Source organism: Paenibacillus faecis (assembly GCF_008084145.1).
GTDB classification, from domain to species: domain Bacteria; phylum Bacillota; class Bacilli; order Paenibacillales; family Paenibacillaceae; genus Fontibacillus; species Fontibacillus faecis.
The window spans coordinates 230,448-288,118 of the sequence record NZ_VSDO01000001.1 but is presented as its reverse complement, the minus strand read 5'-3'; the positions used below and the strand labels follow the sequence as shown (position 1 = coordinate 288,118).

The 57,671-nt window shown below is 53.0% G+C and carries 59 protein-coding genes (2 of these 59 cut by a window edge); all 59 read left to right on the top strand.

The window, feature by feature from the left end:
• Positions 1-177, top strand: partial view of a flagellar basal body rod protein FlgC gene (flgC, locus tag FRY98_RS01325; RefSeq protein WP_148449856.1) — the end only. 273 nt of this gene lie to the left of the window's left edge; 177 of the gene's 450 nt are visible here — the last part of the coding sequence; the start codon falls outside the window, past its left edge; it ends in the stop codon at positions 175-177.
• 30 nt (positions 178-207) lie between these two features.
• On the top strand, positions 208-516 hold the full coding sequence (gene fliE / locus FRY98_RS01320; RefSeq protein WP_412067004.1) for a flagellar hook-basal body complex protein FliE: 309 nt from the start codon (positions 208-210) through the stop codon (positions 514-516).
• 32 nt (positions 517-548) lie between these two features.
• Positions 549-2,135 carry a flagellar basal-body MS-ring/collar protein FliF gene (gene fliF / locus FRY98_RS01315; protein WP_148449854.1) on the top strand — a complete coding sequence of 529 codons (1,587 nt, stop codon included), beginning with the start codon at positions 549-551 and terminating at the stop codon, positions 2,133-2,135.
• Positions 2,136-2,146: 11 nt separating this feature from the next.
• Positions 2,147-3,166, top strand: coding sequence for a flagellar motor switch protein FliG (fliG, locus tag FRY98_RS01310; protein WP_148449852.1), 1,020 nt, complete (start codon positions 2,147-2,149; stop codon positions 3,164-3,166).
• Positions 3,159-4,010, top strand: a complete 852-nt coding sequence (locus FRY98_RS01305; protein WP_148449851.1) for a FliH/SctL family protein — start codon at positions 3,159-3,161, stop codon at positions 4,008-4,010. Before fliG ends, FRY98_RS01305 begins: the two co-directional genes overlap by 8 nt.
• Positions 3,997-5,316 (top strand): flagellar protein export ATPase FliI, encoded by a 1,320-nt coding sequence (gene fliI, locus FRY98_RS01300; protein WP_148449849.1) that lies wholly within the window; start codon positions 3,997-3,999, stop codon positions 5,314-5,316. The genes FRY98_RS01305 and fliI overlap by 14 nt, the downstream gene beginning before the upstream one ends.
• 10 nt (positions 5,317-5,326) lie before the next feature.
• Positions 5,327-5,770 (top strand): flagellar export protein FliJ, encoded by a 444-nt coding sequence (fliJ, locus tag FRY98_RS01295; RefSeq protein WP_148449847.1) that lies wholly within the window; start codon positions 5,327-5,329, stop codon positions 5,768-5,770.
• Between the two features lie 42 nt (positions 5,771-5,812).
• Positions 5,813-6,742 carry a MotE family protein gene (locus tag FRY98_RS01290; protein ID WP_148449845.1) on the top strand — a complete coding sequence of 310 codons (930 nt, stop codon included), beginning with the start codon at positions 5,813-5,815 and terminating at the stop codon, positions 6,740-6,742.
• Between the two features lie 53 nt (positions 6,743-6,795).
• Positions 6,796-8,202 (top strand): flagellar hook-length control protein FliK, encoded by a 1,407-nt coding sequence (locus tag FRY98_RS01285; protein ID WP_148449843.1) that lies wholly within the window; start codon positions 6,796-6,798, stop codon positions 8,200-8,202.
• Between the two features lie 19 nt (positions 8,203-8,221).
• Positions 8,222-8,773 carry a flagellar hook assembly protein FlgD gene (locus FRY98_RS01280; RefSeq protein WP_148449841.1) on the top strand — a complete coding sequence of 184 codons (552 nt, stop codon included), beginning with the start codon at positions 8,222-8,224 and terminating at the stop codon, positions 8,771-8,773.
• Positions 8,770-9,156, top strand: coding sequence for a TIGR02530 family flagellar biosynthesis protein (locus FRY98_RS01275; protein WP_148449839.1), 387 nt, complete (start codon positions 8,770-8,772; stop codon positions 9,154-9,156). Before FRY98_RS01280 ends, FRY98_RS01275 begins: the two co-directional genes overlap by 4 nt.
• Positions 9,157-9,251: 95 nt before the next feature.
• On the top strand, positions 9,252-10,067 hold the full coding sequence (flgG, locus tag FRY98_RS01270) for a flagellar basal body rod protein FlgG (protein ID WP_148449838.1): 816 nt from the start codon (positions 9,252-9,254) through the stop codon (positions 10,065-10,067).
• 59 nt (positions 10,068-10,126) lie between these two features.
• The gene (locus FRY98_RS01265) at positions 10,127-10,351 is read left to right on the top strand and encodes a flagellar FlbD family protein (RefSeq protein WP_148449836.1); all 225 of its coding nucleotides are present in this window, start codon (positions 10,127-10,129) and stop codon (positions 10,349-10,351) included.
• Entirely contained in the window at positions 10,348-10,821 is a 474-nt protein-coding gene (locus tag FRY98_RS01260; RefSeq protein WP_148449834.1) for a flagellar basal body-associated FliL family protein, read from the top strand. Before FRY98_RS01265 ends, FRY98_RS01260 begins: the two co-directional genes overlap by 4 nt.
• 43 nt (positions 10,822-10,864) lie before the next feature.
• A complete protein-coding gene (gene fliM, locus FRY98_RS01255; protein WP_148449833.1) occupies positions 10,865-11,863 on the top strand; it encodes a flagellar motor switch protein FliM in 999 nt (332 codons plus the stop codon).
• Positions 11,853-13,064: a flagellar motor switch phosphatase FliY gene (gene fliY, locus FRY98_RS01250; RefSeq protein WP_148449832.1), complete on the top strand. Its 1,212-nt coding sequence runs from the start codon at positions 11,853-11,855 to the stop codon at positions 13,062-13,064. Before fliM ends, fliY begins: the two co-directional genes overlap by 11 nt.
• Before the next feature lie 27 nt (positions 13,065-13,091).
• Positions 13,092-13,457, top strand: a complete 366-nt coding sequence (locus tag FRY98_RS01245) for a response regulator (RefSeq protein WP_148449831.1) — start codon at positions 13,092-13,094, stop codon at positions 13,455-13,457.
• Positions 13,458-13,466: 9 nt separating this feature from the next.
• Positions 13,467-14,009: a flagellar biosynthetic protein FliO gene (locus FRY98_RS01240; RefSeq protein ID WP_148449830.1), complete on the top strand. Its 543-nt coding sequence runs from the start codon at positions 13,467-13,469 to the stop codon at positions 14,007-14,009.
• Positions 14,006-14,770 carry a flagellar type III secretion system pore protein FliP gene (fliP, locus tag FRY98_RS01235; RefSeq protein ID WP_148449829.1) on the top strand — a complete coding sequence of 255 codons (765 nt, stop codon included), beginning with the start codon at positions 14,006-14,008 and terminating at the stop codon, positions 14,768-14,770. Before FRY98_RS01240 ends, fliP begins: the two co-directional genes overlap by 4 nt.
• Positions 14,771-14,843: 73 nt before the next feature.
• Positions 14,844-15,113, top strand: a complete 270-nt coding sequence (fliQ, locus tag FRY98_RS01230) for a flagellar biosynthesis protein FliQ (protein WP_148449828.1) — start codon at positions 14,844-14,846, stop codon at positions 15,111-15,113.
• Positions 15,114-15,125: 12 nt separating this feature from the next.
• Positions 15,126-15,914 (top strand): flagellar biosynthetic protein FliR, encoded by a 789-nt coding sequence (fliR, locus tag FRY98_RS01225; RefSeq protein ID WP_148449827.1) that lies wholly within the window; start codon positions 15,126-15,128, stop codon positions 15,912-15,914.
• Positions 15,915-15,929: 15 nt separating this feature from the next.
• On the top strand, positions 15,930-17,018 hold the full coding sequence (gene flhB, locus FRY98_RS01220) for a flagellar biosynthesis protein FlhB (protein ID WP_148449826.1): 1,089 nt from the start codon (positions 15,930-15,932) through the stop codon (positions 17,016-17,018).
• A gap of 23 nt (positions 17,019-17,041) precedes the next feature.
• Positions 17,042-19,078: a flagellar biosynthesis protein FlhA gene (gene flhA, locus FRY98_RS01215; RefSeq protein ID WP_148449825.1), complete on the top strand. Its 2,037-nt coding sequence runs from the start codon at positions 17,042-17,044 to the stop codon at positions 19,076-19,078.
• A complete protein-coding gene (flhF, locus tag FRY98_RS01210) occupies positions 19,075-20,508 on the top strand; it encodes a flagellar biosynthesis GTPase FlhF (RefSeq protein ID WP_148449824.1) in 1,434 nt (477 codons plus the stop codon). Before flhA ends, flhF begins: the two co-directional genes overlap by 4 nt.
• A complete protein-coding gene (locus FRY98_RS01205) occupies positions 20,505-21,392 on the top strand; it encodes a MinD/ParA family protein (RefSeq protein WP_148449823.1) in 888 nt (295 codons plus the stop codon). The genes flhF and FRY98_RS01205 overlap by 4 nt, the downstream gene beginning before the upstream one ends.
• A 31-nt stretch (positions 21,393-21,423) precedes the next feature.
• The gene (locus FRY98_RS01200) at positions 21,424-22,791 is read left to right on the top strand and encodes a protein-glutamate methylesterase/protein-glutamine glutaminase (RefSeq protein ID WP_148449822.1); all 1,368 of its coding nucleotides are present in this window, start codon (positions 21,424-21,426) and stop codon (positions 22,789-22,791) included.
• Between the two features lie 29 nt (positions 22,792-22,820).
• On the top strand, positions 22,821-24,902 hold the full coding sequence (locus FRY98_RS01195) for a chemotaxis protein CheA (RefSeq protein ID WP_148449821.1): 2,082 nt from the start codon (positions 22,821-22,823) through the stop codon (positions 24,900-24,902).
• 70 nt (positions 24,903-24,972) lie between these two features.
• Positions 24,973-25,434 carry a chemotaxis protein CheW gene (locus FRY98_RS01190; protein WP_148449820.1) on the top strand — a complete coding sequence of 154 codons (462 nt, stop codon included), beginning with the start codon at positions 24,973-24,975 and terminating at the stop codon, positions 25,432-25,434.
• A 36-nt stretch (positions 25,435-25,470) separates the two neighbouring features.
• Positions 25,471-26,064: a chemotaxis protein CheC gene (locus tag FRY98_RS01185; RefSeq protein ID WP_263639175.1), complete on the top strand. Its 594-nt coding sequence runs from the start codon at positions 25,471-25,473 to the stop codon at positions 26,062-26,064.
• Positions 26,057-26,554, top strand: a complete 498-nt coding sequence (locus tag FRY98_RS01180; protein ID WP_148449818.1) for a chemotaxis protein CheD — start codon at positions 26,057-26,059, stop codon at positions 26,552-26,554. Before FRY98_RS01185 ends, FRY98_RS01180 begins: the two co-directional genes overlap by 8 nt.
• Before the next feature lie 2 nt (positions 26,555-26,556).
• Positions 26,557-26,979, top strand: coding sequence for a hypothetical protein (locus FRY98_RS01175; RefSeq protein ID WP_148449817.1), 423 nt, complete (start codon positions 26,557-26,559; stop codon positions 26,977-26,979).
• Positions 26,980-26,994: 15 nt separating this feature from the next.
• Complete coding sequence (locus FRY98_RS01170) at positions 26,995-27,783, top strand: FliA/WhiG family RNA polymerase sigma factor (RefSeq protein WP_148449816.1); 789 nt, start codon at positions 26,995-26,997, stop codon at positions 27,781-27,783.
• Between the two features lie 45 nt (positions 27,784-27,828).
• Positions 27,829-29,235, top strand: coding sequence for a DUF342 domain-containing protein (locus FRY98_RS01165; RefSeq protein ID WP_148449815.1), 1,407 nt, complete (start codon positions 27,829-27,831; stop codon positions 29,233-29,235).
• A gap of 67 nt (positions 29,236-29,302) precedes the next feature.
• Complete coding sequence (locus FRY98_RS01160) at positions 29,303-29,623, top strand: hypothetical protein (RefSeq protein WP_148449814.1); 321 nt, start codon at positions 29,303-29,305, stop codon at positions 29,621-29,623.
• A 74-nt stretch (positions 29,624-29,697) separates the two neighbouring features.
• Positions 29,698-30,324, top strand: a complete 627-nt coding sequence (locus FRY98_RS01155) for a DUF6115 domain-containing protein (protein ID WP_148449813.1) — start codon at positions 29,698-29,700, stop codon at positions 30,322-30,324.
• Entirely contained in the window at positions 30,321-30,947 is a 627-nt protein-coding gene (locus FRY98_RS01150) for an endolytic transglycosylase MltG (RefSeq protein ID WP_148449812.1), read from the top strand. The genes FRY98_RS01155 and FRY98_RS01150 overlap by 4 nt, the downstream gene beginning before the upstream one ends.
• Positions 30,948-31,184: 237 nt before the next feature.
• On the top strand, positions 31,185-31,883 hold the full coding sequence (gene rpsB / locus FRY98_RS01145) for a 30S ribosomal protein S2 (RefSeq protein WP_148449811.1): 699 nt from the start codon (positions 31,185-31,187) through the stop codon (positions 31,881-31,883).
• A gap of 131 nt (positions 31,884-32,014) precedes the next feature.
• The gene (tsf, locus tag FRY98_RS01140) at positions 32,015-32,665 is read left to right on the top strand and encodes a translation elongation factor Ts (protein WP_148449810.1); all 651 of its coding nucleotides are present in this window, start codon (positions 32,015-32,017) and stop codon (positions 32,663-32,665) included.
• Positions 32,666-32,793: 128 nt separating this feature from the next.
• Positions 32,794-33,522 (top strand): UMP kinase, encoded by a 729-nt coding sequence (pyrH, locus tag FRY98_RS01135; RefSeq protein ID WP_148449809.1) that lies wholly within the window; start codon positions 32,794-32,796, stop codon positions 33,520-33,522.
• Complete coding sequence (gene frr / locus FRY98_RS01130) at positions 33,523-34,077, top strand: ribosome recycling factor (protein ID WP_148449808.1); 555 nt, start codon at positions 33,523-33,525, stop codon at positions 34,075-34,077. It begins immediately after the preceding gene.
• 71 nt (positions 34,078-34,148) lie between these two features.
• The gene (locus FRY98_RS01125; protein WP_148449807.1) at positions 34,149-34,916 is read left to right on the top strand and encodes an isoprenyl transferase; all 768 of its coding nucleotides are present in this window, start codon (positions 34,149-34,151) and stop codon (positions 34,914-34,916) included.
• 20 nt (positions 34,917-34,936) lie between these two features.
• The gene (locus tag FRY98_RS01120; RefSeq protein WP_148449806.1) at positions 34,937-35,740 is read left to right on the top strand and encodes a phosphatidate cytidylyltransferase; all 804 of its coding nucleotides are present in this window, start codon (positions 34,937-34,939) and stop codon (positions 35,738-35,740) included.
• A 25-nt stretch (positions 35,741-35,765) separates the two neighbouring features.
• Positions 35,766-36,905, top strand: coding sequence for a 1-deoxy-D-xylulose-5-phosphate reductoisomerase (locus FRY98_RS01115; RefSeq protein ID WP_148449805.1), 1,140 nt, complete (start codon positions 35,766-35,768; stop codon positions 36,903-36,905).
• A 139-nt stretch (positions 36,906-37,044) separates the two neighbouring features.
• Positions 37,045-38,319, top strand: coding sequence for an RIP metalloprotease RseP (gene rseP, locus FRY98_RS01110; RefSeq protein WP_148449804.1), 1,275 nt, complete (start codon positions 37,045-37,047; stop codon positions 38,317-38,319).
• A gap of 22 nt (positions 38,320-38,341) precedes the next feature.
• On the top strand, positions 38,342-39,793 hold the full coding sequence (proS, locus tag FRY98_RS01105) for a proline--tRNA ligase (protein ID WP_148449803.1): 1,452 nt from the start codon (positions 38,342-38,344) through the stop codon (positions 39,791-39,793).
• 154 nt (positions 39,794-39,947) lie between these two features.
• Entirely contained in the window at positions 39,948-44,270 is a 4,323-nt protein-coding gene (locus FRY98_RS01100) for a PolC-type DNA polymerase III (protein ID WP_148449802.1), read from the top strand.
• 153 nt (positions 44,271-44,423) lie between these two features.
• Positions 44,424-44,885: a ribosome maturation factor RimP gene (rimP, locus tag FRY98_RS01095; protein ID WP_148449801.1), complete on the top strand. Its 462-nt coding sequence runs from the start codon at positions 44,424-44,426 to the stop codon at positions 44,883-44,885.
• 51 nt (positions 44,886-44,936) lie between these two features.
• Complete coding sequence (gene nusA, locus FRY98_RS01090; RefSeq protein WP_148449800.1) at positions 44,937-46,034, top strand: transcription termination factor NusA; 1,098 nt, start codon at positions 44,937-44,939, stop codon at positions 46,032-46,034.
• A gap of 59 nt (positions 46,035-46,093) precedes the next feature.
• Positions 46,094-46,408: an RNase P modulator RnpM gene (gene rnpM, locus FRY98_RS01085; RefSeq protein ID WP_148449799.1), complete on the top strand. Its 315-nt coding sequence runs from the start codon at positions 46,094-46,096 to the stop codon at positions 46,406-46,408.
• The gene (locus FRY98_RS01080; RefSeq protein WP_148449798.1) at positions 46,401-46,724 is read left to right on the top strand and encodes a L7Ae/L30e/S12e/Gadd45 family ribosomal protein; all 324 of its coding nucleotides are present in this window, start codon (positions 46,401-46,403) and stop codon (positions 46,722-46,724) included. Before rnpM ends, FRY98_RS01080 begins: the two co-directional genes overlap by 8 nt.
• A complete protein-coding gene (gene infB, locus FRY98_RS01075) occupies positions 46,717-49,347 on the top strand; it encodes a translation initiation factor IF-2 (RefSeq protein ID WP_148449797.1) in 2,631 nt (876 codons plus the stop codon). The genes FRY98_RS01080 and infB overlap by 8 nt, the downstream gene beginning before the upstream one ends.
• A gap of 15 nt (positions 49,348-49,362) precedes the next feature.
• On the top strand, positions 49,363-49,716 hold the full coding sequence (gene rbfA, locus FRY98_RS01070; RefSeq protein ID WP_148449796.1) for a 30S ribosome-binding factor RbfA: 354 nt from the start codon (positions 49,363-49,365) through the stop codon (positions 49,714-49,716).
• An 18-nt stretch (positions 49,717-49,734) separates the two neighbouring features.
• On the top strand, positions 49,735-50,712 hold the full coding sequence (locus FRY98_RS01065; protein WP_148449795.1) for a DHH family phosphoesterase: 978 nt from the start codon (positions 49,735-49,737) through the stop codon (positions 50,710-50,712).
• Positions 50,709-51,626, top strand: a complete 918-nt coding sequence (gene truB / locus FRY98_RS01060; protein WP_148449794.1) for a tRNA pseudouridine(55) synthase TruB — start codon at positions 50,709-50,711, stop codon at positions 51,624-51,626. Before FRY98_RS01065 ends, truB begins: the two co-directional genes overlap by 4 nt.
• A gap of 59 nt (positions 51,627-51,685) precedes the next feature.
• Entirely contained in the window at positions 51,686-52,639 is a 954-nt protein-coding gene (locus FRY98_RS01055; RefSeq protein ID WP_148449793.1) for a bifunctional riboflavin kinase/FAD synthetase, read from the top strand.
• Between the two features lie 165 nt (positions 52,640-52,804).
• Positions 52,805-53,074, top strand: a complete 270-nt coding sequence (rpsO, locus tag FRY98_RS01050) for a 30S ribosomal protein S15 (RefSeq protein ID WP_076168040.1) — start codon at positions 52,805-52,807, stop codon at positions 53,072-53,074.
• A gap of 263 nt (positions 53,075-53,337) precedes the next feature.
• Complete coding sequence (gene pnp / locus FRY98_RS01045; RefSeq protein ID WP_148449792.1) at positions 53,338-55,443, top strand: polyribonucleotide nucleotidyltransferase; 2,106 nt, start codon at positions 53,338-53,340, stop codon at positions 55,441-55,443.
• A 174-nt stretch (positions 55,444-55,617) separates the two neighbouring features.
• Positions 55,618-56,604 (top strand): polysaccharide deacetylase family protein, encoded by a 987-nt coding sequence (locus FRY98_RS01040; RefSeq protein WP_148449791.1) that lies wholly within the window; start codon positions 55,618-55,620, stop codon positions 56,602-56,604.
• A 114-nt stretch (positions 56,605-56,718) separates the two neighbouring features.
• Positions 56,719-57,671 carry the 5' portion of a M16 family metallopeptidase gene (locus FRY98_RS01035; protein ID WP_148449790.1) on the top strand. 301 nt of this gene lie beyond the right edge of the window, so only the first 953 of its 1,254 coding nucleotides appear in the window; the start codon lies at positions 56,719-56,721; its stop codon lies beyond the right edge, outside the window.

Sequence of the window (57,671 nt, the reverse complement as noted above, 5' to 3'; positions counted from 1 at the left end):
GTCTATAACCCCACACATCCAGATGCCGACAGCGAAGGCTATGTTTATATGCCTAATGTGGACATTTTGAAAGAGATGGTGGACGTCATTTCCGCCTCCAGGTCCTACGAAGCGAACGTCACGGCTTTGAACGCCTCTAAAGCCATGATGACGAAAGCACTTCAAATCGGTAAATAGAATCTTTCAGAAAGATAGGAGTGTTGAGTTTTGATACAGGCTATGAATTTTAACGCCTTGAAGGCTGTAGACAACATTGATCAGCCAAGCAAGCCGGTTTCCCCCACGCCCGCGGAATCGCTGAAAGAGTTCGGCGCTTATCTGACGGATGCCTTGAACGGAGTGGACGCCCAAGAAAAGAACGTACAGTCCATGAACAACAAATTTCTGCTTGGTGAAGTAAGCGCGGACCAGGTGATGATCGCCTCGGAGCAAGCGATGTTAAGTTTGCAGTTGACTACGCAAGTTAGAAATAAAGTGATAGAAGCTTATCAAGAGATTATGCGTACGCAAATTTAATAAAAAAAGCATGCTTCGGATGAGGTGACGTTGTGAACGAGAGAATTGCCCAGTATCGGGATAAATTGACCGGGTACTGGAACCATTTCAGCAAAAAACAGAAAACCTTGCTCATTTCCACTGTAGCTATCGTATTATTGGCCATCGTCCTGTTGACGATCCAGTTCTCAAAAACGGAATACGAAGTGGCCTTCACCGGGCTGGACTCTACGGATGCCGCCGGGATTATCAGCCATCTGGAATCGGGGGAAATCCCCTACAAACTCGGACCGGACGGTACCACGATCTCGGTTCCGAGCAAAGACGCCGCTCGCGTCAAAGTCGATGTGGGTTCCAAAGGAATCGTCCAAAACGGCTCCATCGGCTGGGAATCCTTCAACGAGAGTTCTTCCCTGATCGGGATGACGGACAACGAATTCGGCGTCAAATACAAGAGCGCATTGAACGGCGAGATCGAGCAGCTCTTGAAACGGATGCAGGGCGTAAACGACGCCAAAGTATTGATCAACCTGCCGGCCGAGAATGTGTTTGCCAGTCCCGAGGAGCAGGAGAAAGCTTCCGCATCCGTGGTGCTGACGTTTAAGCCGGGTTACCGACCTACGCAAGAAGCGATTGACGGATATTTTAACCTCGTTAAAACATCCGTGCCTAATCTGCCGGTCGAGAACATCTCCTTGTCTTCGAGCGACGACACCGTGCTGTTACCTGCGGGACAAGGCGGTAAAATCGGTTCGCTGACGACGGCGGTTCAGGAAAATATGGCTCTTCAGAAAAAATTCGAGAGCGACGTAAAGCAAAGCGTCAAACAGTTCTTGTCCAGATTGATGGGTCAAGACAAAGTGGAAGTGCTGGTGACTTCCAAGCTTAATTTTGACCAGGTCAGCCAAAAGGAAAATCTGGTTACACCCGTAGATACCGAAAATATGAAAGGTATCGAAATCAGTGCGCAAAAAATCCAAAAGAGCTACACCGGTCAAGGAAGTCCTGACAGCGGAGTAGCGGGGACCGGTGAAACGGACGTTTCGAATTACCCGGGCACCGAAGCGGGAAGCGGGGGCTCCTCTTCGGAAGAATCTTCGTCTACGATCAACTACGAAGTGAACCGAATTACCAAGGATATTGTAGCCAGTCCCTACGTTATTAAAGATTTAACCATTAATGTTGCGGTTGAACCACCTGCCGGCCAAGAAACTTTGGACGATACGACACAGAAGGCGATTGAGAACGTCTTGACCAATATCGTCGGTTCCTATTTGGCTGATTCCGGTACTACTTATACAGACGCAGATTTAATGAGAAAAGTTTCAGTGTACTCCCAAGCTTTTCATAATTCTGATGAAAAACGTTCCGGTTTGAGTCTCTCAAACCCGATCGTATGGGGAGTCGGGGCCGCGGCACTGCTCGCCATCGCGGGGATCGTATTCCTCCTGATTCGCAGAAGACGCAAGGCTGAAGAGGTGGAAGAAGAAATTCCTATGCCGCTTACACCGGAATTCCCTTCCATCAACTTGGAATCTGTTACAAACGAAAACCAAGTGCGCAAACAGCTTGAGACGCTGGCCAAGAAGAAGCCGGACGAATTCGTCAACTTGCTTCGCACCTGGCTGGCTGACGAATAGAGGTGAACGCATTGTCAAAATCAACAACAAGCCAAGTTTTAAGCGGAAGACAGAAAGCGGCAATTCTGCTCATTACGCTTGGTCCGGAAGTGTCCGCCCAAATCTTCAAGCATTTGCGTGAGGACGAGATTGAACAGCTGACCCTGGAGATCGCCAATGTCCGGAAAGTGGACAGTGCCGAGAAAGAGATGATTATGGCGGAGTTTCACCAAATCTGTCTCGCCCAGGAATATATTTCGCAAGGCGGCATCACTTACGCCAAAGAAATTTTGGAGAAAGCGCTCGGTCAATCGAAAGCGATCGATATCATCAATCGCCTGACGGCCACTTTGCAGGTCAGACCGTTCGATTTTGCCCGCAAAGCGGATCCGAATCAAATTTTGAACTTTATTCAGAACGAGAACGCGCAAACCATCGCCCTCGTCTTGTCATACTTGCAGTTCGAACAGGCCGCCGTCATTCTGTCTTCCCTCCCTCAGGAGAAGCAGGCCGAAGTGGCGCGGAGAATCGCGGTCATGGACAGCACGTCTCCGGAAGTCATTTCCCAAGTGGAGCGCGTCCTGGAACAGAAGCTATCCGCTACCGTGACCCAGGATTACACCAGCGCCGGCGGTATCGAAGCGATCGTTCAAATCTTGAACGGCGTCGACCGCGGGACGGAACGTACGATTCTCGACTCGCTGGAAATCCAGGACCCGGAGCTTGCGGAAGAGATCAAAAAGCGGATGTTCGTATTCGAAGACATCGTCAATATCGACAACCGTTCGATTCAGCGGATTATCCGCGACATCGAAAACGCGGACCTGCAGCTTGCGCTTAAAGTGGCGAGCGAGGAAGTTCGCGAGGCGGTTTTCCGCAATATGTCGAAGCGGATGTCCGACACGTTCAAGGAAGAAATGGAATTTATGGGGCCCGTGCGGCTTCGTGACGTGGAAGAAGCTCAAACCCGCATCGTAGCAACGATCCGCAGGTTGGAAGATGCCGGAGAGATTATAATCGCCCGCGGCGGAGGAGATGACATCATTGTCTAATTTGATCAAAGTATCCCAATACGTTCCGGTGGACATTTTGAAACAGCTGAATTTGGCCAAAACGTATGAGGCATCCGAGGAACAGCGATCAGACGATGATATGGCTACTGTGCAGGAAGAAGTGTTTTCGGCGCAGGACGCCGCGGCGGAAGAAGCCAGAAAACAGATGCTGGCCGACGCCAAGGCATTCGCGGAAAGCCAGGTGAAGGCCGCTTCCGATCAGGCCGAGCAGATGCTGGCCGAAGCCAGGCAGCAGATTGAAGCCTGGTGGACCGAACGGCGGGAGCAGGACGAACATTTGGTCGAAGCCGTGAAGTCGGAAGCTTTTAATGAAGGTTTTGAAGAAGGACGCGTGCAGGCGGAGCAAACCCTTAAGATCAAGATCGACGAAATGATGAGCGAGGCGAGCGCCGTTTTGCAGCAGGCTTATATCGAGAAAGAGCGGATCATCCAAGAAGCGGAACCGTTTTTGGTGGAACTGAGCTGCGCGATCGCCGAGAAGATCATCGACAGGCAGCTTGAGCTGAAACCGGAATATTCGGTGGAACTCATTAAGAAGAGTTTGTCGCGAAAAAGGGAGCAGGGTGTGCTGACGCTTTGCGTGTCGCCCTCCCAGTTTGCTTTTGTTCAAGCGGCGCGTGAAGAGCTTAGCCTGGTGATCGATTCGCAAGCGGAACTGCAAATTCTACCCGATGCATCGGTTCAGGACCGGGGCTGCGTGATCCGCTCCTCCTTCGGAAGTGTGGACGCCAGAATCGATACCCAGCTTTCCGAAATCAAGAAGGAACTGCTGCGGATTTCGCGGCAGACCGAGGAACGGGGAATGACGAATGACGATCATTAATCCGGCTCGTTATCTCGACCATCTCCGCCAGTTGGATCCGGTTCGGATCAACGGCAAGGTGACCCAGGTCATCGGTCTGATGGTGGAATCGGAAGGTCCGGACGCGAGCATCGGAGATGTTTGTTACATTTACCCGAGCAAGTCGTCGCAGCCGCTGCAGGCGGAGGTTGTCGGCTTCCGGGATAACAAGGTTCTGCTCATGCCGCTCGGCGAACTGACGTCGATTGGTCCGGGATGCGATGTGGTCGGCACCGGCAAGCCGTTGACCGTGCAAGTCGGTTCGGAACTGCTCGGCAAAGTGCTCGACGGTTTGGGTCAACCGCTTGACGGCTCCGTTCTTCCCTCGCGGATGAGCCACTATTCAACCCATAACAAACCGATGAACCCGCTCAACCGGCCGCGCGTGGCCGAGCCGATCAGTATCGGCGTAAGGGCGATCGACGGTTTGCTGACGATCGGGAAGGGCCAGCGGGTCGGGATCTTCGCCGGCTCCGGGGTCGGAAAAAGTACTTTGATGGGGATGATCGCGCGCAACACCTCGGCCGATGTCAACGTCATCGCGCTGATCGGCGAACGGGGGCGCGAAGTGCTCGATTTTATCGAACGTGATTTGGGCCCCGAAGGGTTGGAACGATCCGTCGTCATCGTGGCGACTTCCGACCAGCCGGCCCTGATCCGAATGAAAGGCGCGCTCATCGCCACGACGATCGCGGAATATTTTCGGGATCGCGGCTTGAACGTCATGCTGATGATGGACTCGGTCACCCGTTATGCCATGGCTCTGCGGGAAGTGGGACTTGCGATCGGCGAGCCGCCGGCCATGCGGGGGTATACCCCTTCCGTATTTGCCGCACTGCCCAAGCTGATGGAACGGGCGGGAACCGGGCCGACCGGTTCGATCACCGCGTTCTATACCGTATTGGTTGACGGGGACGACATGAACGAACCTATCGCCGACGCGGTGCGGGGGATTTTGGACGGGCATATCGTTCTGAACCGGAATATCGCCAATAAAGGACATTTTCCGGCCATCGACATTTTGGCCAGTATCAGCCGCGTCATGAAGGATATAGTGACCGATGAGCAAAACGATGCCGCCGAGAACTTGAAGAGGCTTCTGGCCGTTTACCGGGAATCCGAGGATCTCATTAATATCGGGGCGTATCAGCAGGGCTCGAATGCGGAAATCGATGAGGCGATCAGTTACATTCAACGGATCTGGGCCTTCTCGAAACAGAAGGTCAATGAAAAAGTGACGCTGCCCGAAGTGCAGGAACAACTTATTTCCGAATTTGCAAGGAGCTGACTAGGAAAGCATGAGATTCCGTTACGTATATCAGAAGGTCGTGGACTTGAAGTCCAATGAGAAGACTCAGGCTGAATGGATGCTGTCGGCGGCCGTAGGAATTCTACAGGCGGAGCAGTACTCTCTGGAACAGCTGGTGGAAGAACGGTCACGAACCCATGCGGCCATTCAAAACGAGATGGAGAACAAGGCTTCGATGATCAAGCTGCAGGAACTTCAACGGTATATGGACTATCTTGAAACCTGCATTACGCGAAAAATCGGAGATGTGCAGCGGGCGGAAGTGAATGTCGATCAGAAGAAAACCATTTTAACCACTAAAATGCTGGACGAAAAAGTGTGGTTGAAAGCCAGGGACAAAGCGAAGGAAAAGTTCCAGCAAGAAATGCTTCTTCGGGAACAAAACGAATTGGATGAAATGGCAACGGTCCGGTTCGCCATGAGAGCCCGTTAAAGGAGTCGGGGCGTACAATGGGTTTGCGAAGGAGGAGAAGAAATGGCACAGACTGAACTGGATGAGGAATTGGAGGAGTCAGGCGGAGGGTTTTCGAGGTTTCTGTTCTTTATGACCCCGATCTTGTTCACGATCGTACTGCTTGGCGTGCTGCTGACCTTGTTCAATGTAAATATCAAACGATCCTTGCTGGACATCGGCGAGAAAATCCCGATCGTCAAAGACTGGATCCCGGACGAGCAAACAGGGGATGCCAAGGAGTCGAAAAAAGACGAGAAAAAGCAGCAGGAAAGCACCGATGCAACCGTCAAACAGCTGAAAGAACAGGTGGCTAAACAGGAAGAGGAACTGAAACAAGCCAACCAGCTTGCGACCGAGCAGAGTACGAAGGCGAAGGAGCTCCAGGAACAGCTGGATACCGCGCAAGATGCGGAGGAAGAGCAGAAAAAGGCTGAAGAGGAAGCGGCTTATTTGAAAGAAGTCAAAAAGCTGGCCTCGATTTATTCCTCGATGAGTCCGAGCAAGGCGGCGGCGATTTTTGACAAGCTGACCACCGACGAAACGCTTCAGATGTTCAGTGTCATGAGCAACGAGAGCAAAGTGGCGATCCTGGAAAAGATGGATCCCGAAAAGGCGGCGAGTATTTCCATCCGATTGAAGGACGTGAAACCCGCGGAAGATCTGGCGATTGCGGCCTTGCAATCCAGGCTGAAAAAGGAAGCCGCGGAACAGACGCCCGCCAAAACCACCGGGAACGCGCTGGACGACGCGCAGCTCAGCCAGACGTTCCGCACGATGTCGGCGGACTCCGCTTCGAAGCTGATTATCCAGACCTATAAGATCAGTCCGGAAAAAGCTTTGAAAATCTTGAAGTCGATCGATGATACGACGCGCTCCAAAGTTCTTGACGCCATGACCAAAGCGGATGAGAAGCTGTCGGTGAAGATCGTTAACCAACTGGTCGGCAAGTGAGCAGCAGGGGATGACTTTTTGGACGACCTCTAGGGAAAGGAGGTGAAAAGAAAATGAGTCAACCATTAACTAATGTAGGAGCTACTACGGCTTCCGCAAAGACTTTGTGGTACGGAAACGCCGGTAAAGCGACGGGGACGGAAGGGGCGACAGCAACTTTTGGCCAAACCCTTGTGTCGATGCTTGCCGGTGAGGCGAACGCGCAAGACGGTCAGTTGACCGCGCAGTTGGCGATTATGTCCGGCTTGACGGAATCCTCGAACGGGATGGCGGCGGAAGGTGAGGGCGGAAGCTTGAAGACTCTCCTGGAAGACCTGCTCGAACAGTTGGAGCAATTGGATGAAGCGATGGCGGATGATAATCCGGAATTGCTGGCCATGCTGCAAGGCTGGCTGCAAAACGCGCTTCACTATCTCCAGAACATGCAGCAAGCCGCTGGTTCTGAGACGGCTCCAAACGATTCGGGGATTCCGGCGCTGGCCGAGCATGCCGAAACGATTCGATTCGCGGTTCAGGATACGCTGGTTCAACTGGTCGCAGCTTCTTCCAACGCTTCGGCAAACGCCGAGCTGAATTCGTCGCAGGCTAAAGCGCTTTTGGAATCGCTGCAGACGCTTCTTGCCTCGGCCGGAATCACCGGGGAAAGCAAGGCGCCGTCCGGAAAGTATGCATCGACGCTGGCTGAATTGAAAGGCATCGTGAAGGATAAAGCTTCGGTTCATGCGGATCGGAACGTGTCGGCCGCAGAGAAGAATACAGCGGAAGCCGCCAAAGTGCCGGCGATTTCCCAAGGCGAGACCGCTCCGGTCAAAGCTTCGGCATCGGCATCCGCAGTGCTGCTGACGGGTGAAGAGACAAGCGCCGCTGCCGTTGAATCTTCGGATGGCGAACATCCGCTCCAATCCGGGCATATTGTGACGGCGGGTCAATTGGCCCTTCGCGACGCGGCGGCTCCGCTGAAGGCACCGGCTCCTCCGGTACCGGTTGAGAAGTTCGGCGATGAAATGTCCCGCTTCTTGGTAAGCAAACTGGAGATTATTCAGGCCGGTGGCGTGTCTGAAGCGAAAATTTCGCTCTTTCCCGAGCATCTGGGGCAGGTAGACGTCAAAATTACGATGCAAAACGGGCAGTTGGTCGCCCAGTTTATGACGGAGCACGCCTTTGCCAAGGAGTCGCTTGAATCCCAAATGGCTCAGCTCAGATCGGCATTACAGTCCCAAGGGCTTCAAGTCAACAAATTGGAAGTTACGCAAAACACGCCGTTGTCCTCCCATATGTACCAGGATGGACGGCAACCGGGAAGCGGTACGGGACAGCAGCAAAACGGAAAGCGTCGTGAGGTGGTTTCCGAGGAAGAACTGCTGGGCGTCCACGATCTGAACGAGGAATGGAATGAATGGATCTCGAGCGTCAGAGAGAGAGAAGGAACGTTGGGAAGTTCCTTTGTAGCTAGAGCCTAGCAGAAAGGAGGCTGATTTCATGGCTGAAGTTATACCGCCGAAGGTCAACTGGCCTCATTATTCGACAGAGAATGTCCAAAGAGCCAGCAAAAAGGATACCAAGCTGGGCAAAGACGATTTTCTCAAGCTGATGATGGCTCAGATGAAGTACCAAGACCCTATGGCTCCGATGGACAACAAAGACATGGTCGCGCAGATGGCGCAGTTCACTTCGGTCGAACAGTTGACCAACATCTCCGATCAGCTAAAGGCCATGAGCGCGTCGCTTGGCAACAGCTCGGGCTTAATCGGTAAAATGGTAAGCTGGGCGGGCGAAACGAAGACCGGCAACTACGATATTGCGACCGGCAAGCCGGAAGTGATCACAACGTCAGAGCACGGTTTGGTCGATTCAATCATCGTACGCGGCGGTGTTCATTATGTGAAAGTCGGCGATAAGGAAATCGAACTTTCCAAGGTTGAGAAGGTGGAAAACGCACCTGAACCGGAACCCGAGCAACCTGCCGGAGGAGACGGCGGTTCGGGCGGCGATACGCCTCCGCCGACAGGACAAGGAGCGGGTGCGGAGTGAGCGACCCAATCCGTGTAGGGCACCTGTATACCGGCCGAATTCAGCCGGGAGCGGTCCCCTACTCCAGAAATCAGCAGGCTGAGAGTTCCACCCACGGATTAAGTTTCGAAGAGATGCTCCAGGATCGGCTGTTGCATTTCAGCAACCATGCCGTGAAAAGACTGGAGCAGCGCGGGATTGAACTTAAACCGGAGGAACTGAGCAGGATCGAGTCGGCGATTGACAGCGCGGCCGCCAAAGGCGCGAAAGAGACGCTGATCTTGATGAAGGATACGGCCCTGATCGTCAATGTGAACAACCGCACGGTTGTAACGGCGATGTCCGGGAACAGCATGAAGGACAATGTGTTTACTCAGATCGATAGCGCAGTAATTATTTCTTAGCATTTTGGCTGGCCCGGATTCGGAAGCCGATCAGGGCCGCGGATCGACTGAAGCGGTCCTAACCACTATTTTGTCCCAGGGAGGAATTTACGAAAATGTTAAGATCCATGTATTCGGGTGTGTCGGGGATGCGCGGGTTTCAAACGAAACTCGACGTCATCGGCAACAATATTGCCAACGTAAACACCATCGGTTTTAAATCGGGACGCGTCATGTTTAAAGATATCATGAGTCAGACCATCGCGGGGGTAACCGCACCTACCGACGAGACCGGCGGTATGAACGCCAGACAAATCGGCCTCGGGGTGTCCATCAGCTCGATCGACACGCTGCATACCGGCGGCAGCGCCCAGACGACGAACAATCCGCTGGATTTGCGGATCGACGGGGACGGCTTTTTTATGGTCAAGCTGACTGACGATCAGGAGGTCCCTTTTCTGACACGTGCCGGTGATTTCCACCTGGACGCGAATCGCCGTTTGGTGACTTCCGACGGTTTGTACCTCTGCGATGAAGGCGGGGGGATAATGGAGCAAATTGCTGATGATGTTACCGCATTTTCGATTTCGGCAAATGGTGTCATCATGCAGAAAATGAACACCGGAGCGACCGAGCCCGGCCAAACCGTTGGAGTGGCCAAGGTCACTAACCCGGAAGGTCTTGAGAAAATCGGGGGCAATCTCTATCGCACGACCTTGAACGCACAAAACGGCGATCTGGTGATGTCTGCTCCGAATAGCCAGGAAAACGGGACGGGCGCTCTCGTACCGGGTCAATTGGAAATGTCGAACGTCGACCTGACGGGCGAATTTACCGAAATGATCGTGGCGCAGCGTGGTCTCCAGGCAAACTCCCGGATTATCACGACTTCGGATGAAGTGCTCCAGGAAATCGTAAACCTGAAGCGTTAAGATGAAGGTTAACGGGGGAGGAAAACCTTCCTTCCCCCGGTTTAATTGGGAGGTTAAACATGATTTCTGTAACCAAGCTCAACGGTGCGCAAATGTGGCTTAACGCCATTATGATCGAAACCGTGGAAGAAACACCCGATACATACGTGACCCTGGTCACCGGCAAGCGTATTATCGTGCTGGAGAAGGCGGCCGAAATTATCGCGATGATCAATGAATATTACAGCGAGATCGGTATCCACGCAGCAACTATTAAAGTGCAACAAACGGAGGAATTGTCATGAAAAAGATGGCACCATGGCTGATTACGATATTGCTGGCCATAACCCTGATCGTAATGGCCGCCTTTCTGCTCGTCAATCAGATGACGGGACCGGCTTCGGGCGGTGAAGTGAAGGCAGCGGTTGACGAAGTAACCGTTCCTAAACACTTGACTGCGGATGAACTGGTTGAAGTGACTTCAACCATTAATGATATCAAAACGAATCTATCCGATCCGAATTATGTCGTTGTCCTCGATTTTGCGTTCCAGCTCGATAGCGCCGCTTCCAAGGAGGCCTTTGATAAAATCAAGGATTTCAAAATCACGCCGATCATTATTAAAACACTGGCGGATACCAAGCCGGAAGAATTGAACGGGGCCAGAGGCAAGGACAACTTGAGTTCGAAATTGCTGAACCTGATCAACAAGTCGCTGCCGGAAGGAAAATTGATTCAAATCGATATTACCAAATTCATTATTACGGCGATCTAGACTAATATCGGTCTTTGATTATTTTTCCAAGGGGGTGAGTTGTTTGGTAGATGTGTTGTCGCAAAATGAAATCGATGCCTTGCTTGCCGCGCTTTCTTCGGGTGAGATGGATGCCGAGGAATTGAAAAAGGAAGAGACGCAGCGAAAAATCCGGGCTTACGATTTCAAAAGAGCGGTTCGTTTTTCCAAGGATCATATCCGTAGTTTGACGCGTATTCATGAAAACTTTGCCCGTTTTCTCACCACCTATTTCTCGGCACAGCTTAGAACGTTTGTCCAGATCAATGTGGTTCAGGTTGAACAGCTTCCGTATGATGAATTCATCCGGTCCATCCCGAAGATGACGATCCTTAACATCTTTGAGGCGGAGCCGCTGGAAGGCCGAATGGTGCTTGAGGTTCACCCCAATGTCGCATTCGCCATGTTGGACAGATTGCTGGGGGGGATCGGAACGGCGCCATCGAAAATCGGTTCTTTAACGGAAATTGAAACGATTATTATGGAACGAATTTTCAGCCGGGCATTCGAAAGCTTACAGGAAGCTTGGAAAACCGTGATTGATATCAATCCGCGGATGGAAGCTCTGGAGACCAATCCTCAATTTATGCAAATCGTTTCTCCGAACGAAACGATCGCGTTGATTTCGCTCAGCACGAAGATCGGGGACACGTCAGGGATGATCAACCTTTGTATCCCGCATGTCGTAATTGAGCCGATTATGCCGAAACTTTCGGTACACCATTGGTTCGTCTCCCAGAAAAAGGCGAGGGTACCAGAAGAGGTGGATGCGCTCCGCCATCGCGTGAATAGAGCCAAGCTTCCGATCATCGCAGAGCTCGGGGAGTCTCAAATTACCGTTCAGGAATTTTTGGAGCTGTCCGTAGGCGATGTGATATCCCTGAACAAACCGGTGCAAGAAGGCTTGTCCATCAGGGTGGGCGATCGATTGAAATATATCGGAAGTCCCGGTACGTTAAAAGACCGAGTTGCCGTTCAAATTGATGAAATTGTCAGCGAAGGAGTTGAGGAACTTGACGAGTAAAGATTATTTGTCCCAGGAAGAGATCGATGCCTTGTTAAAACAGTCCAATCCGGACTCGGCACCTGAACCGACGGTATCCGATTACTTGTCGCCATTGGAGCAGGACGCTCTGGGCGAGATCGGTAACATCACTTTCGGGAGCGCGGCTACGGCTCTCTCTACCCTGCTTAGCAAAAAAGTGGATATCACGACTCCCAAGGTATCCATTATCACGAGATCTCAGTTTGAAACCGAGTTCCCGAAACCGCATGTTGCCATTCATGTCCAGTATGTAGACGGTTTTGAAGGCGTCAATTCTCTCGTTATTAAAACTAGGGATGCCCAAGTCATTGCCGATCTCATGTTGGGAGGCGAAGGAAACCCGGCCGACGAGGAATTGAATGAGATTCATATCAGTGCCGTTCAGGAAGCGATGAACCAGATGATGGGTTCCTCAGCGACGTCCATGTCGACGATCTTTAACCGGTTTGTAAATATCTCTCCGCCGGGGATCGATATTTTGAACATGACGAACGGGGACGGTGTAGCCAGCCTGCCGCCGGATGAAACCTTGATCAAAATTTCGTTCCGGTTGACGATCGGCGATTTGATCGATTCGACGATTATGCAGCTGTTGACCGTCAAATTCGCCAAGGAAATGGTCGACAGCCTGATCAACGGCTCTTCCGAACCCGCGGCGCAAGAGACTGCAGCTGCAGCTCCGGCCGCCGCGCCACAGGCTTACGAGGCTCCGGCTTATCAACAACCGCCCGCGCCTGCGCAGCAGCCGATGGCGCCGCCGATGCAACAGCCGCCGATGCAGCAGCAAGGTTACTATTATCCGCCGCAAGAACGGCCTTACGGCGAACCGCAGCATTTTGGCGGGGTGCCCGGACGGAACGTGAATGTACAGCCCGTACAATTCGCCAATCTCGGCAACCCGGCATACGGTCAAGCCGACGTTAACAATTTGAACTTATTGATGGACATACCGCTTAAGGTCACCGTAGAATTAGGAAGGACCCAAAAGCAGATTAAAGATATCCTCGAATTGTCGCAAGGTTCGATTATCGAGCTGGACAAGCTTGCCGGCGAACCGGTGGACATTTTGGTCAACAACAAGCTGATCGCCAAAGGCGAGGTTGTTGTTATCGACGAAAACTTCGGTGTTCGCGTTACGGATATTGTTAGCCAGTGGGATCGCATACAAAATTTACAATAGTAGAAGTTTAGGGAGGATTTTAAATCAATGGCAAACCGAATTCTTATCGTAGACGACGCAGCATTTATGAGAATGATGATCCGGGATATTTTGACGAAAAACGGGTTTGAGGTTGTCGGGGAAGCACAAGACGGCGCGCAAGCGGTGGAGAAATTCAAGGAATTGCGCCCGGATTTGATTACGATGGATATTACCATGCCTGAGATGGACGGCATTGCGGCGTTAAAAGAAATCAAAAAACTGGAGCCGAACGCCAAGGTAATCATGTGCTCCGCCATGGGGCAGCAGGCGATGGTTATCGACGCCATCCAAGCCGGAGCGAAAGACTTTATCGTCAAGCCGTTCCAATCCGATCGGGTTATCGAAGCGATCAACAAAACACTTGGATTGTAGGCGAAACCGATGTTTCTATCGCAAAACGACGCTCCGCCGGGATTAAGTGGGGATGTCAATCTTTGGGGGAATTTGATTAATGTCATTGTCGTACTGGCAATAATCATTGTTTTGATCGTAGTCTTAATCCGTTTCCTGGGGAAGAAAAACCGATTATTCTCCCAAAGCCGTTCGATCCGTACGATGGGAGCTGTCGGTCTCGGTCCGAACAAGTCGCTCCAGGTGATCGAAATCGGCAGCAGCGTGTATCTTGTCGGCGTGGGTGAGAATATCACCTTGCTTGACAAGATTACCGATCCGGAAGAACTGGCGGCTTTGCAGCAGGCTTTTGAAGAGGAGGGGACGGAGTTTGCCGGAGTGACTTCGGTTCTGTCTGGCCTCGTCTCCCGATTCCGCAAAGCGCCTCCGCAGGAAGCTGAGGAACTCGAAGGGACATCGTTTCACGAAATGTTTCACTCCCAATTGCAAAAAATGCCTAGCCGTAAGCGTCAGATGGAGGAATTGCTGAAGGATCAGGAAGAACAATCTACAGATCGGTTGAGGGATTCATGAAGAACAAAGTGCTAATTGCGACATTGCTTTTTACGTTGTGGAGCGTTTTGGCAGTAACCATCGCTTCCGCGGCTCCCGTCGATCCTATTCCGGAGATCGGGATACAAATCGGGGGAAATACGGGAACAGAGGGCGGTACCAGTTCGCTGTCGCTCATCTTACTCATAACGGTGTTAAGTATAGCGCCGGCAATCCTGGTTCTGATGACCAGTTTTACGCGAATCGTGATTGTGCTCGGGTTTGTCCGCAGTTCGCTGGGAACACAGACTTCGCCGCCCAATCAGGTTCTGGTGGGACTGGCGCTGTTCCTGACACTGTTTGTCATGAGTCCAACGCTGTCGACGATTAATGAGGTGGCTCTGCAGCCCTACATTAAAGGGGAGATCACCCAGACGGAAGCTTTGAACAAAGCGGCCGTTCCCATGAAAAAGTTCATGTACTCGCACACGCGGCCGAAGGATTTGCAATTATTTATGAGTTACACCAAAACCGAGAAACCGAGCAGTTATGAAGAAATACCGATTTCGGTGCTGGTTCCCGCGTTCGCCATCAGTGAACTGAAGACCGCATTCCAGATGGGATTCATGATATTTATACCGTTTCTTATCATAGATATCGTTGTTTCCAGTGTGCTTATGGCTATGGGGATGATGATGCTTCCGCCGGTCATGATTTCACTGCCGTTTAAAATTTTGTTGTTCGTCCTGGTGGACGGATGGTACCTGATTGTGAAGTCTCTATTGGCCAGCTTCAACCCTTAGCGAGGCTAGGGATGTAAGGCGCGGCCAGGCGCATCCGGATGGATCTACTATTTCATAGAGGGGGAAAACGGTTATGAGTTCGGAGTTTATTATCGGTTTGGCCGGACAAGCCGTTTATACCGTGTTAAAGGTTAGCGCTCCGATGTTGGTCATCGGTTTGGTCGTCGGCTTAATTATCAGTATCTTTCAAGCCACGACCCAAATTCAGGAGCAAACGCTCGCCTTCGTTCCGAAAATTGTCGCCGTGCTGCTGGCCTTGCTGATGTTCGGACCGTGGATTTTAACGACGCTTGTCGATTTTACTTATGGTATCTTGAACAATCTCTCTAATTATATCGGTTAGGCTGCGGCGAACATGGAGATCATTTTACACGCAATTTCAGTATTTATGCTAATTTTTTGTCGAATGACAGCCTTTTTTGTAGTTGCCCCCATTTTTTCATCACGCGGCGTTCCCATGAACTTCAAAGTGGGGATTGCCGGAATCATCTCGTTGCTGATCCTGACGATTCAGGGAACGAATCAGGCCATTCCGAATGATCTGGGATACATTCTGCTCGTCTTTCGCGAAGTGTTGATCGGCTTATTGATGGGCTATGTGGCTTATCTGATCTTTTCCGTCATTCAAACGGCCGGATCGTTTATCGATATCCAGATCGGTTTCGGTATCGCCAACGTGATTGACCCGATGACCGGCGCGTCGGCCCCGGTAATCGGCAACTTTAAATACTTGATCGCCACGCTGCTGTTTCTGACGATCAACGGGCACCATTATTTGCTGGACGCGGTTATCCGCAGTTACAACTGGATTCCGCTCTCCAACGAAGCGTTTCAAAGATTGTATCACGGCAGTGTGACCGAGTTTTTGGTGCGTACCTTTAGCCAGGCCTTTACGCTGGCTTTTCAGATGTCCGCTCCGCTGGTCGTGGCCTTGTTTTTAACCGACGTGGCGCTCGGTTTTCTGGCCCGGACCGCACCGCAGTTTAACGTTTTTGTCATCGGGATTCCGGTGAAAATCATAGTTGGGCTGGTGGTGCTTCTGCTGTTGGTACCGGGGTTTATCGTCGCCTTCGAACACCTGTTCGAAGTGATGTTTAAGGCGTTGCACAATCTGTTCGGCACACTCGGAGATCGTCCGACGTAAGGAGGGGAGTCGCTTATGATCTATCGGTACAGCCTCGATTTGCAGATGTTTGCCGGAGAGAAGACGGAGAAAGCGACACCCAAAAAACGTCAGGACGCGAGAAAAAAAGGTCAGGTGGCCAAGAGTCAGGATGTTTCCGGTGCGCTCATTCTGCTGGCCACATTTATGTGCCTGATGGCTTTCGGCAACTATATCAAGGAGCGGCTCGTTGCCCTGTTCAGCGACGTTTTCTATCACAGGCTTACGACCGATGTGACGAAGGAGAACGTCATGGTGATGCTGGGGGATTACGGGGTGCAAATTTTGTTGCTGCTCGCTCCTGTCTTACTGGTGGTCGTCGTCATGGGCGTGATCGCCAATTATGCGCAAGTCGGCTTTCTGCTTACCGGGGAACCGCTTAAGATGAAATTCAGCAAACTGAGTCCCATCCAGGGGTTTAAAAAGATCTTCTCCATGCATGCGCTTGTCGAATTTCTGAAATCGGTTTTTAAACTTGTGATTATCGGCTATCTCGTATATTCCACCATTTGGGGGGCAAGGAGCAGCATCGCCGCGTTAGGCAAGGTCCCGGTGGAGGAAGCATTTCATTTTACGGCAAAAATTACGATGAATTTGGGGATTAAAATCGCCGCGGCGCTGTTAGTCTTGGCGGTGCTCGATTATATGTACCAACGGTACGAGCACGAAAAAAGTTTGAAGATGTCCAAGCAGGACATTAAGGACGAATATAAAAAAATGGAAGGCGACCCGCTGATCAAAGGGAAAATCAGGGAACGACAACGCCGGATGGCCCTGCAACGAATGATGCAGGAGGTGCCCAAAGCGGATGTCATCATTACCAACCCGACGCATTTCGCCGTTGCCTTGAAGTACGACGGAACGCAAATGGAAGCTCCCCAGGTCATCGCCAAGGGGCAGGATTTCGTCGCCCTGCGGATTAAGGAGATCGCGAAGGAGCATGGCGTTGTGACGATTGAAAACAAGCCGCTGGCACGGGCGCTGTTCCAGAGAGCCGAGATCGGGGATACGATCCCCGGGGATTTGTTCCAGGCTGTAGCCGAAGTGCTTGCGTATGTATATAAATTGCAAGGCAAAGTGAAATAAGATCGGGATCGGAGGAAGAACCGGTGAAGAAGTATAAAGATCTATTCATCCTAGTCGGCATTATCGGTATTGTTCTACTAATGATCGTCCCGATCCCGCCGTTGCTTTTGGATATTCTTCTTATTATTAATATATCGATTGCTCTCATGATTTTGCTTGTCGCGATGAACACCAAGGAGGCGCTGCAGTTCTCCATCTTCCCGGCGATGCTGTTGATCACCACATTGTTCCGGCTGGCGCTGAACGTGTCGACGACCAAACTGATTTTGGGACATGCCGAAGCCGGTGACGTTGTCGCCACATTCGGTTCATGGGTTTCCCAGGGGCAGCCCGTCGTCGGTTTTATCGTGTTTCTGATTCTCGTAGTCGTTCAGTTTATCGTTATCACGAAGGGTTCGGAGCGCGTGGCCGAGGTAGCGGCGCGGTTCACCCTCGACGCGATGCCGGGGAAACAGATGAGTATCGATGCCGACTTGAACGCGGGGCTGATCAATGAGCAGCAGGCCCGCGAACGGCGGACCAAAATCGAACGCGAAGCCGACTTCTACGGCGCTATGGACGGGGCGAGTAAATTCGTCAAGGGCGATGCGATCGCCAGTATCATTATTTTGCTGATCAACCTGATCGGCGGTTTCATTATCGGGATGTCGATTCATGGCATGGCGTTTGATAAAGCGCTCTCCACTTATTCGATCCTGACGATCGGTGACGGCTTGGTCAGCCAGATTCCCGCTTTGCTGATTTCGACCGCCGCCGGTCTGATCGTGACGCGGGCTTCCTCCGAAGGGAACCTGGCCGAAGACATCACGGGGCAATTGTTCACCTACCCGAAACTGATCTATATTGTGGCCGGCACCCTTACCCTTTTAGGACTTTTTACCCCTATCGGACCATGGACCACCCTTCCTTTTGCCGGACTGTTGGTGTTTGCCGGACGGCGGATGCAGAAAAACATGAACCTCAAGGCGATTCAGCAGGAGATTCAGGAGGAGGAGCAGCAGATCGAAGAGGTGCGGAGTCCCGAAAGTGTTATCAATTTGCTTCAGGTCGATCCGATCGAATTCGAATTCGGTTACGGTCTGATTCCACTGGCGGACACGGGGCAAGGCGGGGATTTGCTTGACCGGATCATCATGATCCGCCGGCAGTGCGCGCTGGAATTGGGTCTGGTCGTACCGGTGATTCGAATTCGGGACAATATTCAACTAAAACCTAATGAATATGTGATCAAAATTAAAGGAAATCTCGTCGGCGGCGGTGAATTATTACTTAATCACTATTTGGCGATGAGTCCAGGGATGGATGACGACACGATAACGGGTATTGAGACCCAGGAGCCCGCCTTCGGTCTTCCGGCCCTCTGGATCGATGAATCCACGAAGGATAGAGCCGAGTTATCCGGCTACACGGTCGTGGATCCGCCGTCGGTGGTTGCGACGCATTTGACGGAACTGATCAAAAAGCACGCCCATGAACTGCTTGGACGTCAAGAAACGAAGGCTCTGGTCGACAATCTCAGAGAGAGTTATGCCGTGCTTGTCGATGAATTGATTCCTTCGGTGCTTTCGATCGGGGATGTTCAGAAGGTGCTGGCCAAACTGCTTCGCGAGAAAATTTCGATTCGGGATCTGGTGACGATCTTCGAAACCTTGGCCGATTACGGGACATATACGAAAGACCCGGACGTTCTCACGGAATATGTGAGACAGGCTTTGTCCCGGCAAATTACGCAGCAGTATACCCAGCAAGGGGAAACGATGCGCGTGATTACGGTAGGTCCTACGCTGGAGAAAAAAATCGCGGAAAGTGTCCAGCAAACCGAACAGGGGAGTTTCCTGGCGCTGGATCCGGTATCTACCCAAACCTTGTTTCAGAAGCTTTCCGAACAAATCAACCGTCTTTTGCAATCCGGTCAGCAGCCTATCGTTCTGACATCACCGACCATCCGGATGTATTTGCGTCAGATTATTGAAAGAAGTATGCAGGATATCCCGGTGCTGTCGTATAGTGAGCTTGAGCCGAATGTTGAAATTCAAAGTGTCGGAGTGGTGAACTTATGAGAGTGAAGCGTTATATCGTCGACACGATGCCTGACGCGATGGCCAAAATACGCACAGAGCTGGGTGCCAATGCCGTAATTTTAAGTACGAAGGACTTGAAGGTCGGCGGGTTTCTGGGCATGTTCGGGAAAAAGAAAATCGAAGTCATAGCCGCTTCGGAGGGCGAAGAGGATGTCCCGGCTACGGCGAAGCCGCAGCCAAGGCCGACGCGACCGCCTGCGGCCCCTGTTGCCAGACAAGCGGTACCAGAGGCCTACCGCAAGTCCTCGCAGGCCTTGAATTCCGCTGCGGCTTCCTCAACGGACGAAACCGCGCCCCCTGCGGCGGCCCCGCCGCGAAGGGAGGCTGCGGAAAGGCAGCCAGCGGGGGCACCTTTAGCCGAGCCGCCTTCTTCACCGCCGCCCAATCCTTCCCCGCTTTCGGCGGACATTCGGGAGGCTGAGGAGCAGACGGCCGCCAGCCGCTGGGATGAGGCGATCCGGCAGGCCCGCCGGGAAATCGCCGACCCGCCTTCTTCACCGCCGTTAACGGGGGCCCAGCCGATGCATTCAAAGGAAGAACGGCTTCTGGAAGAATTGCGGGAGATGAAGTCCTGGATCGGCCAACTGGCGAGGCAGCAGCATGAAAACCGCGAGCTTCCCGAACCTTTGCCGGAGCTCAAGCAAAAGCTTGCGGACCAGGAAATTTCGCCGGAGCTGATCGACAAATGGATCGATGCCGCTTATCAAGAGTGGATCGATTCCGGCAAGACGGCGGCGCCGGATTCGCTGGCGCTTAAAGTCCGGGAAGCGGCCGCGGACTTCCTCGCCGATCGCGTCGGAGAGGGGATCCGGGATGAGACGAAAATCGTTTATATCGCCGGTCCCACGGGTGTCGGCAAAACGACGACGATCGCCAAGCTTGCCGCCGATCAAATCTTTCGAGCCCAGAAAAAAGTGGGCTTTATCACGGCGGATACGTATCGGATTTCGGCGATTGAACAATTGCGAACCTACTCATCGATCTTGAACGTGCCGCTCGAAGTTGTTCAATCGCCGGGAGACGTGCAGAGGGCGATGCAGCGGCTTTCCTACTGCGACCTTATTCTCATGGATACCGCCGGAAGAAACTATCTGAACGAGATCCATGTCGCCGAGCTTCACAGTTTACTCAGCCCTCATGAGAAAAGCGAAACCTACCTGGTTTTGAGCCTGACTTCCAAAACGCAGGATATGAAGAAGATTACCGAACATTTCAGCCGCTATGGACTGGATAAAGTGATTTTTACCAAGTTGGACGAGACCGAGAGCGTGGGGCCCATGTATAATTTGCTGGAGGAATATCCGCTTAGGGTTTCTTATATCGCCAATGGACAAAACGTACCCGATGATTTGTTGTCCGCGAATCAGGACCTGCTGCTTAATCTGATCTTGGGAGATCGTCCCTCATGAATGACCAGGCCCAATCACTGAGGAATTTGGTTTCATTGCGCGAGAAGCTTGCCGATCAGGCCAGAATCCGCACCCCGGCCCGGATCATCACGGTGACGAGCGGCAAAGGCGGGGTCGGGAAATCAAACTTTTCCTTAAACTTTGCGCTTGCTTTGAAATCGCTGGGCCGCAAAGTGCTCATCTTCGATGCGGATATCGGAATGGCGAATATCGACGTGTTGATGGGGGTGCGCCCAAGATACAGCCTGTATCATCTGCTTAAAGGCGAGAGGGACATTTCGGAAATCGTCGAATTGGGGACACAAGGGGTCCCTTTTATCGCCGGCGGTTCGGGAATGGCGGACTTATTCAGTTTGTCGGAGAGCGATCTGGATTATTTTACTTCCCAGATTGAACGCATTTCCGATGAAATGGAATATATCATTTTTGATACGGGAGCCGGACTTTCCAAAGAGACGCTGAAATTCATTACTTCGGCCGATGACTGTTTCATAGTCACGACCCCTGAACCTACGTCGATTACCGATGCCTACGCTTTAATCAAAGTGGTTCACGGGATAGATTCCGATGTGGGGTTCAGCCTGGTGATCAACCGGGTCAACGGAGAGGGAGAGGCCAGGCAGGTTGCGGACAAAATCTCCTTGGTCGCCAAGCAGTTTTTGAATCTGGATATCCCGACACTGGGGTACTTGAGCGATGATTCCCACGTTATGCAGGCGGTGAAGAAGCAGGTTCCGTTTTCGGCCGCTTTTCCCGGCTGCGCCGCCTCTAGGGATATCAAGAGGTTGGCCATGAAGTATATGGATGTTCCACGAGAAAGGTCTAATGAAACTTTGTCAGGAATCAAAGGGTTTGTGCACAAATGGTTAAGACGAGCAAAATGATTCTGCATAAAGGACAGGAGTGGAACGGAATATGCCTTATCGGGTAATGGTGGTTGACGATTCGGCGTTTATGCGAAAAATCATATCGGATTTAATCGAACAGGATCCGGACTTTGAAGTAAGCGGAACGGCCGCGAACGGACGGGAAGCCATCGAAAAGATCGGTTCGGTCTCACCGGATCTGATGACCATGGATGTCGAGATGCCGGAGATGAACGGGCTGGAGGCTTTAAAACGGATTATGAAGGAACATCCGCTTCCCGTGATCATGCTGTCCGGGATCAATGAACAAGGGATGCGGGAAACGATCATGGCCCTGGAGCTCGGTGCTTTCGATTTTATTCGGAAGCCCTCCGCGACGACAAGTTCCCATGATATCAAGCAGGTCGGGCGGGATCTGCGGGAGCAAATACGGGCGGCCATGACGGCCAAAGAACGTAAGCTGGCCAGGGAGAAGACGCTGCAGCTTAAAGAGCTGGAAGTGGAGACTCCTCCATCACGGCAAATCCAAATTCCAAAAGCGGCTATCGTCCCGCCGAAACCTAAGGCGGAGCAAGAGGGCTGGCGTTCGGGAGCGGAGGCCGCCGCGGCCAAGGAGGACGTGAAGCGAGATACGAAGCGAACGATGCGGAAGGCTTCCGACCTTGGGGACGCCGCGGATCGTTCGAAGCGGGCTTCGGCATCCGCTGCTCCTTTGGAGCCGTTAAAGCCGAAGGTGAAGCGGCAAAGCGAAAGCGATCGGCCTGTGAAGCCGGCATCGGACATAGAGCCGAACGCGGCGGCTGCGAAAACGCCGCCTTCGCCGCCGCGGAGACGAACGTCGTTTACCGACCTGGTGGCGATCGGAACTTCAACCGGCGGACCTAAAGCTTTGAAGGCGGTGCTGGAGAAGCTGCCTGCCGATTTTCCGGCACCGGTTGTCATCGTACAGCATATGCCGCCGAATTTCACCAAATCACTGGCTCAGCGACTGAACAGCTTGAGTGCTCTGACCGTGGTGGAGGCCGAGGAGGGCATGGCGCTGCAGGCCGGGACCGCTTATATCGCGCCCGGAGGATTTCATCTTCATGTCGTCTCGGGTACGGACGGAAGTTACAAGCTATCGTTATCGAAGCAGGGGCTGCGCAACGGGCATCGGCCGTCCGTTGACGTGATGTACGAATCTTTGCTTCCCCTGACCTCGCTGAAACGACATGTTGTTCTTCTTACCGGGATGGGGAGCGACGGGGCGAGAAGCATGAAGTTATTGTACGATTCCGGCGTTTCCTCGACGATAGCCGAAAGCGAAGAAACCTGCGTCGTATACGGCATGCCGAGGTCGGCCATCGAACTTGGCTGCGTCAGCCGGATTCTCCCGTTGCACGAAATCGGCCCCAAGCTTGCACAAGATGTGAAATAAACGGAATCTCTTGAAGGAGGTGCCTCACCATGGACATGAACCAATATTTATCCATGTTTATCGATGAGTCCAATGATCATTTACAGTCACTAAACGAAAATATGCTTGAGTTGGAAAACAACCCGGAGGATTTGAGCATCGTTCAGGTTATTTTCCGCTCGGCCCATACCCTGAAAGGGATGGCTGCCACCATGGGATTTGAGGATCTTTCCTCCCTGACGCACCAGATGGAAAATGTGCTGGATCTGGTACGAAACGAAAAGCTGAAGATGCAGGAGTTTATTTTCGATACCCTGTTCCAAAGCTTGGATGCTCTGCAGTCCATGGTTCAGGACATTATGCAGGGCGGTGAGGGAAAGGCCGACGTGAGCTCGATCGTGGCGAATCTGCAGGCGATCGTGCGCGGAGACATGGCCCCGGCTGGCGGAAGTCCCGGAGCGGGATCGGGCGCTACGGCGGATGCTTCCGGGGGAGCCGGCACGGCGATTCAACTGGATGAATTCCAGTACTCCGTTTTGGAGCAATCCATTACCGAAGGCCACAAGGTAATGTACCTTGAAGTGGCGATCCGGGAAGACTGCCAATTGAAAGCGGCCAGAGCCTACCTGGTATTCGACCTGCTCGAACGGTACGGAGAAGTCGTTAAATCGCATCCTTCGGTCCAGGAAATCGAGCAGGAACAATTCGACCGCAGCTTTTCTCTCTATTACATAACCCAGAAAGAAGCCGGCGAACTGCAAAGCATGATCATGAATCTGTCGGAAATCGACTCGGCCCAAGTGGTCGTTTTGGATCATGAGACATTGGGACAACTGAATTCGGGAGCCAAGGAGACCGCTGCGGCGTCCGCGGTGGTCGAACCTGCCGCGACAGAGCCGGTTCCGAATGCAGCGCCAGCGAAGCAACCGAAAGCGGAGCCGACCAAAGCCGCCGCCAAGCCTTCGGGAACGGCGGCCGCACCGTCGCGGACCATTCGCGTCGATATCGATCGGCTCGACGTCCTGATGAATCTCCTCAGCGAGCTGCTGATCGATCGGTCTCGCATGGAACAGTTGGCGTATGAAGTTAAACGCTCCGATTTGACCGAAACGGTGGAGCATATGAGCAGGGTCGGCAGCGATCTGCAAAATATCGTACTTAAGCTGCGGATGGTTCCGATCGATACCGTCTTTAACCGCTTTCCGCGGATGGTTCGCGACTTGGCCAAATCACTCGACAAAAAAATCGATCTGATCATTACCGGCGCCGAGACGGAACTGGATCGCACGGTGATCGACGAGATCGGCGATCCGCTTGTTCACCTGCTGCGAAACGCGGTTGACCATGGGGTGGAGCCGACGGCGGAGCGAATCGCTTCCGGGAAACCGGAAACCGGAACGGTGAACCTGCGGGCGTTCCACAGCGGAAACCACGTATTCATCGAGATCGAAGACGACGGACACGGCATAGACCGCGACAAAGTATTGGCGAAGGCGCTCAAAAACGGTGTGGTTACGGAAGCCGAAGCCGCGACGCTGAGCGACGAGCAGGTGTACATGCTGTTATTCGCCCCGGGGTTCAGTACGGCGGAAGTGATTTCCGACATCTCCGGACGCGGCGTAGGTCTGGATGTTGTCAAAACGAAAATCGAATCCTTAAGCGGAGTCGTTTCGGTACAATCCACTTTGGGCAAAGGCACGAAGTTCTCGGTACAGCTTCCGCTGACATTGTCGATTATCTCGGCGATGCTGATCAAAGTCGGGTCGGAAAAATACGCTATTCCGCTATCTTCCATCGTGGAAACCGGGTTGATCAAGCGCGAGCAAATCCGGCAAGTTCATGGCTATACGATGGTTCCTTACCGGGATGCCCATATTCCGCTGCTGTCACTGGCTCAGCTGTTTGAAGTCAGCGATTTTGACGAAAGCGGCGAGGAGGAAACGGAAATCGTCGTCATTCGCAAAGGGGACCGCCTGGCGGCCTTGACGGTGGAGGATTTCATCGGGCAAAACGAAATCGTCATTAAAAATCTCGGAAAGTATCTTCCTGCCATTCAGGGCGTAGCGGGCGCTACGATCCTGGGAGACGGGCAAGTCGCCTTAATCATCGATCCGAATTCATTCATAAAATAATGCTGCTTGCTTTTTCGCCCGGGCTGGAGCGGTCGATCATCCGGACGGGACCATTTAAGGAGGGATTTTCATGGGAGAAGAATTAAAAGTAATCGTGTTTAAACTGGGGCATGAAGAGTATGGCATTGATGTGGACAAGGTCCAAACGATCGAGCGGATGATGCCGATTACGCGCGTGCCTAAAACGTTCTCGTTTGTCAAAGGCGTTATCAACCTGCGCGGGGTCGTTATCCCGGTCATCGATCTGCGGGGCCGGTTTGGTTTGCCGGAGGCCGAGTATACCGACCAGACCCGGATTATTATCGTCGCGGCCAATGAAATGGAAGTCGGTTTTATCGTGGATTCGGCCAACGATGTCATCGATTTGAATACGGATTCGATCGACACGCCGCCGGATGTGGTCGGCGGCGTCAAAGCCAAATATCTTCAAGGCGTAGCGCGCTTGTCCGATGAGCGCCTGCTGGTGATGCTGAATCTGTCCGAGGTATTGAATCGCAGTGAAATTATCCAATTGGAAAGTTTAGAGGGATAAGCGGTGGATCTGTTTAAGGACTTTGCGGAATTCAAAATGGACGTTCTCAAAGAGGTCGGCAATATCGGTGCCGGAAACGCGGCGACCGCTTTATCCAAACTGCTGGACAAGCCGATCGACATGGCGGTTCCCAAAGTCCAGATGCTGCCGTTTGAAGCGATTGCGGAGCGAGTGGGTGGCGCGGAGCGTATAGTACTGGCGATCTTCTTCCGGGTGGAAGGAGACACGCCGAGCAACCTGTTCTTCATTCTGAGCCCCGAAGCGGCGAAGAAGCTGCTTCACCGGCTGGCGGGTATCGAGGTCGAGAGCGAGGAAAGTTTCTCGGAGATGGAATGGTCCGCGCTCTCGGAAATCGGGAACATCTTGGCGGGGTCGTACATTTCCTCGCTGGCCGATTTCACCTCGTTGGCCATGACTCCGACCGTACCGGCGCTCGCTTTGGATATGGCCGGCGCGATTTTAAGCTACGGTCTGCTGCAGTTCGGAGAGATGGGCGACTCCGCCCTTCTGATCGATACCACTTTTATTGAAGGTCAGCATGAAGTCGAAGGACAGTTTTTCCTGATTCCAGACCCCGAGTCCTTCGATAAAATATTTACCGCTCTAGGAGTTCCGACCCGACATGATTGATGAGCAGCACATTGTGAAAGTGGGAATGGCGGATTTGAACGTGATTCGCGGACAGGGGTTAATCCGCACCACGGGGCTAGGATCATGTGTCGGGGTCACATTGTTCGATCCGATGCTGAAGGTAGCCGGTCTTGCCCATGTGATGCTTCCTTCCTCGGAAATCGCGAGGGAAGGGGCGCTCAATTTGGCCAAGTATGCAGATACCGCACTGCCTGAGCTTGTGCGCAGGCTTTCGGAGCTTGGCGTAACGAAGAGCCGCCTGATCGCCAAAATGGCCGGAGGCTCCCAGATGTTTACTTTTGCGGGCAAAGGGGATTCCATGAGAATCGGCCCGAGAAATGTGGAATCGTGTAAAGTGATGCTAAACGAACTCGGTATACCGCTGGTGGCGGAAGATACGGGCGGTAATTATGGAAGAACGATTGAATTGGATTGTGAAACGGGTATTTTATTCATACGCAGTGTACAAATGGGTATAAAGGAATTGTAGCCATGTCAGGAAAATTGGGGTATTATCTTCTATTCGGATTTATCGGTTTTTTGATTACCTATGCGGTATCGGCTGGCAATAACTTGTTTATGACAAGTTTTATCCGCGGCTTGATCGCGTTCGCCGTATGGTTCTTGCTCGCTTTTGCGGCAAACTGGGTTATAACCTTCCTCAAAGAACAGGAGCCGCGGCCTGATGTCAGAGACCTTACGGACGCGCTTAAGGAACAGGATAAAGGTGCCAGTCTCGACCTTACGACACCGGATCAAAGTGAAGAATTAAACGATTTGTTGAAACAAACACCAAAGGACCAGTCACAGACTCAAGAGTTTACACCATTGAATCCGCCAAAATTAGTAAAGACACTTGACGATAAAGATCCTGAAGAGCTGGCTAAGGTCGTTCGTCACCTGACAGACAAATAAGGAGGGTGGAGGCAATTGAACGAGCGGAAGACATCCACTCTAAATTATGCCGATGTTTGGGAGCGTTGGAAGGAACACGGCGATTTGGAGGCCAAGAAACAACTTATCGAGAAGTATCTGCATATTGTCGACTACGTTTCGGGACGTCTGGCCGTAGGTCTGCCCAAGAACGTTTCCAAGGATGATTTGTCCAGCAATGGGGTGATGGGACTGATTGATGCGGTCGAAAAATTCGACTATAAGCGCGGCCTTCAGTTCGAAACCTATGCTTCCTGGAGGGTCAGGGGGGCGATCTTGGACGGATTGCGCCAAGGGGACTGGGTTCCCCGTTCCGTAAGAGAGAAAGCCAAGAAGATTGAAGAAGGATACCAGCAATTGGAGCAGCAATATCTCCGGTCCGTCACCGACGCGGAAATGAGCAAGCACTTGCATATCAGCGAGAAAGAGTTCCAGAGCATGCTGCAGGAAGTGGCCGTCATGACCCTCTGCTCTTTGGAGGATCCGATTCGTGAAGAGGAATCGGAGACTCGGCTCACTTTGCTTGTTGACGATAAGGCCAAAAATCCGGATTATAAAGTACAGGAGCATTTTTTGCGCGAATCGCTGGCCAAGGGAATCGAAAAATTAACCGAGAAGGAACGGACCGTCGTCTCTCTGTTATATTATGAAGATCTATCGCTGAGTGAGATTGCGGAGGTGATGTCCTTGTCGCCATCCCGGATCTCCCAGCTTCACTCCAAAGCGATTTTGCGGCTCCGCGGCACCTTGGACAAGCAGCGCGACTTGCTGATGAGAGAAGACTAGGTGTGCAGACCAATTGAATTATGAAGATGGAAGGAGGAACGAAACATGGAATTTACGGCCGATTTAGGGAAACTTCTTAGCGTCACCTTTAATGATGATAAAACCGTCGCTTATCTGCAGTTTACCCAAAAAGACGAAAATTTTTCCTGTACCAAGGATGCTTTATATCAATTTTTGCATCACCACGGCATCAAGTACGGGATTCAGGACGATATTGTCGAGCGGTTCGCTATCAATCCCAGAGAATATTTCTTCAGTAAAACCCCGATCGCCATCGGTTTGGATCCGGAGCCCGGGGAGGATGGAAAGATCCGCTATTCCGTCCCGCTTGAAGATGTACGGTACCAACCTCTGGAGACGGATGACGGTAAGGTGGACTATAAAGAAATTACTCGTTTGAACAATGTCCGGAAAGGACAGCTTATCGCCGAACTAGTTCCTCCGCTTCCCGGACGCCCCGGAACGGCGGTAACAGGGGAATCGATCCCCAACAAATCCGGGAAGGAAGCCAGATTCAAAATCGGGAAGAATGTGGTGCTGAGCCCCGATCAAACCGCCATGTACGCGGCGATTGACGGTTTGGTCACCATGACCGACAAAGGGAAGTTAAATGTATTCCCGGTTTACGAAGTGAACGGGGACGTCGACTACAGTACGGGAAATATCGATTTTGTCGGCACGGTCGTCATCCGCGGGAATGTACTGACGGGTTTTAAAGTCAGTGCTGCCGGGGATATTCGTGTTGTCGGCGGCGTTGAGGGAGCCGAGCTGTATTCGGAAGGCTCCATCGAAATTACCGGGGGAATTATCGGTTACAATAAAGGGCTGGTTAAAGCGGGCCATTCCATCAAAAGCTCCTTTATTCAAGACGGGAATGTAGTGGCCGGTGAGGATATCATCGTCAGTCAAAGCATTATGCATTCGAATATCCGCGCGGGGCGCGACGTCGTTTGCAACGGTACCAAAGGTTTGATCGTAGGCGGCAGCATTCAGGCCGGTGAACGGGTGATCGCCCGGGTGATCGGCAATCCGATGTCGACGACGACCTCCATAGAAGTCGGTGTACTCCCCGAACTCCGGAATGAGCTGATGGAGCTCCGGCAGAAGGTCAAAGACATTATGGCGAATCTCGAAAAGTCGGAAAAAGCGCTGTCCCTGCTGGACCAACTCGCTTCGTTAGGGAAGCTGACCCCGGAGAAGGTAGAGATGCGCTCCAAGTTGAATATGACCAAAAAATCGAACATTCAGGAAATGAACGAACTGAAAGAGCGGATGCTGACGATTGAAAAAACGCTTGAAGAAACGGTTCGGGCGCGGGTGGATGTCCTTAAAACGATCTATGGCGGGTCCAGGATCGTCATCGGACGGTACACGAAGTACATTAAGGAACCTTTGTCCCGTATGTCGTTTTACTTTAACGACGGGGATATCACGATGGCTGCATATGTCTAGTGATAACCAGCTTTTCGTTATGTCGAACATTTAAGGGCGGCCATAATCCTAGCGATGAGGTGATTCCATGAATTTGAAAGCCGTAGAAATGCAGATCGCGGTACCCCGGACCAATGAAGCCGGACGGATTCAACAGGAGAATCAGCAACGCCCTGTCATCGATCAAAACCTGCTCTCTGCGGAGAATATTAAGGAGCGGGAGCTTGAACGCCAGCGGAGCGCCAACATTGACGAAAGCGCACACAATACAAAAATAAAACGCGAGGGCCATTCCCCGGACCAACAGCGGCAGCAGCAGTCGCCGCAGGGTGAACAGCAGGAGGAGCAGGAAAAAGAGCACCCCGCCGAACATCCCTTTAAGGGCCGTCATATCGATTTGTCTCTGTAGCGGCCATTTTCCGCTTAGCCCACCGGGCAAGACGCTAATACGTACTTATTTAAACATCAAAGGTGAGGATTACATTGTCATTTGGAGACCCATGGTTTTATATTGTATTGCTGGGAGCCGCCGCCCTCGTTTATGCGCTTCTTCTCCCCGGCCGGAAGGCGACCCAGCCGTCTTCCCCGGGCAGCGCCTCGGAACTGGAAGCTACGCTGGAGCAGTTTATGTCGGAGATTGAAAAGGAAAACGAGGAGCTTATCGATTTGATAGCCGGGATGAAGCAGGACTTCGCCGCCAAGCAGCTTGCCCAGCAGGAGCAGCTTGTCGAGCTGCGCAAGCGCTTGGTGGAAGTGGAGCAGAACGCGCTTCAGTACAAATCCCGGCTGGATGCGCTGGATCAGCAGTTGTCCGCAGCTCCGTCTCGGCCGGCGGAAACCGCGAGCGAACCGAAGAGCGAGATCGCAGCAGCGGACCTTCCGGCCGCACGAACGCCCGAGATCGCCGTTGTTCAAGCCGAACCCGCAGCGGCTGTGGAGACGATGCCCGAAGAGGCGGCTCGGACGGAGTCGGTACGGGATCGATATCCCGAGCTGTTTCATTTGTATGAGCAAGGGAAATCGATGGACATGATCGCCAAATCGGTAGGCATACAAAGAGGGGAAGTCCAGTTGATTTTGCAATTGGCCAAAAGGGAGGAATCCCGATGATCCGAAACCGCCAGTTTATGATGGGGCTGGGCGCGGGACTCATTGCGGGCGCCTTGCTGCTGCAGTTGATGATGATCGGTCAAGGGACGGGAAAATTGCGGACCAAGGCGGAGGTCGAACAGGCGGCGGCTCTTTTGAATTTGAAAGTCGTGGAAGCGGACCAGGAGCTGCTGACCGAGGAGGAGTGGAAGGCGAAGGGGGAAGGCGAAGGAACCGCCGGGGAACAACAGGCGGATTCGCCAAAGCAGCCGAAAACGCCGAATGCCCCGGGGACTCCGGAACAGCCGGTTCAACCCGAAACTTCAAAAACCCCGGAAACTTCGAAAGCGCCCGAAGCGTCCAAACCTCCGGGTGAGACGGCTGCGCCAAAGACCGAAACCCCGGTCAAACCCCAAGCTCCTCAAAAAACGACAGTGACCTACAAAATTTCCTCCGGGAGCACCCTTTCGGGAGTAGCGGAGGGGCTGGAGAAATCGGGGGTCATCGCCGATAAAACCGCCTTCTTGAAAGAAGCCAAGAGCAAGAAAATCAATACCAAAATCCGGACCGGCACGTTTACGTTCGAACCGGGAGAAGAGATCGGCTCGATTATCTCGAAAATCACGGCCCCTCCTGCGAAGTAAACCTGTCCGCCAGCTCCTGACAAGGAGCTTTTTTTGCGGCTCCGGACGCGAAGATGAAATTTGTCGGAAAAGCCGCGGCCCTGGTTGCATCGATTTTTCAGTTATGGTATATTAATTGACGGTGTTATAACGCACGCTGGTTGATTTCGTTAAGGGTGCTCTCATTGGGAGTCTTAACGGAAGATGACACTTGCGGAGGAAGCATCACAATAAAACCAAACTAGGAGGTGCGTGAAGATGGCAGTAATCTCCATGAAACAACTGCTTGAAGCAGGGGTTCACTTCGGACACCAAACACGTCGTTGGAATCCGAAAATGGATCGTTATATCTTCACCGAAAGAAACGGTATTTACATTATCGACCTGCAAAAAACGGTCAAGAAAGTAGAAGAAGCTTACAACTTCGTTAAGAGCGTAGCTGAAGAGAACGGGACCATCCTGTTCGTCGGCACCAAGAAGCAAGCTCAAGACTCCGTGAAGGAAGAAGCTGAGCGCGCGGGTCAATTCTACATTAACCAACGCTGGCTCGGCGGTACGCTGACCAACTTCCAAACGATCCAAAAGCGGATCGACCGTTTGAAACAACTCGAAACTTGGGAAGAAGACGGAACATTCGAAGTTCTGCCTAAGAAAGAAGTTATTATTCTTCGCAAAGAGAAAGATCGTCTCGAGAAATTCCTCGGCGGGATCAAGAACATGAAAGGGTTGCCTAGCGCACTCTTCGTTATTGACCCTCGCAAAGAACGTATCGCCGTTGCGGAAGCTCGCAAATTGGGCATCCCAATCGTAGGTATCGTGGATACCAACTGCGATCCGGACGAAATCGACTACGTTATCCCTGGTAACGACGACGCGATCCGCGCGGTTAAATTGCTTACCAGCAAAATGGCGGATGCCGTTATCGAAGCGAACCAAGGCGAGCAAACTACCGCCTAATATCGCAAACGTCCATAAAGTACAAAGAACGAATTAAATGAAAAGGGTGGTTGGTAGGTGTCAAACCTCTCACTGCCCTTTTTTTAAGATGAAAAGAGTCCCATCATTTAATATGTGGAGGTTATATAAACATGGCTGTTGATGCAAAATCTGTAAAAGAACTGCGTGAAAAAACAGGTGCGGGCATGCTGGATTGCAAAAAAGCACTCGAAGAAGCAAACGGTGATTTGACGAAAGCAACGGAACTTCTGCGTGAGAAAGGTTTGGCTGCTGCGGCAAACAAAGCCGGCCGAATCGCTACGGAAGGCGTTGTTGAGTCCTACATTCATGCCGGCGGCCGGATCGGCGTGTTGGTGGAAATCAACTGTGAAACCGACTTTGTTGCGAAAACGGATCAATTCAAGGAATTTGCCCGCGACATCGCGATGCACATCGCGGCCATGAGTCCTCGTTATGTTCGCCGCGAAGAAGTGCCTCAGGATGACCTGGAGAAAGAAAAGGAAATTTTGAGAGCACAGGCCCTTAACGAAGGGAAACCCGAGAAGATCGTCGACAAGATGGTCGAAGGCCGGATCGGCAAGTACTACGAAGAGTTCTGCCTGCTTGAGCAAGCTTTCGTAAAAGATCCGGACAAGACGATCGCCGCGCTCGTAAACGAGAAGATCAGCGCGATCGGCGAGAACATCACCATCCGCCGCTTTGTTCGCTATGAACTGGGCGAAGGCTTGGAGAAGAAAGTGGACAACTTCGTTGAGGAAGTTATGTCTCAAGTAAGACAATAAAGTAAATATTATAAAACGTCATGGATTGCATGCACGTTTGAAGAGTTGGAACACGCCGTGTTCCTTCTTTTTTAACCTGACACCCTTTACCCGGTTGTATATAGGGGGTCTATAGTGGAGGTATACATTTGGAACAGCCAGTTTTTAAACGAGTTGTCTTGAAGGTTAGCGGTGAATCGCTTGCCGGACAAAACGGATACGGCATCGATGCCGAAACGATTTCGTCCATTGCTCAGCAGGTAAAGGAAGTAACCCAGCTCGGTGTTCAGGTTGCGATCGTTTGCGGTGGAGGCAATATTTGGCGGGGGATTGCGGGCAGCGCGAAGGGCATTGACCGCGCGACGGCAGACTATATGGGAATGTTGGCTACCGTGATGAATTCGCTGGCCTTGCAGGATGCGCTTGAACAAATCGAGGTTCCGACACGAGTGCAAACCTCCATCGCCATGCAGCAAATCGCCGAGCCGTATATTCGCCGCCGCGCGATCCGCCATCTGGAAAAAGGCAGAGTCGTTATTTTTGCCGCCGGTACGGGGAACCCCTTCTTCTCCACCGACACGACCGCCGCTCTTCGCGCAGCGGAGATCGAAGCCGAAGTGATTCTGATGGCGAAGAATAAGGTCGATGGCGTATATTCCGCGGATCCGTTTGTCGATCCGAATGCCGAGAAGTACGAAACCCTTACTTATCTGGAAGTGTTGAATAAAAACCTGGGTGTTATGGACTCAACAGCTTCCTCGCTGTGTATGGATAATAATATTCCGCTGATCGTGTTTGCGATTACGGAACAAGGAAATATCAAGCGAGTCGTCCTGGGAGAGAAGATCGGGACGATCGTCAAGGGGAGTGTAGATTAAATGCCGCAAAGTATCAAAAGTCATGCCGAAGAACGCATGGATAAAGCGATTCAGGCACTTAAACGGGACCTCGCGACCCTGCGGGCGGGAAGAGCGACGCCTTCCTTGCTCGACCGCATTCAGGTGGATTACTACGGATCGCCGACTCCGATTAACCAGCTTGCCAACATTAATACGCCGGATTCGCGTACCCTGATGATTCAGCCCTGGGATAAATCCTCCCTCGCCGACATCGAACGCGCGATTCAGAAATCCGATTTGGGTCTGACGCCGGCCAACGACGGGACATCGATCCGTTTAAGCATCCCGGCTTTAACGGAAGAACGCCGCGTGGAGCTTGTCAAATTGACGAAGAAGTTCGGAGAAGAAGCGAAGGTGGCCATCCGGAACATTCGTCGGGACGCGAACGACGATATCAAGAAGTTGGAGAAAACCGACATCTCTGAAGACGAGTCGCGCAGACACCAGGAAGACATTCAGAAGACCACCGACAAATTTATCGCGGAAGTGGACAAAGTGCTTGCTGCGAAAGAGAAAGAGATTATGGAAGTTTAAGAGACGATAATCGGCCCCTCCTTTTACGGTGGGGTTTTGTCTCTTTTTCATCACCAGCTGGAGGAAAAGCAATGATCAAGTTATTTGAGTCCTGGCGGAAAAAAGGCAGTCGTCCCGCAATCGAGGCTCCGTCCGGGGACAATATCCCGAAGCATGTCGCCATTATTATGGACGGCAACGGCCGCTGGGCGCGCAAGCTGGGATTGCCTCGCATCGTCGGTCATCGGAACGGGATGAAGGCGGTCAAGCGGGCCACGATTGCGGCGGATGAGCTCGGGATCTCCGTGTTGACGCTCTACGCCTTCTCGACCGAGAACTGGAAACGGCCGAAGGATGAAGTTGATTTTCTGATGTCGCTGCCCCAAGAGTTTTTGGCTATCGAACTGGAGGAATTGATCCAGAAGAATGTCCAGGTCCGCATGATGGGGCACCCGAATGAACTTCCCGACCATACGGTCGCGGCGATGGAGGAAGCGATTGAGCGAACCAAAAATAATACCGGACTTATCTTGAATTTTGCGCTCAATTATGGAAGCCACCGCGAAATCACCGAATGCGTCAAGGAGATTGCCGTCCGTGTCCAGAACGGCAGCATCAAGCCGGAGGACATCACGCAGGACATGATCGGCTCGGGACTCTTGACCGGGGATCTGCCGGATCCCGATTTGCTTATTCGCACTGGGGGCGAACTTCGGCTAAGTAATTTCATGTTATGGCAGACGGCATACAGTGAGCTGTGGTTTACAGATCTGTACTGGCCGGAATTTGGCCGTGAACAGTTGTTTGCCGCAGTGGCGGAGTACCAAAGACGCACCCGGCGATACGGCGGATTATCCTGACGGATGGAAGGTGTAGACAGTTGAGACAACGGTTGATTACCGGCTTGATTGCCGGGGGCGGATTTTTGGGCATATGCTTGTGGGGAGGACTCGGATACCACGCTCTCGTCGTGATGATGGCGGTGATCGGGTTTTACGAGTTCGTGCGGATGATCGGTTTGCCGGCATTCGGAGGAACCGCGGTCATCGGGTATGCGGGCGTGCTGTATGCTGTTTTCCCCTGGAGCTTGCTCCAACTGACAAATCCGCTTGGCATGATGGGATTCTTCTGGCTGCTCATGCTGCTGTTTTTTGTAGTTACCGTAGTATCCAAGAACGATATTCCTATCGGGCAAATCGCCCTTATGTTCCTGGGAACGGTTTATATCGGGTTGGGATTTGCTTATTTGGCGGCAACTCGCAGCACGCCGGACGGGCATGGGTTGTTCTGGACCATTCTGATGCTTGCCGCGATCTGGAGCAGTGACGCGGGGGCTTATTTCACCGGACGGCGGTTTGGCAAAACGAAGCTCTGGCCGGCGATCAGTCCGAACAAAACGGTGGAGGGAGCGGTTGGCGGCGTACTGCTGGCGGTTATAGTCGCGGCTTTGTTCGCCTTGTTCTCCGGGGGGTTACTTCCGGTCGGACGAGCTTTGCTGCTCGGAGGTTCAGCAGCGGTTGTCGGTCAAATGGGGGACTTGATTCAGTCCGCTTATAAACGGGTGTACGGGATTAAGGATTCAGGGACGTTGCTGCCCGGCCATGGAGGCATTTTGGATCGGTGCGACAGCTGGATTGCGGTTTTTCCCTTCGTACATATTCTAGGCTTGCTTCCGATGTACTAAATTAAATGAGCATGGGGGTAACGGGATGAAGAAGATTACGGTGATCGGTTCCACCGGATCAATTGGAACGCAGACGCTGGATGTCGTAAGGCAGCATCAGGATCAGTTTGAGGTAGAGGGCTTGGCCGCAGGGAGCAATGCGGAGTTGTTTGTGGAACAGGTCCGTGCTTTTCGCCCGAAAAAAGCCTCGGTCGCAAACCGGGAAATCGCCGATAAAGTACGTTCGTCGATTCCTTCCGAGGTTCAGCTTTTTCATGGGGAAGAAGGGCTGGTGGAAGTCGCGGCCGGAACGGATGCCGATACGGTCGTAACGGCGATTGTCGGAAGCGCGGGGTTGCGCCCGACGCTGGCTGCAATTTCCGAAGGCAAGCATATCGCTTTGGCCAATAAGGAAACCCTTGTAACCGCAGGGCATCTCGTAACTGATTTGGCCCGAAAAAAAGGGGTATCGCTGCTGCCGGTGGACAGTGAACATTCGGCCATTTTTCAATGCTTGAACGGTGAGCGTGCGGAAGATGCAGAACGGATTACATTGACGGCGTCCGGCGGTTCCTTTCGGGATTTGAACCGCGACCAATTGCGCCATGTCACGGTAGAGGATGCTCTGAAGCACCCGAACTGGTCGATGGGAGCCAAAGTGACGATTGATTCCGCCACGATGGTCAACAAAGGACTGGAAGTGATCGAAGCCCGCTGGCTGTTCGGGATGGATTTCGAGCGGATCGGGGTTCTGCTGCACCCGGAAAGCATCGTCCACTCTTTCGTTGAATATCGTGACGGCAGCGTGATCGCCCAACTGGGAACTCCGGACATGAGGGTGCCGATTCAGTACGCGCTGACCTACCCGGATCGTTGGATCTCCGAAGCAAAACGCTTGTCCCTGGCCGAGGTCGGCAAGCTTCATTTTCGCGAAATGGATTTCGAGCGTTACCCTTGTTTAAGGCTGGCCTATGAATGTGGTAAAATAGGAGGCACGGCGACAAGTGTATACAACGCGGCCAATGAGGTAGCGGTTGCCCGCTTTTTAAACAGGGAGATTCCTTTTCTGCAGATTGAACATATTATTGAAACGGTTCTTTCCAGACATGAGGTCCAGGCCGAACCGGGTCTGGAGGCCATCAAGGAAGCCGACCGGTGGGCACGGGAAATCGCAAGATCGGTTTGATGGATAAGTTGCAGACCTTTCGTTCCGATCCGGTGGGTGTGGAAAAGTTCCGTCCCGGTATTCTCTTGTGCCTAATCGGAGAATAATGATAATCTGAAGGAATGTTGGACGATCCGTGGCCAAAGGAGGATGCTTACGATTGGAATTGCTTAAGATCATTTTTATGACGGTTCTCATGTTCTTTGTCATTGTGACGGTGCATGAATGGGGACATTACTATTTTGCCAAACGCGCCGGAATTTTGGTGAGGGAATTCGCGATCGGCTTTGGACCGAAGCTGTTCTCTTACCGAAGAAACGAGACGCAATTTACGCTCCGGCTGCTGCCTTTTGGCGGTTACGCGCGGATGGCCGGCGAAGATCCCGAACTGGTGCAAATTACGAATGGACAAACCGTAGCACTGCGGCTGTCCGGAGATGAAGTCCGCAAGATTTATCTGGATCGTTTAGACAGCCGGAAAGACGTCATCCGCGGCGAGGTTAGTGAAGTAGACCTGGAAGACCGGCTGCTGATCAAACTGGATGTGGACGGAGAAGTGCAGGAGTACCGGGTACATCGCCAAGCGATGCTGGTAGCCAAGGGGAAAGAGACCCAAATTGCCCCAAGGGACCGCCAATACGGCAGCAAAACGGTCGGTCAACGGGCGCTCTCCATTTTTGCCGGGCCTTTGATGAACTTTATTCTCGCCTTTGTCCTGTTCGCCCTGCATACGCAGATGGCGGGAATTCCGCTGACGGAACCGACGCATCTGGAGGTCGGGGATGTCATGAAAGGGATGCCCGCGGATGAAGCCGGCGTGAAGCCGGGGGACATTATCCAGGCGGTGGACGGCAAGCCGGTGGGCACCGATGCCAACGGTTTGATCGAGAGGATCCAAGCCGCGCAAGATCGGCCGATGGTGTGGACGGTGAAGCGCGGGGAAGAGACGCTGGACATCACGCTCACGCCTCGTTCCGTGGAGAACGAGAAGGGGGGCAAGGTCGGCAGCACGATCGTCACGTATTTCCCTTCAAGGAGCGCTTCCTTCGGGGAAACCTTTACCGTGGCCGGCCAAAAAATGGTCGACACCACCCAAATGATCTTCCTTGGCTTTCAACAGTTGATCCAAAAGTTTTCCATGGACGATCTCGGCGGCCCTGTACGCACCTTTGAGGTGACGGGGCAGATCGCGAAGCAGGGAATCGTAAAGCTGACCCAATGGGCCGGGATACTCAGTCTGTATCTGGGGATTTTTAATCTGTTGCCGATTCCCGCTCTGGACGGAAGCAGACTTATCTTCCTTGGAGTGGAGGCGCTGCGCGGCAGACCGGTTGATCCGAACCGCGAGGGGCTTGTGCACTTCATCGGTTTTGCGATGCTGTTCCTGCTGATGATTGCGGTCACTTATAATGATATATTGCGTTTGATAGGTTAATAAACGGGAGGCTAATGGTTTAATGGCAAACGAGGAGAAACAATTCGTAACGGAAATAACCCCGCAGGGGGAGGATTTTTCCCGCTGGTATATCGATGTGATCAAAAAAGCGGACCTGATGGATTATTCGCCGGTTCGCGGCTGCATCGTATTCAAGCCGGACGGCTATGAGATCTGGGAACATATCCAGGCGGAACTTGACCGCCGCTTCAAGGAGACGGGGCATCGCAACGCGTACTTCCCGCTCTTTATTCCCGAGAGTTTTTTCCAAAAGGAAAAAGAGCATGTGGAAGGTTTTAATCCGGAGCTTCCTTGGGTAACCGAAGCCGCCGGCGAGAAACTGGAGGAGCGCCTGGCGATCCGTCCGACTTCGGAGACGATGATCGGCCATATGTACGAGAAGTGGATTCAATCCTATCGCGACCTTCCGGTGCTGATCAACCAATGGGCGAATGTCGTTCGCTGGGAAAAACGCACGCTGCCGTTCCTTCGGACCAGCGAATTCCTCTGGCAGGAAGGGCACACGGCCCATGAGAACGAGCAGGAAGCGCGCGAAGAGACGATGCGAATGCTGGAAATTTACCGCGATTTCGTCGAGAATTATTTGGCGATTCCGGTCATCGTCGGTCAGAAGACGCCTTCCGAGAAATTTGCCGGGGCCGTGGACACCTATTCCATCGAAGCGATGATGAAGGACGGACGGGCCGTTCAGGCAGGGACGTCGCATTATCTCGGCACCAACTTTGCCAAAGCCTTCGATATTCAATACTTAAACCGCGACAACGTGCGCGAGTACGTCCATACCACATCGTGGGGCGTCAGCACGCGTTTGATCGGATCGCTTATTATGGTGCACGGAGACGACCGCGGTTTGGCACTCCCGCCGAAGGTGGCTCCAAAGCAGGTGATGATTATCCCGATCGGCCCGCCTAAAACCCGGGACGCCGTTGTGGGACGGGCGGACGAGTTGTTCGCCGAACTGAAGAAGGCCGGCGTTCGCGTCGGTATGGATGACCGGGCGGACGTTCGTCCGGGCTGGAAATTTAACGAGTATGAAATGCGGGGCGTTCCGGTCCGTCTGGAGATCGGTCCGCGCGATATGGAGAACGGGGTTTGCGTGCTTGTCTCCCGAATCAGCGGCGAGAAGAAAATCATTGCCCAAGAGAATCTGGTGGAGGAAGTCAAAGCGATGCTCGATCAGGTGCACAACGAAATGTATGAGCGCGCCAAAGCCTTCCGGGAGGAGCATTTCTACTCCGTCGATACGCTGGACGAAATGAAAGCCAGCATCGAGGAGAAACGCGGCTTTACCCTCGCCGGATGGTGCGGATCGGAGGCTTGCGAACGCCATGTTAAAGACGAGACGGGCGCGACCAGCCGGAACATCCCGTTCCATCCCGAGGTTACAAAAACTACTTGCCTGGTGTGCGGAGAAGAAGCTCGTCATACCGTCGTTTTTGCCAGAGCCTATTAGTTATATCGGAACATGAATGGTGCAGGCTTCCGGCAGGAAACTGCCGACGGGGAACGGGGGTTCCCCGCCGGCGATCGCCGGGGGCTTTGTTTGTTTGAAGGTATGTCGGGTAGACGTGTTTCTAGCGTCATATCAATGCGGGGGAGGGGAGAGCATGTCCGACGCAAATGCCGAGGGGAAAAGAACGAGGCTCGAGTTATTGATGAAGCAGGCGGAGGTCCCGGCTTCCGTGGTGGATCCTTATTTCCTCGACGGGGTGATCGACCGCGTCGAAGTCAGCCGGATGAATAAGGAGTGGAAGATCACGCTTCGCAAATCGACCCTGGTTCCGGCGCAGATCTACCGGATGTTCTGCTTACGGATCAAGGAACGGATGGGCCACATCGCGGACATTTCTTTTTTGTTCCAGTATGAGAACGAAGTAGCCGGAGCAGCCATTGTGCAGGAATATTGGAAGCTGTTCATCGAATGGGTGCAGCGGGAGGTGCCGTCCGTTAACGGCTGGATGGCCCGGGCGAGCTATGAAGTGGACGGCGATCTGGTGACGGTTACGTTCAGCGATGCCACCTCTTTGGAACTGGCTCGCAAAAAAAACATCGATAAAGCGATTCCCGCCTTTTACGACACTTACTTCGGTTTGGCGCTCAGAGTGAAGCTGCTGTCCGGCGAGAGCAGCAGCGAAGCGTTTGAGGAGTTCCAGCAGCGGATCGTTGAGGAAGAGCGGGAAGTCATCAACAAATTGATGGAAAGCATCCCCGTGGAGGCGCCGCCTGAGGAGGTCGAAGGCGAGATCATCAAGCTGCAGGTCGGTTATGACATCAAGGAGCCGGCCGTACCGATTCAGGAGATCAAGGATGAAGAGAAGAAAATTACGATTCAGGGAACCATTTTCGGTCTGGACCGGAAGGAGCTGCGCAACGGGAACACCCTGTTTACGTTCTACTTGACGGATTTTACCGATTCCCTGCAAATGAAAATGTTCGCAAAGAACAAAGAGGACTTGAAGGTCATGGGGCAGCTGGCCAACGGAAAGTGGGTCAAAGCCCGGGGCAAGGTGGAGTATGATCGGTTTATGCAGATTCCCGAGTTGGTGATGATCCCTTCCGATCTGTGCGAAATATCCGCCCCGCCATCCCGGAAGGATAACGCCGAGGAGAAACGCGTCGAATTCCATCTGCACACCACGATGAGTACGATGGACGCGGTGACCTCGATCGGCGACTACGTCAAAACGGCGGCAAAATGGGGACATAAAGCGATAGCCGTCACGGACCACGGAGGGGTTCAAAGTTACCCCGATGCGGCCAAGGCGGCCAAAAAGAACGGCATCAAAATGATTTACGGCGTGGAAGCGAATGTGGTGAACGATAACGTCGCGGTCGTCCTGAATCCGCGTCCGGTCGATCTGGAGACGGCGACCTTTATCGTCTTCGATATCGAGACCACCGGCCTTTCGGTAACGCAGAACAAGATCATCGAGGTGGCGGCGGTCAAGATGAAAGAGGGCAAGGAGATCGACCGCTACGCTACGTTCGTAAATCCGCACGAGCGAATTCCGTACAATATTCAGCAATTGACCAGCATCACGGACGAAATGGTACAGGATGCGCCCGATGTGGAGCCGGTTCTGAAGCGGTTCGTTGAGTTTGCGGGCGATGCGATACTGGTGGCCCACAACGCCCGGTTTGACGTGGACTTCGTCAATGCCAAGCTGAAGGAACTCGGTATGCCTATGCTGGAGAACCCGGTGCTCGATACGCTGGAACTGGCCCGGATGCTGTTTCCGACCTTAAAAAACCACCGGTTGAACACGCTCGCCGCCAAATATAAAGTTTCGCTGGAAAATCACCACCGCGCGATCGACGATACCGTGGCGCTCGGCGAGATTTTGAACGGACTGCTGGATGACGCGGCCAAAATCGAAGGCATTACCTCCCTTGAGCGCTTAAACGATAAGGTGGGCAAGGATTTGTCCAACGCCCGGCCGTTTCACTGCGGAATTTATGCGCTGAATATGGTCGGCAAGAAAAATCTGTTCAAGCTGATCTCGATGTCCCATACGGAATACTTCAAACGGGTTCCGTGCATCCCGAAATCCAAACTTTCGGAGATGAGGGAAGGGCTTCTGATCATTTCCGGTTGTGAGAAGGGCGAGTTTTTCGAGGCCGTACTTAACAAGTCGGTGGAGGAGGCCGAAGGCATCGCGGAGTTTTACGATGTCCTGGAGATCCAGCCGCTCACCATGTATATGCATCTGGTGGACAAGGGGCTTGTCGGCAGCGTTGAGGAAGTGAAGACCGCGATTCGCAAAGTCGTGGAAATCGGAGAGAGATTGGGCAAGCCGGTTGTGGCTACCGGGAATGTGCATTATTTGGAGCCGCGGGACAAGATTTACCGGGACATCACCATCCACGGCATTACGGGTTTCAGCCCGCTGAAGGATATCCGCAAGCCGGACGCCCATTTCCGGACCACGGACGAAATGCTGGAGGAGTTTGAATTTTTGGGCAAGGAGAAGGCTTTTGAAGTCGTGGTCAAAAATACTTCCGGCCTGGCCGATACCTTCGAGGAGCTGGAACTGTTCCCGGACAAGCTGTACACGCCGATCATCGAAGGGGCGGATGAAGAAATCCGCAACACCTGCTATTCGACGGCCCGGTCAATCTACGGGGAAGACCTGCCCGAGGTGGTCGTCAAGCGTCTGGAAAAAGAGCTGGAGCCGATCATCAAGTACGGCTTCTCGGCGAACTATTTGATCTCCGAGCGGTTGGTCAAGAAATCCAACCAGGACGGATATCTCGTAGGTTCGCGGGGCTCGGTAGGCTCCTCGGTCGTGGCGACCTTCCTGGGCATCTCGGAGGTTAATCCGCTTCCGGCCCATTATATTTGCCAGAACCCCCAATGCAAGTACAGCGAATGGTTCCTCGACGGCAGCGTGCCGAGCGGTTTTGACCTGCCGGACAAAGACTGCCCGAAATGCGGCCAGAAGCTGAAGGGCGAAGGTCAGGACATCCCCTTCGAAACGTTCCTCGGGTTTAAGGGCGATAAAGTTCCCGATATCGATCTTAACTTCTCCGGGGAATACCAGCCGCATGCCCATAACTACACGAAGGTCCTCTTTGGCGAAAAGAGCGTGTTCCGGGCCGGAACGATCGGTACGGTCGCCGAGAAGACGGCCTTCGGCTTCGCCAAGAAATACGAGGAGGAGCACCACAAGCATTGGCGCGGCGCCGAGTTGAACCGCTTGGCGGCGGGATGTACCGGGGTCAAACGCAGCACCGGCCAGCACCCCGGGGGGATCGTCGTCGTTCCCGATTATATCGAAGTGGAAGACATCACTCCGGTTCAATACCCGGCCGACGATACGGGCTCGGAGTGGATGACGACGCATTTCGACTACCATGCCTTCGATGCCAACCTGCTCAAGCTCGATATTCTCGGACACGATGATCCGACGATGATGCGGATGCTGCAGGATTTAACCGGCGTCGACCCGACGACGATTCCGATGAACGACCCGAAGGTCATGAGCATGTTTAACTCCACCGAAGCGCTCGGAGTGACTCCCGAGCAAATTCGTACGCCGGTAGCCACCTACGGGGTTCCTGAGATGGGGACGAAGTTCGTGCGCCAGATGTTGGTGGAATCCCAGCCTTCCAGTTTTGCCGACCTGCTGCAGATTTCCGGCCTTTCCCACGGTACCGGAGTATGGCTGGGAAACGCGCAGGAACTGATCAAAAACGGGACATGCAACATTAAAACCGTTATCGGCTGCCGGGACGACATCATGCTGTTTCTGATTTACAAAGCCGGGATGGACGCGGGGCTGGCCTTTAAAATTACGGAAAGCGTCCGGAAAGGGAAAGGCTTGACGCCCGAGTGGATCGAGGAGATGAAGAAATGCAAGGTGCCGCAGTGGTACATTGATTCCTGTCTGAAGATTCAATACATGTTCCCGAAGGCGCACGCCGCCGCTTATGTTATCTCGGCCGTTCGGACCGCCTATTTCAAGCTGTACCATCCGATCGAATATTACGCGACATACTTCTCGGTACGGGGTGAGGATTTCGATATCGAGCTGTTCTGCCAGGGATATGAGGCGATTTATCGAAAGATCGAAGAAATTGAGCAAAAAGGCTTCCAGGCTCTGCCGAAGGAGAAAAACATGCTGCCGATTCTGGAGATGGCGCTGGAGATGACGGCCCGCGGCTTCCGCTTCAAGAATATCGACCTCTACCGCTCCGACGCCACGAAGTTTATTGTGGACGGCGACTCCCTGATCCCGCCGTTTTCGGCGCTTGCCGGCATCGGCGAGAACGCGGCGAAGAACATCGCGGCGGCCAAAGAGCAAGGGGAGTTCCTCTCCATTGAGGATTTCCAGCAGAAATCCAAGGCGAGCAAAACGATCGTGGAGCTGCTCGGCTCGATGGGCTGCTTCCGCGGCTTGCCGGAAAGCAACCAGCTCTCCCTGTTCTAGGCTTGTCGTCAAGGCGTTTTACTTGTCACTCTTACCGGACTATGTTATAATTTTTTTGGTAATCATGAAGATAGAACCGTTGTTTAAAGAGTGGGGAAACCCACTCTTTACTCTTTGGTATACAGGAAAGAACCATATGGAGGTAATGTACGCTTGAGCACACCGAAGATCAAAGCGGCCGTGGAAGAGATGGTCAACCCTTTTTTGGAGGAACATGGCTTTGAACTGGTAGACATCGAGTATGTAAAGGAAGGAAGCAACTGGTTCCTGCGCGTATTCGTGGATAAAGACGGAGGCATCGATATCGACGATTGCGGCCGGATCAGCGAATATCTCAGCGAGAAGCTGGATCAGAACGATCCGATTCCGTCCGCCTATTTTCTTGAAGTTTCTTCTCCCGGTGCGGAGCGCCCGCTGAAGAAGGCGGAGGACGTGAAGAAAGCCGTCGGCAAGGATGTATTCGTTACTACATATGAACCGGTAAACGGCTTGAAAGAGTTTGAAGGACGGCTCCTTTCGTTTGAAAATGAGGAGCTGGTCATCGAAGTCGGCAAGAAGAGCCATGCCATTCCATACAGCAAAGTTGCCAGCGCCAGGTTGGCCATCATTTTTTAGCAGGCATTCAATTGCACTGCGGGAGACTATGAAAGGGGGAACACGAGGCAAATGAGTATGGATTTTATCGAGGCCTTGAATGAACTGGAAAGGGAAAAGGGGATCAGCAAAGACATTATATTTGAGGCGATCGAAGCCGCTTTGATCTCCAGTTATAAACGCAATTTCAACACCGCTCAGAACGTGCGCGTGGATATGAACCGCCATACCGGGGCGATCAAGGTGTTTGCCCGCAAGCTGGTGGTTGAGGAAGTGCTCGACCCGCGCACGGAAATTTCGTTGCCGGCCGCCCGGGAAATCAATCCGAACTTCCAGCTTGAGGATATCGCGGAGATTGAAGTGACGCCTCGGGACTTCGGGCGGATCGCCGCTCAAACCGCCAAACAGGTCGTGACGCAGCGGATTCGCGAAGCGGAGCGCGGCCTGATCTATAACGCTTTTGTCGAGAAGGAAGAGGATATCGTCACCGGGATCGTGCAGCGCCAGGATTTGCGGAATATCTTCGTGGATCTCGGGAAGGTGGAGGCGCATCTTCCTTTGAATGAGCTGATGCCCAACGAGAAATTCAAGCACGGCGACCGGATCAAAGCCTATATCACCAAAGTGGAGAATACGACGAAGGGTCCGCAAATTTTGTTGTCCCGTACTCATCCCGGTTTATTGAAGCGGCTCTTCGAGCTTGAAGTTCCGGAGATTTTCGACGGGGTCGTGGAGATTCGTTCCGTCGCCCGGGAAGCCGGCTTCCGCTCGAAAATTGCGGTGTATTCCCGCAACAGTGAAGTGGATCCGGTCGGCTCCTGTGTGGGACCTAAAGGTACGCGGGTTCAAACCATTGTGAATGAGCTCCGCGGGGAGAAGATCGATATCGTCAAGTACTCCGACAATGTGGAGGAATACGTGGCTAACGCGCTCAGCCCGTCCCGGGTCCTTGAGGTTCAGGTGTTTGAAGCCGAGAAGATGGCCCGCGTCATTGTGCCGGATTATCAGCTTTCACTGGCGATCGGGATCAAGGGACAAAACGCCCGTTTGGCCGCCAAGCTGACCGGTTGGAAAATCGATATCAAGAGCGAAACCCAGGCGGAAGAGGAATTCGGAAGAGAGAAGACCGATCAGGAAGAAATGCCTCAAGATTCCGTTTCCATTGATTAGGCCGTTTGAAATTTGGGTCTAACAAACCGACCTGTTAGTAAGGAACGGGGGTCTGTACGATGAAACCTAGAAAAATACCGCTGCGCAAATGCGTGGCTTGCCAGCAGATGATGCCCAAAAAATCGCTGATCCGCGTCGTTCGGTCGCCGGAGGGTGAAGTATCTATTGACCTGACCGGCAAAAAATCGGGGCGCGGCGCGTACCTTTGCGGTCAAGTCTCCTGCTTCAAGCTTGCTCACAAGAACCGCGCGCTCGACCGGGCGCTGAAAGCGCCGGTGGGGCCGGAGGTTTATGAACAATTGGCCCGGGATTTCCTGGCGGTGGAGGAGGAATTCATCGCCAGCCGGGACCACGGGGAGGATGGCGATGAGTAAGCTGCTTAATCAGCTGGGACTCGCCACCCGGGCCGGGAAGCTGGTAACCGGAGATGAACTGGTGCTGAAAGCCATCCGTTCCTCCGAAGCCAAGCTCGTCATCGTTGCGGGCGATGCCTCCTCCAACACCCGGAAGAAATTCCGAGACAAGTGCGCAACGTACAAAGTCCCCCTGATGATCGGCTTTGACCGCGAACGGCTGGGAACCAGTGTTGGACGCCCGGAGCGGGTTGTACTTGCGCTCACCGATCAGGGGTTTGCCGATATGATTGCTAAAGAAATCGTGAAAACGTCGGAGGTGGAGTATATTGAGTAAACAAGATAACAAAGATAAACTCAGGGTGTATGAATACGCCAAATCACTGAATATGAGCAGTAAAGAAATCATTACCATTCTTAAACGGCTTAATATCCCGGTTAATAACCATATGAGCGTCATGGAGAACGATGCGGTTTCCCGGGTGGAGCAGTTCTTCAAGGATATTAAGAGCAATGCCGCTGCGAAGAGAGAAAATCCGGGACGCGCTGAAGCTGCAACCAAATCGCCGGCTCCGGCTTCCGCAGGAGGAAGCCAGACACCGAAACCATCCGCCGGGGACAAAACCGGTCAGCGTGGGGATCATGTCCGCATTTCCCAAGATCAAGCCCAAGGAACACAAGCCCTTGGAACCAATAAAAATCAACAAGAAAAGCAGGTAAGCATGAATAATAAAACAAATTCCAATCACACGTCTGCCTCAGGCAGCGCACAAGCAACGCAGGAAAGAACGAATCGTCCGTCAGGCAATCAGCAAGGACAAGGGGGACGTCCGCAGCAAGGCAACGGCTCGTCCCAAAACCGTAATGCACAGCAAAATCGCGGTCAAAACCAAGGAGGCGGAGCGCGCAACGATTCCTCCCGTCCGGGAAATGGAACCGCCGGAAACCGCGGCCCTCAGCAAAACCGACCTACCGGTACCGGAGGTAACGGAGCGGGGAACGCCAACCGCAGTCAAGGCGGCCAAAGCGGCCAGAACCAAGGTTACCGTAAAGGAAATGGCGGCGGCTCCAACAACAATAACAGATCCGGAAGAAACTTTGACGATAACCGTCAAGGCGGATATAAGAACAACCGCGGCGGAAAAGGCGGTCGCGGCGGAAGAAACAACTATAATCAACAGCCGCCGCGCGAGAAGATCGACAACACGCCGAAGAAAATTATCGTCCGCGGCACGATGACGGTGGGCGAGACCGCCAAGCTGCTCCACAAGGATGCATCCGAGGTGATCAAGAAGCTCATTTCTTTGGGCGTGATGGCAACGATCAACCAGGAGCTTGACATCGATACCATTCTGCTTCTGGCCGGCGATTTCGGCGTTGAAGTGGAAGTCAAGATTCCGGTCGAGGACGATCGATTCGAAACGATCGAAGAAGTGGACGACGAAGCGGATTTGCTGGAACGTCCTCCGGTCGTTACGATTATGGGTCACGTTGACCATGGTAAAACGACGCTCCTCGATGCGATTCGTTCGACGAATGTATCCGGCGGAGAAGCCGGCGGGATTACCCAACATATCGGGGCTTATCAAGTTGAAATTAACAACAAGAAAATCACGTTCCTCGATACGCCGGGTCACGAAGCCTTTACGGCCATGCGTGCCCGCGGAGCCCAATTGACCGATATCACCATCATCGTAGTGGCGGCCGATGACGGCGTCATGCCGCAAACGGTGGAGGCGGTCAACCACGCCAAGGCGGCAGGGCTGCCGATTATCGTAGCCGTTAACAAAATCGACAAGCCGGACGCCAATCCGGATAAAGTGAAGCAGGAATTGACCGAATACGGCTTGGTTCCGGAGGAATGGGGCGGGGACACGATCTTCGTCAACGTATCCGCCAAGCAAAAAATGGGTCTGGAAGACCTGCTTGAGATGATTCTGCTCGTGGCTGAGGTTAACGAGTATAAAGCGAACCCGGACAAACGCGCCCGCGGCGCGGTTATCGAGGCCGAGCTGGATAAGAACCGCGGTCCGGTCGCCCGTATTCTGGTACAGCACGGTACGCTTAAAGTCGGCGATGCTTTCGTGGCCGGCAACTGCTTCGGCCGTGTCCGCGCGATGGTGAACGACAAGGGACGCCGCTTGAAAGAAGCCGGACCGTCCACGCCGGTGGAAATTACGGGGTTAACGGAAGTGCCGAAGGCGGGCGATCCGTTCATGGTGTTTGAGGATGAACGCAAAGCGCGTTCCATCGCCGAGAAACGGGCCATTACGCAGCGGCAGTCCGATCTGGGAGCCAATACGCGCGTAACGCTGGACGATCTGTTCCGCCATATCAAAGAAGGGGAAATCAAAGACCTCAACGTCATTATCAAGGCGGACGTTCAAGGGTCGGTCGAAGCCCTCAAAGGCTCATTGGAGAAGATCGAAGTGGAAGGCGTTCGCGTCAAGATTATTCACAGCGGCGCGGGGGCGATCACGGAATCCGATATTATTTTGGCGGCGGCTTCGAATGCGATCGTTATAGGCTTTAACGTTCGTCCGGACAGCCAGACCAAGGCGACGGCCGAGCAGGAGAAGGTCGACATCCGACTGCACCGCGTAATTTACAACGCGATCGAAGAGATCGAACAGGCGATGAAAGGGATGCTCGATCCGGTTTACAAAGAGACCGTCATCGGTCATGCCGAAGTTCGCAATACGTTTAAAATCAGCAAAGTCGGCACCATCGCGGGCTGTATGGTTACCTCGGGCAAGATTTCACGCTCGGCGGAAGCTCGCCTGATCCGCGACGGTATCGTCGTTTTCGAAGGCAAAATAGACTCGCTTAAACGGTTTAAGGATGATGCGAAGGAAGTTGCGCAGGGCTATGAATGCGGGATTACCCTTGACAATTACAATGACCTCAAAGAGGGCGACGTAATCGAAGCGTTCATCATGGAAACCGTCGAACCGAAATAAGGTGAGGTGTCACAGATGGCAAAAAATCGTACCGGCCGCGTAGGCGAACAAATCAAGAAGGAACTTAGCGTGCTGATCCAGAATGAGGTGAAAGACCCTCGCATCGGATTTGTCACCGTGACCGGAGTCGATGTGACAAGTGATCTGTCGCAGGCGAAAGTGTATTTGAGCGTGTTCGGGGATGAGGAAGCGAAGAGCGCTTCCTTAAAAGGCCTCGAGAAAGCGGGAGGCTTCTTGCGGACCGAACTCGGCAAACGGATACGGCTGCGGCATACACCGGAATTGATCTTCAAAATTGACGAGTCGATTGCTTACGGCAGTCGAATCGAGAAGCTTCTTGGCGATATTTCGCATGAAGAGGAAAATTAGAATTTAAAGGAGACGGCAATGCAGACCAATGAACGGGAGTTCCGGCAGGCCCAGCGGTTTTTGACGGAGCATGACAATTTCCTGGTAGTGGCGCATGTACAGCCGGACGGAGACGCAGTCAGTTCTACCCTTGCGGTGGGCTGGCTTCTCTCATGTCTGGGTAAAAAATACGTTATGGTGAACGAAGGGCCGATCCCGAAGCGGATGGAGTATTTGTGGGAAGCGGACAAGATCGTCAATCTTTCGTCAGCTCCTTTGGAGGCGGCTTACAGCCATATCATCTGCGTGGACTGCGCCGATTTCAGACGTACCGGCAAGAGCAGCCAATATTTTGCCGAAAATGCCGAGATCCTGAATATCGATCACCATCCGACGAACGACGGCTACGGGACTTGCAACCTCATTGTTCCGCATGCGGCGGCGACGGTTGAAATATTGTTTGATTTGATCGCTTTTATGGATCTGAACTTGGACAAAGATGCGGCCACCTTGATTTATACCGGTTTGTTAACCGATACCGGAGGTTTCCGTTATTCCAATACGACGCCGAAGGTTATGGCGACAGCCTCCAAACTGCTGGAATATGGCGTGGACGGTCCGGGCTTGTCCGAACTGCTGCTGGAGCAGATGACGCTGCCGCAGCTTCGATTATTGACCCGTGCGCTAAACGGACTGCAAATCAGCGAGGACGGGAAGATCAGCTGGGTTTCCGTCAATGACGAGGATTTGCGGGTCACCGGGGCGATTCATGAAGATCTGGAAGGCATCGTCAACTATCCGCGGAATATCCAAGGGGTGGAGGTCGGCCTGTTGTTTAAGGTCATCAGCGAAAATGCGGTCAAGGTCAGTATGCGTTCGGCCGGCAAAGTCGATGTGGCCCGGGTCGCACAAAGCTTTGGCGGCGGCGGCCATGTCCGGGCGGCGGGGGCACGGATCGAAGGGACGCTGGAGGAGATCGTGCCTCAGGTGTTGGATCGGGTGAAGCTGCAGCTATGAACGGATATGAAGGAATTTTACCGATTTGGAAGCCCGCGGGTTTTACCTCGCATGATGTCGTGGCGAAATGCCGGGGGATTCTGAAGATGAAACGAATCGGACATACCGGTACGCTGGACCCGGCGGTTACCGGTGTCCTTCCGTTATGTCTTGGCAGGGCGACGCGGATGGTGGAATATTTGCAGGAGCTGCCCAAAGAATACGAGGCTACGCTCGTACTCGGGCTGGCAACGGATACCGAGGATATGACGGGGACCGTGGTGGAGCGGTCGGATGGGGTTCAAGTGACCGAAGCTCAGATCTTAACGGTGTTTGAACGCTTCGTAGGGCAGATCTCGCAAATACCGCCGATGTACTCGGCCCTGAAGCAGGACGGCAAGCGTCTTTATGAACTCGCCCGGGAAGGCAAAGTGGTGGAGCGGCAGCCCCGCCAGGTCACGATCCATGAACTGGAGCTGCTGCGGTTCGAGGCCGATCCCGCACATCCGAGAATCTCTTTCCGCACCTTGTGTTCCAAAGGAACCTATATCCGCACGCTTTGCGTCGATATCGGCCGCGCCTTGGGGGTGCCGGCGGTGATGGGAGAACTGAAACGAACGATGTCCGCCGGAATCCGGGAGGACCGGTGTTTAACCCTGGAGCAGCTGGCGGACCGCGTGCGGGAAGGCGAACTGCAGTCCCGCCTTATCGCGGTGGATGAAGCGGTAAGCCATCTGCCGGCAAGCACGGTGGCGGAAGAGAAAGTAAAGGCGGCTCTGCAAGGGCAGCGCTTATCCCGTGCGGTGGTTCAGCCGACGGCGGAGCCGGGCGAAATAATCCGCTTGTACAGCCCTGAGCGGAAATTCCTCGGGATTTACCGCTCGGAGGAAGAAACGGGCGCAATTGCTCCCGTGAAGGTGTTTCCGCCCGAATAACCGGGCAAGCAAAGCGCTTTTGCTAAGCGCGAATCCGAGTGAAATAGCAGGTGAGACGAGTGGAAACGATAAACCTAACTTATCCTTTGACGGATGAAATCATCAGCAAGGTGGCCAAACCGCAGATTCTGGCGATCGGCCAGTTTGACGGGCTCCATCTCGGCCATGCGAGCGTCATCGAATCGGCGGTACGCCTAGCCGGACAAACGGGACTCCCGTCGGCGGTGATGACATTTCACCCGCATCCGAAAGAAGTTATGAAGAAGGGCGATTATGAGGGATATCTGACCCCTCCGGAGGAAAAAGAACGAATTCTCCGCGGGATGGGCGTGGACTATCTGTATATCGTCGAATTTAACGATGCCTTTTCGCGGGTAAGTCCGCAGAACTTTGTCTGCGGGATGCTGGTTCCGCTGCGGATTCACACCGCCGTTGTCGGGTTTGATTTCCGCTTTGGCTACCGTGGCGAAGGACATGCCGGGATGCTTCGGGAACTCAGCGAGAATACGATGGACGTCCTTACGGTTCCGCCTTATTTGATCGACGGCGAGAAGGTGAGCAGTTCGGGGATCCGCAAAGCGCTCCAAGAAGGCGACATTCAACTGGCAAACCGGTGGCTGGGGCGACCTTATTCGGTCAAGGGCATGGTCATGCACGGGGAGAAGCGCGGACGCCAATTGGGTTTTCCAACGGCTAATCTGCAGCCCGGTGAGCATTACGTCCTGCCGATCAAAGGGGTTTTCGCCGTTCGCGTCGACTGTGAAGGAAACACGCTGGAAGGCGTGATGAATGTCGGCGTGAAACCGACGTTCCACGATCAGGCGACCCGTCCGAATCTGGAGGTCCACCTATTCGATTTTGACGGCAATTTGTATGACAAATCGCTTCGGGTCGAATTGATCGATTTTATTCGGGAAGAGCGGAAGTTTGGCGGTATCGACGAATTGATCGCTCAGATTGCGAAGGATGCGGAAACCGCAAAGCAGCGATTGAAGTCGGCGGTCGCGGAATAATCGGAAATAAGACGCGGCATTTACTTTTATATATTAATCATGTTATACTTGTTTAGGTTGTTTATGTGGGCTTTTATGACATAGACAAGATAACCTTGGCTTGGTTGACGGTCTCACCGTCCGACTACTAGGCTAACGGCGATTAGAAAAAAGGAGGTGAACAGGATGGCATTAACTCAAGAGCGCAAGCAACAACTGATTGAAGAGCACAAAACTCATGAATCCGATACAGGATCCCCAGAGGTGCAAATTGCTATCCTTACGGAGAACATCGTGAATTTGACGGACCACTTGCGTACGCACAAGAAGGACCATCATTCCCGTCGCGGTCTTCTGAAGATGGTAGGTCAACGCCGTAAGCTGTTGGCATACTTGAAGAACAAGGACGTAAAGCGCTACTCCGCTTTGATCGAGAAGCTCGGATTGCGTCGCTAATTTGCCTTTGTTTAACCGAAGCAGCCTGGTCGCCGCCGGCTCCGCTGATGAAGCGGACGGCGCGCTTCTTGGTTGCTTTTTGCAAAGTAAATACATGTATGCCCACCAAGCTCCGTCAGGAGCTTTTGTTGTGAGTTGGACAAGTTCCGTGAACCCGGCTTTCGCTAATGATCCTTCTTTCGTTTCTTTCGTTTATGAATCGGGCAAAAGCAGGAAATAATGAGACTTGTACCGAACTTTTATTTGTGATAAGGAGGGATTTCATGGAAAAACATGTGAAAATGCAGTTGGGAGGAAGACCTCTTATACTGGAAACCGGACGTTTGGCCAAACAGGCCAATGCCGCTGTGATGGTAAGGTACGGAGAGACTGCGGTTTTATGTACGGTAACGGCTTCCGCGGAACCGAAGGACCTCGACTTTTTCCCGCTGACCGTGAATTACGAGGAAAAGTTGTATGCGGTGGGTAAAATCCCCGGTGGCTTTATTAAACGCGAAGGACGCCCGAGCGAAAAAGCGATCCTGGCGAGCCGGTTGACGGACCGTCCGATTCGGCCGTTGTTTCCGGAAGGGTTCCGCAATGACGTACAAATTGTAAATTTGGTCATGAGCGTGGATCAGGATTGCGAGCCGGAAATTGCCGCCATGATCGGTACTTCCGCCGCGCTGAGCATCTCGGACGTTCCTTTTAACGGACCGATCGGCGGGGTGGCTGTGGGCCGCGTCAACGGTGAGTTCGTAATCAATCCGGACATCGCCCAACAGGAAGCGAGCGACATTTACGTGGTCGTTGCCGGAACGAAGGACGCCATTATGATGGTGGAAGCCGAAGCCAACGAGGTTCCGGAAGATGTGATGCTGGAAGCCATCATGTTCGGTCACGATGAAATCAAGAAGATCGTTGCCGTGATTGAAGAACTCGTGGCGGTTGCCGGTAAAGAAAAGATGGAAGTGAAGCTCCACAAGGTAAATGAGGATGTGGACCGGGAGGTTCGCGCTTATGCCGCGGACCGTCTGATCGAAGCGGTGAAAATCGTCGAGAAGCACGCGCGTCAAGACGCGATCGACGCGATCAACGACGAAACGGTAGCTTATTTTGAGGAGAAGTACATAGAGTCTCCGGAACTGCTTGGCGACGTAAAAGAAGTGCTGCATGACATCGTCAAGGAAGAAGTGCGCCGTCTGATCACCCATGACAAAGTCCGTCCCGACGGCCGGAAACTCGATGAGATTCGCCCGATCGAGTGCGACATCAGCCTGCTGCCGCGGACGCATGGTTCCGGTTTGTTTACGCGGGGACAAACCCAAGCGCTTAGCGTATGTACGCTCGGTGCGCTGGGCGATGTGCAAATCCTGGACGGAATCGACTTGGAAGAGTCGAAACGCTTTATGCATCACTATAATTTCCCGCCGTTCAGCGTAGGGGAAGCCCGTCCGCTGCGCGCGCCGGGACGGCGTGAAATCGGACACGGGGCGCTTGGCGAAAGAGCGCTTTCGAAAGTGATTCCGCCGGAATCGGAATTTCCTTACACGATCCGTCTTGTTTCGGAAGTGCTGGAATCGAACGGTTCCACATCCCAGGCGAGCATCTGCGCCAGTACGCTGGCCATGATGGACGCGGGGGTACCGATTAAAGCACCGGTGGCCGGCGTGGCGATGGGGCTGATCAAAGACGGCGAACAGGTCTCGATCTTGACGGACATCCAGGGGATGGAAGACCATCTTGGAGATATGGACTTTAAAGTGGCCGGAACGGCGGACGGTGTAACGGCGATCCAAATGGACATCAAGATCGACGGAATCGACCGGCAGATTCTGACCGATGCGTTGGCTCAGGCGAAGGAAGGACGCATGTTTATCCTTTCGAAGATGCTGGAACGTATCCAGAAGCCGAAAGAACAGTTGTCTCCGTATGCGCCTAAGATTACGATCATGAACATCAATCCGGACAAAATCCGGGATGTCATCGGGGCAGGCGGCAAGATCATCAACAAGATCATTGAGGAAACCGGCGTAAAAATCGATATTGAACAAGACGGCCGCGTATTTATCGCCTCGGCGAACGAGGAAATGAACAACAAAGCGCGTTCGATTATCGAGGGCATCGTCAAAGAAGTCGTCGTCGGCGAAATTTATGTGGGTACGGTGAAGCGGATCGAGAAATTCGGGGCTTTTGTGGAAATTTTGCCGGGCAAAGACGGCCTGGTGCATATTTCGCAGCTTTCGACGGAACGCGTTGCCAAGGTAGAGGATGTAGTCGCGATCGGCGATACCGTTACGGTAAAAGTGACCGAGATCGACCAACAGGGACGGATTAATCTTTCCCGTAAAGCGGTGCTGACCGCCGAAACGGAAAAATCGACTTCCTGATCACACCTATAGAACCGTACGGGAAAAGAGACAGAATGCGTTATTCTGGCTCTTTTTTTACATAACGCTTTTAAGCCCCATCCCGATTTTTCATGCGAGTCGCTGGAAGAACGACATATTTGCAGGCTTGTTCTCATAAAATGGGGACAAAACCCTTGAAGGGATGAGCCTGTGATGAATCGGAAAAAATTCGCGGTGGTCGGAATTTGCGCGGTATTGGTCTTAACGCTGGGGGAACTTACCGGAATTCGTTCCTTCGTTGATCAAGCGCTGCGCCCGAATGTGGAGCGGGATGCTTTCGGATGGCTGTCGGGCAGCCAGGGGGAAGAAGCACTGCTCGGACGGATCCGCCGCGAAGCGGAAGGTTTGCGAAGGGAGCCGATCGACGCCGTGGTGGATCGCGTTTGGAAGGCCATCCCCGGGTATAACGGCCGCGAAGTGGATATCGAGAGTACGTTTCAGAAAGCGAGATTAAAGCCCGAAGGCGCGGAAATCGAGTACCTGTACAAGGAAATCAAGCCGAAGGTGAATCTGGAGGATTTGGGGCCCCATCCCATCTACAAAGGAAACCCGAACAAGCCGATGGCGGCCTTTATGATCAATGTGGCCTGGGGGAACGAATATATTCCGCCCATGTTGGACACTTTGGATCGACATCGCGTAAAAGCCACATTTTTCTTTGATGGCAGTTGGCTGAAAAAAAATCCCGAGATCGCCAAAGAGATTCAAAAGAGAGGGCATCAACTTGAGAATCACGCCTATTCCCACCCCAATATGAGCCAGTTAAGCGACAGTCTTGCTCGGCTTGAAATATCGAAGACCAAAGAGGCGCTGAAGGAGACGCTTGGCGTGGAAAACCGGTGGTTTGCTCCCCCTTCCGGAGATTTCAACCAGAGGACGGTGGATCTGGCGGCTGAACAAGGCCTGAAAACGGTACTGTGGACGGTCGACACGATCGATTGGAAAAAACCGCCGGCATCCGAGATCGTGCGCCGGATCTCGGAGAAGGTGGGTCCCGGCTCGCTGATTCTAATGCATCCGACAGCTTCGTCGCGGGATGCGCTGGAAGGCATGATTCAGGTGGTTCGCGGCAAGGGCCTGCGATTGGGCACGGTGGAACAAACGCTGTCATCGGACCGGGTGGAACTTCCTCAAAGTTGAGCAATGCGTTTTTTTTTGATAGGATATTGTTGCATTTAAAGCTTATACTTAGATAAGCAGAATTTTGTTTTACGCGAGAGAGAGTGTCCGTAAAACGTTTAGGAGGGCCAGTACGTGAATAAAACGCAGTTGAAAAACGGCCTTCGGGTGGTTATGGAAAAAATCCCGACCTGCCGCTCGGTCTCGTTCGGCATTTGGGTGAAGACCGGATCGCGGAACGAAACGTCCGAAATGGGGGGCATTTCGCATTTTATCGAGCACATGCTGTTCAAGGGGACGGAACGTTACAGCGCCAAGGATATCGCGGAACAATTCGATGCGATCGGCGGCAACGTGAACGCCTTTACATCCAAAGAATACACGTGTTATTACGCCAAAGTGCTGGACGAACATCTGCCGATCGCGGTGGATGTATTGGCCGATATGTTTTTTCGTTCGCTCTTTGACGAGGAAGAATTGCGTAAAGAAAAGAACGTGATTGTCGAAGAAATTTCGATGTATGAGGATACCCCGGACGATATGGTTCATGATCTGCTCGCCGAAGCGGCGTACGGCAGCCATCCGCTTGCGTTGCCGATCTTGGGGACGGAAGAGAAGTTGCGTCAGATGGAACCCGGCCATCTTCGGGCGTATATGAAAGAGAAATACACCATCGAGAATACCGTCATTGCGGTTGCCGGCAATATCGACGACGGCATCATCGACCTGCTCGAACGCTATTTTGGCGATTTCGACAATCGGGGGCAGAGCGATACGTTGGTGAAGCCCGACTTTTTGGGCGAACTGAAGTTTTACCGGAAAAAGACGGAGCAAAACCATATCTGCCTTTCGTTCCCGGGCTTGCCGATCGGGGACCGCAATCAATATGCCATGGTGCTGTTGAACAATGCGCTCGGAGGAGGCATGAGCTCCCGGCTGTTCCAGGAAATCCGCGAAAAGCGGGGGCTGGCTTATTCGGTCTATTCCTACCACAGCTCCCATGCGGATAGCGGGCTTTTTACGGTTTATGCCGGTACGGCGCCGAAGCAAACCAGGGAAGTGCTCGACTTGACCAAGGAAATTTTACA

What these genes read in the sequence shown, in the direction of transcription:
- fliQ (WP_148449828.1), top strand. Translation starts at nt 14,844, where the DNA reads ATGAGTTCGGAGTTTATTATCGGTTTGGCCGGACAAGCCGTTTATACC.
- flhF (WP_148449824.1), top strand. Translation starts at nt 19,075, where the DNA reads ATGAGAGTGAAGCGTTATATCGTCGACACGATGCCTGACGCGATGGCC.
- proS (WP_148449803.1), top strand. Translation starts at nt 38,342, where the DNA reads ATGGCAAACGAGGAGAAACAATTCGTAACGGAAATAACCCCGCAGGGG.
- FRY98_RS01150 (WP_148449812.1), top strand. Translation starts at nt 30,321, where the DNA reads ATGATCCGAAACCGCCAGTTTATGATGGGGCTGGGCGCGGGACTCATT.
- FRY98_RS01040 (WP_148449791.1), top strand. Translation starts at nt 55,618, where the DNA reads ATGAATCGGAAAAAATTCGCGGTGGTCGGAATTTGCGCGGTATTGGTC.
- FRY98_RS01080 (WP_148449798.1), top strand. Translation starts at nt 46,401, where the DNA reads ATGAGTAAGCTGCTTAATCAGCTGGGACTCGCCACCCGGGCCGGGAAG.
- rbfA (WP_148449796.1), top strand. Translation starts at nt 49,363, where the DNA reads ATGGCAAAAAATCGTACCGGCCGCGTAGGCGAACAAATCAAGAAGGAA.
- FRY98_RS01285 (WP_148449843.1), top strand. Translation starts at nt 6,796, where the DNA reads ATGAGTCAACCATTAACTAATGTAGGAGCTACTACGGCTTCCGCAAAG.
- FRY98_RS01240 (WP_148449830.1), top strand. Translation starts at nt 13,467, where the DNA reads ATGTTTCTATCGCAAAACGACGCTCCGCCGGGATTAAGTGGGGATGTC.
- FRY98_RS01180 (WP_148449818.1), top strand. Translation starts at nt 26,057, where the DNA reads ATGATTGATGAGCAGCACATTGTGAAAGTGGGAATGGCGGATTTGAAC.
- FRY98_RS01065 (WP_148449795.1), top strand. Translation starts at nt 49,735, where the DNA reads ATGCAGACCAATGAACGGGAGTTCCGGCAGGCCCAGCGGTTTTTGACG.
- rpsB (WP_148449811.1), top strand. Translation starts at nt 31,185, where the DNA reads ATGGCAGTAATCTCCATGAAACAACTGCTTGAAGCAGGGGTTCACTTC.
- nusA (WP_148449800.1), top strand. Translation starts at nt 44,937, where the DNA reads ATGAGTATGGATTTTATCGAGGCCTTGAATGAACTGGAAAGGGAAAAG.
- truB (WP_148449794.1), top strand. Translation starts at nt 50,709, where the DNA reads ATGAACGGATATGAAGGAATTTTACCGATTTGGAAGCCCGCGGGTTTT.
- fliI (WP_148449849.1), top strand. Translation starts at nt 3,997, where the DNA reads ATGACGATCATTAATCCGGCTCGTTATCTCGACCATCTCCGCCAGTTG.
- fliR (WP_148449827.1), top strand. Translation starts at nt 15,126, where the DNA reads ATGGAGATCATTTTACACGCAATTTCAGTATTTATGCTAATTTTTTGT.
- FRY98_RS01290 (WP_148449845.1), top strand. Translation starts at nt 5,813, where the DNA reads ATGGCACAGACTGAACTGGATGAGGAATTGGAGGAGTCAGGCGGAGGG.
- FRY98_RS01100 (WP_148449802.1), top strand. Translation starts at nt 39,948, where the DNA reads ATGTCCGACGCAAATGCCGAGGGGAAAAGAACGAGGCTCGAGTTATTG.
- tsf (WP_148449810.1), top strand. Translation starts at nt 32,015, where the DNA reads ATGGCTGTTGATGCAAAATCTGTAAAAGAACTGCGTGAAAAAACAGGT.
- FRY98_RS01260 (WP_148449834.1), top strand. Translation starts at nt 10,348, where the DNA reads ATGAAAAAGATGGCACCATGGCTGATTACGATATTGCTGGCCATAACC.
- FRY98_RS01160 (WP_148449814.1), top strand. Translation starts at nt 29,303, where the DNA reads ATGAATTTGAAAGCCGTAGAAATGCAGATCGCGGTACCCCGGACCAAT.
- fliJ (WP_148449847.1), top strand. Translation starts at nt 5,327, where the DNA reads ATGAGATTCCGTTACGTATATCAGAAGGTCGTGGACTTGAAGTCCAAT.
- FRY98_RS01190 (WP_148449820.1), top strand. Translation starts at nt 24,973, where the DNA reads ATGGGAGAAGAATTAAAAGTAATCGTGTTTAAACTGGGGCATGAAGAG.
- FRY98_RS01280 (WP_148449841.1), top strand. Translation starts at nt 8,222, where the DNA reads ATGGCTGAAGTTATACCGCCGAAGGTCAACTGGCCTCATTATTCGACA.
- FRY98_RS01165 (WP_148449815.1), top strand. Translation starts at nt 27,829, where the DNA reads ATGGAATTTACGGCCGATTTAGGGAAACTTCTTAGCGTCACCTTTAAT.
- FRY98_RS01200 (WP_148449822.1), top strand. Translation starts at nt 21,424, where the DNA reads ATGCCTTATCGGGTAATGGTGGTTGACGATTCGGCGTTTATGCGAAAA.
- flgG (WP_148449838.1), top strand. Translation starts at nt 9,252, where the DNA reads ATGTTAAGATCCATGTATTCGGGTGTGTCGGGGATGCGCGGGTTTCAA.
- FRY98_RS01245 (WP_148449831.1), top strand. Translation starts at nt 13,092, where the DNA reads ATGGCAAACCGAATTCTTATCGTAGACGACGCAGCATTTATGAGAATG.
- fliP (WP_148449829.1), top strand. Translation starts at nt 14,006, where the DNA reads ATGAAGAACAAAGTGCTAATTGCGACATTGCTTTTTACGTTGTGGAGC.
- FRY98_RS01115 (WP_148449805.1), top strand. Translation starts at nt 35,766, where the DNA reads ATGAAGAAGATTACGGTGATCGGTTCCACCGGATCAATTGGAACGCAG.
- pnp (WP_148449792.1), top strand. Translation starts at nt 53,338, where the DNA reads ATGGAAAAACATGTGAAAATGCAGTTGGGAGGAAGACCTCTTATACTG.
- FRY98_RS01125 (WP_148449807.1), top strand. Translation starts at nt 34,149, where the DNA reads ATGATCAAGTTATTTGAGTCCTGGCGGAAAAAAGGCAGTCGTCCCGCA.
- frr (WP_148449808.1), top strand. Translation starts at nt 33,523, where the DNA reads ATGCCGCAAAGTATCAAAAGTCATGCCGAAGAACGCATGGATAAAGCG.
- FRY98_RS01265 (WP_148449836.1), top strand. Translation starts at nt 10,127, where the DNA reads ATGATTTCTGTAACCAAGCTCAACGGTGCGCAAATGTGGCTTAACGCC.
- flhB (WP_148449826.1), top strand. Translation starts at nt 15,930, where the DNA reads ATGATCTATCGGTACAGCCTCGATTTGCAGATGTTTGCCGGAGAGAAG.
- FRY98_RS01185 (WP_263639175.1), top strand. Translation starts at nt 25,471, where the DNA reads ATGGACGTTCTCAAAGAGGTCGGCAATATCGGTGCCGGAAACGCGGCG.
- FRY98_RS01175 (WP_148449817.1), top strand. Translation starts at nt 26,557, where the DNA reads ATGTCAGGAAAATTGGGGTATTATCTTCTATTCGGATTTATCGGTTTT.
- FRY98_RS01195 (WP_148449821.1), top strand. Translation starts at nt 22,821, where the DNA reads ATGGACATGAACCAATATTTATCCATGTTTATCGATGAGTCCAATGAT.
- FRY98_RS01205 (WP_148449823.1), top strand. Translation starts at nt 20,505, where the DNA reads ATGAATGACCAGGCCCAATCACTGAGGAATTTGGTTTCATTGCGCGAG.
- rpsO (WP_076168040.1), top strand. Translation starts at nt 52,805, where the DNA reads ATGGCATTAACTCAAGAGCGCAAGCAACAACTGATTGAAGAGCACAAA.
- rnpM (WP_148449799.1), top strand. Translation starts at nt 46,094, where the DNA reads ATGAAACCTAGAAAAATACCGCTGCGCAAATGCGTGGCTTGCCAGCAG.